We start from the raw sequence: 57283 nt of genomic DNA, 5'->3' as shown, positions 1-57283 counted from the left end.
CAAGTTCGAGGTGATGGACCGGCTCAACGCGCTGAACGTGCCCTGCGGCCCGATCATGTCCACGCGCGAGCTGATCGAGGACGAGACGCTGGCCGAGCTCGGCGCCGTGGTCGAGGTGAAGCACGCCGAACGCGGCAGCTTCAAGACCGTCGGCTGCCCGATCAAGCTGTCCGACTCCCCGGTCCAGGTCGAGACCTCACCCGGTCTCGGCGAGCACAACTCCGTCATCTACGGCGGGCTCGGGATCGACACCGCCGAGCTCGAGGAACTCAAAGCCGCCGGCGTCGTCTGACCTCTTCGCGAATTGGAGCTAATGGCATGACCTATGACAAGGCAGCAGTCCGGACCATCCTCGACCAGGCTCTGGCGGACGGCCGCACCTCGCTGAGCGCGCCCGAGGCCAAGCAGGTCGCGGACGCGTACGGCATCCCGACGCCGGGTGAGGGGCTGGCCACGACTGCCGAGGGAGCGGCCGGCCTGGCGGCCGAGATCGGCTTCCCCGTCGTGCTGAAGATCGTCTCGCCGGACATCCTGCACAAGACCGACGCCGGCGGGGTGGTGGTCGGGGTCGACTCCGAGGACGCCGCGACGGAGGCGTTCCGGAAGATTGTCGACAATGCGAAAGCCTACAAAGCCGACGCGGACATCACCGGGGTCCAGGTGCAGAAGATGCTGGTCACCGGCGGTGACGTGCAGGAGGTCATCGTCGGCGCGGTCACCGACCAGACGTTCGGCAAGGTGGTCGCGTTCGGGCTGGGTGGCGTCCTGGTCGAGGTGCTGAAGGACGTCACCTTCCGGCTGGCCCCGCTGTCCGGCGACGAGGCCCGCTCGATGATCGACGGGATCGGCGCGCACGAGATGCTGGACGGCGTCCGGGGCGCCAAGCCGGTGGACAAGGAGGCCGTCGCCGACCTGGTCAAGCGGCTGTCCGACCTGGTCACCGACTTCCCGCAGTTCGCCGAGGTGGACCTCAACCCGGTGCTCGCCGGGCCGGACGGCGCCACCGCGGTGGACTTCCGGATCATCGTCGACGCCGAGGCCGGCAAGCCGGTCGAGCGGTACAGCCAGGACGAGATCCTGACCGCGATGACCCGGATCATGAAACCGCGCGCGGTCGCGGTGATCGGAGCCTCGAACGAGACCGGCAAGATCGGCAACTCGGTGATGAAGAACCTGGTCAACGGCGGTTACCAGGGCGACATCTACCCGATCAACCCCAAGGGCGGCGAGGTGCTCGGGCTGAAGGCGTTCCCGAGCATCCTGGACGTCCCGGGGGATGTGGACGTCGCGGTGTTCGCCGTACCGGCCAAGTTCGTCGGCGGGGCGCTCGAGCAGTGCGGCGAGAAGGGCGTGGCCGGGGCGATCCTGATCCCGTCCGGGTTCGCCGAGACCGGTGAGCAGGAACTCCAGGACGAGGTGGTGGCGATCGCGCGCAAGCACGGCGTGCGCATCCTCGGGCCGAACATCTACGGCTACTACTACCTGCCGGAGAGCCTGTGCGCGACGTTCTGCACGCCGTACGACGTCAAGGGCAGTGTCGCGCTCTCGTCACAGAGCGGAGGCATCGGGATGGCGATCCTCGGCTTCAGCCGGTCCAGCCGGATGGGCGTCTCCGCGATCGTTGGAGTAGGCAACAAGGCCGACATCGACGAGGATGACCTCCTGACGTTCTTCGAGAACGACGACAACACCAACCTGATCGCCATGCACCTGGAGGACCTGAAGGACGGCCGGGCGTTCGCCGAGACGGCGGCCCGGGTGTCGAAGAAGAAGCCGGTCGTCGTGCTGAAGGCCGGCCGTACCGACATGGGAGCGCGGGCGGCCAGCTCGCACACCGGCGCCCTGGCCGGCAACGACAAGGTGTACGACGACATCCTGCGGCAGAGCGGTGTGGTCCGGGCGCCGGGTCTGAACGAGATGCTCCAGTTCGCCCGCGGCATCCCGCTGCTGCCGACGCCGAAGGGCGAGAACGTCGTCATCATCACCGGCGCGGGCGGCTCCGGCGTCCTGCTGTCGGACGCCTGCGTGGACAACGGCCTGCAGCTGATGTCGATGCCCGCCGACCTGGACGAGGCGTTCAAGAAGTTCATCCCGCCGTTCGGGGCCTCCGGCAACCCGGTGGACATCACCGGCGGTGAGCCGCCGTCGACGTACCGGAACACGATCGCGCTCGGGCTGTCCGACGAGCGGATCCACGCCTTGATCCTGGGCTACTGGCACACCATCGTGACACCGCCGATGGTGTTCGCGAAGCTGGTCGCCGAGGTGGTCGAGGAGTACCGGGCGAAGGGCATCGACAAGCCGGTGGTGGCCTCGCTGTCCGGCGACGTCGAGGTCGAGGAAGCCAGTCAGTACCTGTTCGACCACGGTGTGGTCGCCTACCCGTACACCACCGAGACCCCGGTCCAGGTGCTCGGTGCCAAATACCGCTGGGCCCGCAACGCCGGCCCGCTCGGCTGACTGATTGGAGGAAGGGAGCGCGCGGGGGAGCGTTGATCCGCTAGTTGGCGTCGATCTAAGGAGTCCGCCTTGGACGTCACAAGCAACACCTCAGAAGTACCCGAAGGGCCCGCCGCGGCAGCAGTGACCGAGAAGGTCTGGAAAGCGGGCAGGCTCGAACCGATGCCGATCCGGAAGCTTCCGGACGCACCGCCCTCGCTGCACATCCTGGGACCGACCGTCTTCCTGGTCGCGCTCGGCGTCGGGATGGGCGAGTCCTACATGTGGCCCCGGCTCGTCCTGGTGTTCGGGCCGGACATCCGCTGGCTGTTCATGGTCGGCGTCACCCTGCAGGCGTTCGTGCTGCTGGAGATGGCCCGGTACGCGATGGCCACCGGCGAGAGCATCTTCTTCGGCGCGGCCCGCATCTTCAAACCGATGATGTGGTTCTTCTACGTCGCGGCGATCCTGATCTACATGTGGCCCGGCCACCTGTCGGCCGGCGCCGCCGCGTTCGAGGAGATCAGCGGCATACCCTGGCAGGTGACAGCCTGCGTCGCGCTGATCTTCGTAGGGGTGCTGTTCAGCCTGCTCTCGGTGATCTACAACTTCCTCGAGAAGCTGCTCGGCCTGCTGATCGGCCTGCTGGTGGTCGGCACGTCGGTGATCGCGGCGATCGTGGGCAGTTGGGACGACCTGGCCAACACCGTGTCCGGCATGTTCGCGTTCGGGTACTTCCCGGACAAGGCGCTGACCGACGCGTGGTTCCCGATCGTGGTCGGCTCGATCGCGTTCGCCGGCCCGTCCGGCATGCAGCAGATGTGGTACACCCTGCAGTTGCGCGACAGCGGCGCCGCGATGGGGTCGCACATCCCGAAGATCCGCGGTCTGCGGTCGGCCGGCGAGGCCGAGTCGATGCCGTCGCGGGGCTTCATGTTCGACACCGAGGACCCGGCCGAGATGCAGAAGTGGAAGGGCTGGCGCAAGTGGGTCACCTTCGACGCGCTGCTGCTCTTCTGGGGTATCACCATGCTGGTGACCGTCTCGTTCACCGTGCTGGCCATGTCGGCGGCCCGGACCAACCCGAACGTGGCCGGCCTGATCGAGGGCGGTGACCGGGAGGCGGCGCTGAAGGCCATGTCGGACGCGTTCGCGTCGGCCGGCAGCCCGATCCTCGGCACGCTGTTCTTCGGCTTCATCGCGCTGATCGGGCTGAACGCGACCCTCGGTCTGTTCGACTCGTTCTCCCGCGGCCAGGCGGACATGACGTACTACTTCGTGCCGGGGGCCAAGCGGTTCTCGATGTCGAGGCTGTACGCCGGGTTCCTCTGGGGCGTGATCACCTTCGGCATCCTGATCCTGCTGTTCGGGCCGGCCGACGGTCCGGCGGGCATCCTGGACATCCTCGCGTTCCTGTCCACGTTCGCGATGGGCGCCTACTGCATCGTGTTGCTGCTGGTGAACAACATGCTGCTGCCCAAGCCGATCCGGCCGGGTCCGGTGCGGAACCTGATCATCGGGTTCGGCGCGGTGTTCTACCTCGGCCTGCTGTTCTACTGCCTGATCCGCTTCGGTGTGGCGGTGGGCTGATCATGGCGGACCTGAAGCAGCTCGCGGAGTTCTCGGTCCCGGCCGCCGCGGTCGGCGCCTCGGCCGGAGTCATCGCCGGAGGGTTGGCCGCGTTCGTCGGCCAGCCCTTCGGCTGGGCGGTCGCGACCGGCCTCGGTCTCGGCGTCCCGCTGGTCCTGTTCGGCGCGGGGTACGCCGTACTGGTCGCGCTGGGCAAAGTCCCCGCCGGTGTGTTCGCGCCGGCGGCGGTCTACTGGGTGATCGGTTCCCGCTCGCCCTGCTGGTGCATTCGGTGGTGACCGAGTGGGTGGTGGCCGGCTCGCCGGGCCTGCCGCCCGAGCCGTGGAAGTTCCTCGCCTTCCGTGCCCTGGTGAGCATGGGCTTCGCGATCGGCTTCCTCTGGATGCACGAGCAACTCGGCCGCCATTGGTGGCCGCGCATCCTGGATCGCAACATCTACGCCAGGCGAACCGTGGAGCAGTACGCGCACCTCGCCGCCGCCTTGGAGGCCCGCAAGGCCGCCACCGGCCGCGGCCGCAAGAAGCGTGTCGCCTGATCCCCTGCCGGTCGCCCGCAGCCTTCTGGTTGCGGGCGACCGCTTGTGCTCAGCTTGTGATCGTACGGCGGCGGCGCCGGGGAGTTGCCTCGGTCTCGGGAGCCGCTTCGTCGGAGCCGTTGGCGGCCTGGAGGTCGTGGTAGGCCTTGCGAGTGTGCTCGGTGTGCTCGCGCATGGCCTGCGCGGCCTTGTCCTCGTCACCCTCGCTGATCGCCTTCACCAGCCGGTTGTGCTCCCGCCACGACGCGGCGCCACGCACGGGCGCGACCGGTGTGTAGTACCACCGGACCCGGCGGTCCACCTGGGCCGCGAAGTCCACCAGGAACCTGTTGCCGGACATCTGCGTGATCAGGCTGTGCAGCTCGCCGTTCGTCCGTACGGCGCCGTCGATGTCACCGGACTCGTGGTACGCCGTGCCGACCTTGCAGAGCTCCTTGAGCTTGGCCACGTCGTCCTTCGTGGCGTGCCGGGCCGCGAGCCGCGCGGACTCCGACTCCAGCGCCGCACGGGCCGCCAGCAGTTGGTCGACCTCGTCCTCGGCCGGGACGTGCACCATCGCGCCGAAGCCCGGCCGCAGGTCCACCCAGCCCTCGTTGTTGAGCCGCTGGAGGGCCTCGCGGACCGGCTGCCGGGACACCCCGAGCATGCCGGCCAGCTCGACCTCGACGAGGTGCCGGCCGCGCTCGAGGGTGCCGTCGATGATCATCTCGGTCAGGGCCTCGTAGACGGACTCCCGCAACGGCGTCGGGCGCTTGACGTGCCGGACACCGGGGGAGACGGGATCGCTGGTACCCGTGCTGATGGTCGTCATGAGGTCCTTCCCGGAACAAACGCTGAAGGGATCAGGATGGCACTTGGTAGACAGTCTACCAAGTGCCATCACCGAACATATGCTTTTCGGCCCCGGGATTCCGGGTGCCGGTCAGGCGGCCGACTCGTCCGCCCGGCGGCGGTCGTCGTCGCCGGAGGCGAGCCGGACGTCGTCGCCGGTCAGCCGGGCCAGCTCGGCGTCCAGGTCGACCGGGGTGTTCAGCTCCTGCTGCAGCTCCGGGGCATCCGGGAACTGCGGGCGAGCCGCCAGAGCGCCGAACCTACGCGTGAAGATCATTGTGTACCTTCCTGCTCCTCGTGGGAGCGTGCTTGAATTCTGCCTTCTGTATACATTCAACCAGCCGTACTAGCCGGTTATGCCCATGTCTCACGTGATCCCGGTTACGTACGACGTGATCCCGCTTACACACCCCGCTCAGCGGGGGTTGAGGGCATTTCTACGGTCGCCCGGTCACTGGCCGGCGGTCAAAGACTTGCTTGCTATGTCGAGATAGCCGGAACCCATGAGGTGCACGTCGAGCAGCGCGTCCAGCGCGTTGTGGACGCCGGCCTGTCGCGCGACGTCGAGGAGCGCGCGGGCGAGCACCGGCTCGGGGCTGCGAGCCGCGATCACCAGGCCGACCCGCGGCCCGTGCGCGGGGCCCTTGAGCGGTACGACGCGCATGCCGTCAGGCACCCCGAACATGTGCAGCCACGCGTGCGAGATCACGGTCGACCAGTGGTTGCCGTGCAGATGGCTGTAGAGACCGGAGACCGTGTCGCTCTCGATCGACGGCGCCGCGGTGACGCCGTCGTCGGTGAAGTAGCCGTTCATGATCCGGCGGTTGCGCATGTCGGGGGAGAGTAGGCACAGCGGCAGTTCGGCGACCTGCGCCCACGTGGCCATCGGCAACTCGGCGAGCGCGGTGTGCTGCGGGGTGAGCAGTAAGTAGCGCTCCTCGTAGAGCGGCGTCTTGCGGACGTGGCCGAGCGTGTCGTCGTCGAGGTAGGTCATCGCGACGTCCAGGTCGAACTCGGCGAGCTTCTGAGTGATGTCCCGCGACGACAGCGACTCGATGGTGACCTTCGCGTTCGTGTGCCGTTCGCAGAACGGGGTCGTGAGCAGCGAGACGACAGGCATCGCGGTCGGGATCGCGCCGAGCCGGAGCGTTCCGGTCAGGCCGCCGCGCATCACCGACAGCTCGTGCCGCAGTGCGTCCTGCTCCGCCAGGATCCGCTGCGCCCAGAGCAGCACCCGCTCACCCTCGGGGGTGAGGCCCTCGAATCGGCGGCCGCGGCGGACGATCGGCACGTCGAGCTCCTGCTCGAGCTTGCGGATCGCGGCGGACAGTGACGGCTGGGACACGTAGCAGGCGTCCGCGGCGCGGGCGAAGTGCTTCTCCCGGGCCAGGGCGACGAGGTACTCCAGCTGGCGGAGCAGCATCAGAACCCGGCCTGCCGGTGGACCGCATACCAGTCGTCTGTATACATAATCCAACTGTAGTGACGTGGCTTGGCTCCGGGGAAGGTCCTGCGGGTCGCGGCGGGGTCGTGTGATGTGGATCACATTGGACCTAGTCTCATCGGGACTGGGTCGTTCGACGGATGGGTAGGGAGTCCCGTTTGCTAAGGAGCAGGTGATGGAGAAAGTTGTCTCGAAGGACGGCACCGAGATCGCGTACGACGCTGTCGGCAGCGGTCCGGGCCTGGTGCTGATCACCGGCGCGTTCACCGACCGGTCGTTCTTCGCGTCGTACGCCGAGGCGTTGTCCGGCGCGTTCACGGTGGTGAACTACGACCGGCGCGGCCGCGGTGACTCCGGTGACACGACGCCGTACGCAGTGGAGCGGGAGTGGGAGGACCTGGATGCCGTGCGGACGGCGACCGGGGCGCGGTACGCCTGCGCGTTCTCCTCCGGGGTGATGGTGCTGCTGCAGGCCGGTTTGCCGTTCGAGAAGGTGGCGATCATGGAGCCGCCGTTCCGCGTCGAGGGCGCGCCGCCGGCGCCAGAGCGGTACCTGGAGCGGCTGCAGGAGTACGTCGACGCCGGAAACCCGGGCGGTGCGGCCGAGCTGTTCATGGTGGAGGCGGTTGGTCAGCCGAAAGAGGTCGTGGACCAGATCCGGGAGACGCCGATGTGGGCCGGGCTGGAGGCGATGGCGCACACCCTCGTGTACGACGGCTTGCAGATGCGGGACAGCGCCGTACCCGTGTCGTTGCTGTCGTCCATCTCCATCCCGGTGCTCGGGCTGTACAGCAACGCGAGCCCGGAGTGGATGCAGCGGGCCGCGCAGGAGGCTGTGGCCGCGCTGCCGAACGGTACGGCGGAGGGGCACGACGGGACGTTCCACACGCTCCCGCCGGAGACGCTGGCTGCTGTCCTGACCGGCTACTTCAGCGCTAGCTGACGTCTGCCGGCAAGGAGGCTTTTGAGGCGCGGTGCCAGTGGTCGCTCGACGCAGTAGTGCAGGGCGGCGGCTGCGGCGATCATCAGGATCATCGTGGCGGCGACCAGGAGGACGTGATTCACCTGGTCGCCGAGCCGCTCGAAGATGATGAAGCCGAGGTGCGCGTGGATCAAGTACAGCGGGTAGGTGAGTGCGCCGAGGACCGCGAACCACGGGCGGCCGAGGTGCTGCGTGAGCCGCGTCGCGATCGCGAGCATGACCGCGAAGACGACCACGATGACGGCGACCACGACCGGGCGGTGGATCTCGGTGCCGTAGCGGATGCCGACCCGGTCGGCGAACCCGATGCCATTGAAGATCGCGTTGCCCAGTGCAACGGCGACGATCAGGAGGTACTGCGGCTTGGCGCCGTACCGGTGGATCAGGCAGAGCGCCATACCGGCGATGAAGTAGTGCGAGAACTGGGTGTTCAGGACCAGATCGGTTGCGGAGGGCAACAGGCCGGCCCACAGCGTCCAGTAGACGACGTCGACATCGTCAAACCACGGCGTGATCCCGGCGTGCTACCTGCGGATGAGGTCCGGGTGCTCGGCGACGAGATCGTTGTACGCGGCAATAACCTCCGGTGGGATGTCCACGTGGTCGACGAAGTTCCGGCCGCGGGGGCCGTAGCCGTCGGCGTCGTCGCGCAGCCGCCGGATCTCGCCGAGGACGAGCTCGGTGAATCGGCGCCGGCTCCAGATCTCGGGGAGGTTGGGGCCGGCGCTGACGTGGGCCGTCTCGATCCACGGGATGAGCGGGGCGTGGCTGATCAACGTCGTCCCGGGCAGGTCGCTGAACGATCGCTCGAAGCAGGCGTGCGTCCGGCGTTGCATGGTCGGATCCTGGATCAGCAGGAGCGTCTCCGGACGATCGACGAGCTGGCGGGTCAGACGCGCGTTCTCGCCACAGTTGGTCGACTCGTCCTCGACCGCGATGGCGTCGGACGGCACGCCGTACCTGGTGACAAGCAGGTCCCGGAAGACGTGGGACTCGGGGCGATCGGTGGCGGCGACGTCGAGTCCGCGTCGTCGGACTGCTTCCTCGAGGTAGTGGGTCGAGTGGCCGATGCCGCCGCTGATCAGGAGCTGCGGGGCGAGCTGTCGGTGGTACAGGTCGGCCGCGGTCTCGACCGACTCCAGAACAGCGGAGCCCATCAACACGATCCGATCAGCCGACCCGAGCCGGTCCCGCCGCGCCAGATACCGCGCGATCACCTCTTCAGCCATCACTCACCCTAGTCAGCTTGGCAGGCGCATGGGCATCAGGATGTAGGCGGAGTCGGTGGGCGGGGCGTCGTCGGGGGAGCGGAGGCCGGTGAGGTTGGCGGGCTTGGTGGGCTGGGTGAAGGCGAAGTGCGCGACCGGGGCGCCGATCGAGGCCAGGCCGTCGAGCAGGTAGCCGGCGTTGAAGCCGGTCGACACCGACTCGCCGGTCAGCGCGACCTCGACGGACTCCGACGCCTGGGCCTCGTCCCCGCTGCCGGCGTCCAAGGTCGCCGTGCCGTCCGCGACCGTGAGCCGGACCGGCGTCGTCCGCTCCGCCACCAGCGCGACCCGCTTCGCCGCCTCGACCAGCACCGCGGTCTCTACCCGGACCGTGCTGGTGATCGCGGCCGGCGCCGGGATCAGGCTGCGGACCTTCGGGAACTCGCCGTCGATCAGCCGGCTCGTCGCCCGGCGGCCGGCGCCCTCGAACCCGATCAACCCGTCCCCTGTGCGGGTAGAACCGAGCGCGAGCGTGACGTCGTGACCGGCCATCGCCTTGGACACGTCGGCGAGCAGCTTGGCCGGCACCAGCGCATTGGCCTCGACCCCCGGGTCGACCGGCTCCCACTCGACCGTCCGCACGGCGAGCCGGTACCGGTCGGTGGCCAGGAGCTCGATCCTCGGCCCGCGGATCTCCAGCCGGATCCCGGTGAACACCGGCAACGTGTCGTCCCGCCCGGCCGCGCTCACCACCTGGTGAACGGCGCGCGAGAACGCCTCCCCGCTCACCACCCCGGTCGCCGCAGGCAACTCCGGCAGCGCCGGATACTCACCCAACGGCAAGGTATGCAGCACGAACCGCGAGCTCCCGCTGCTCACCTGCAGCCGAGCGGCGTCGCCGCTCAGCTCCACGGAGTCGCGCGGCATGCTGCGGCAGATGTCGGCCAGCAACCGGCCGGACACCAGATACCGCCCCTCGTCGGCCACCTCGGCCGGCACGGTCACCTGCCCCGAGCTCTCGTAGTCGAACCCGGACAGCGTCAGCTGCCCGTCACCCGCCTCCACCAGCATCCCGGCCAGGATCGGCACACTCGGCCGGCTGGGCAGCCCCTTCGCCACCCAGCCGATCGCCTCGGCCAGCACCTCACGCCCGACCCGAACCTTCATGCCCACTCCTCCCCATCGAGAGCTTCGAGCCAATCACCCGCCACCGACAATTCCGGATCGCAGGTAGGCCAGGACGGCGAGGACCCGGCGATGGCTCAGGGCTGACTCGTGGATGTCGAGTTTCTGGAAGACGGAACGGACGTGGGTTTCCACGGTTCGCTCGGTGATGACGAGACGGGCTGCGATGGCCGCGTTCGAGTGGCCCTCGGCGGCGAGCGCCAGCACCTCGCGCTCGCGGGCCGACAGCTTGCCAAGTCCTCCGTCATCGGACGCCAGCAAGGCTGCGACGACATCTGGGTCCAGAGCGGAGCCGCCGGCGGCCACGCGTTCCAGGGCGTCGAGGAAGTCGGTCACTCGAAGCACGCGGTCCTTCAGCAGATAGCCGAAGGCGCCGGTCGACACCAGATGCACCGAGTGCCTGGTCTCGACGTGCTGCGACAGCAGCAACATGGGCTGGTCGGGTGCAGCCTCCCTGATGAGGTGGGCTGCCCGGGCTCCGTCGTCGGTCATCGTCGGCGGCATGCGCACGTCGATCACGGCGATGTCCGGCCTGAGTACGTCGACCAGCTCGGGCAGACCGTCCGCAGTCGCCGTCGTCTCGACCACCTCATGCCCTGACTCGGTCAGCAGGCGCACGAGGCCTTCGCGAAACAGCACGGAGTCCTCGGCGATCAGGACACGCACGGGAGCACCACCTCGATCGCAGTACCGGACTGTGCTGGGCTGGAGATGGTCAGGCGGCCGCCGACGGAGTCAACTCGGTCCCGCAACGTGACGAGGCCGTTGGACGGCGTACCGCCGACGCCGTCGTCAGTCACGGACACGTGCAACTGATTGTCGGCCTCCCGCACGACGACATCGATCCGCGTGGCTTGCGCGTGCTTGAGCACGTTGGCGACTGCCTCGGCGACGACGAAGTACGCCGTCGTGGCGATCAGCTCGGGCGGCACCACGTCGGGTACGGCGAAGTGGATAGGGATCGGCGAGTCAGGGGCCAGCCGACGCAGTGCAGTGGCCAGACCGTCGTCCAGACTCGCCGGACGGACCCCGTGCGCGAGGCGACGCAGCTCGCGGACGGTCTGCTCGAGCCGCTCGACGGCTACATCCAGCTCACTCAGCACGGGGTGCTCTGGCGGCAGCTGGCGTTGGGCAGCCTGCAGCTGCATTCCGATCGCCAGTAGCTGTTGTTGCGCGCCATCGTGGAGGTCTCGCTCCAACCGGTGCCGCTCAGCCACAGTCGCGGCGACGATCCGATTTCGGCTGTCGTCCACTTCCTGCAGAGCCCGGCGCAGCCCCAGCCGCAGCCGGCTGACCTCGATCGGCAGTCGCGCAGCCGACGCAGCCAGCTGCACACGTCGCAGCTGCCGCGCCGACGCGTCACCGACCAGCACCAGCCCGATGTCCGTGTCCGTCGTCCGCAACGGCACCTGTACGGCGTCTTGCCCAACCTGCACTGGCTCACCGGCCAGATCGACGTACCGTCCGTCCTCGACGCTCGTCAGCAGCAGTGACAGCTGCGGATCACCCACCGCGTCTCTCAGCACCTGCTCGACCGTCTCAGGCTCGGCGGAACCATCCCGGACCTGGTCGACGAACCGCCTGATCCGCTCCAGCAGTACGACGCGGTCCCGGTCGATGACCCGCCCGACAGCCTTGTGGAACCACCGGTGCAGCGGAAGAAGCGCAAGCGCGACCAGGAACACCGATGCAGTCAGTCCTGCCGCCGAGTCCCGTCCGGCCAGGTAGCCGATGCCGATCACCAGACCGGCCGTCATCAGCGCGGCCACCACAGCGGTCACCACCCAGGCCACCGAGTCACTGAGGATGCGGTCGATCTCGAAGAGGTCGTGGCGCAGGATCGCGATGGTCACCGCCGCCGGCACGAGTACGACGATGCCCAGCAGGAACCCGGCGTACGCGCCCTGCCCCACCCAGCCGAACGCGGTCACCACCCAGCTCGCGACCATCAGCACCACAACGGCTCCGGCGGCCAGGATGAGCCAGCGCAACTGTTGCCTCGTCCGCTGATCGCCGTGCCGGTAGCGGACGACCACGCTGGCGATGCACGCCACACTGACTGCCAGAACGATGCCCAGCGCGCCGAGCATCACGGGCATCCACAGTGCCTCGGGTACGGCGACCGGCGAGTGCGCGGGCGGCACGTCGTGGTAGTTCATCGTCACGACGAACGCGGCAGTCATGAGCGCTGCTGCGATGGGCACCAGCCAGAACAGCGCCTTCCAGCGCAGCCCGTCCGGGAACACCAGCAGCAGGATGAGGAAGCCGACGAGCTGCCAGGCCCAGACGCCGGCCCCGATCACCGCGACCACGCCGCCGCTCATGTCCCCCCACGACTCCACAGCCGGTGTGGCGACCAGGAAGGCGGCCAACCAGGCCAGCGCGGGTCCGACTGGGCTGGCCGGCACCCGTACGGCGATCAGCCAGGACAAGCCGAGTGGGACGAGCACCAGGAGGTCGGCGAGGGTGGCAACCTCGTCACGCGCGTCGGACGGACCGAAGGCGGCCACGGCGAGCACAGCCCAGGACGCGACGCAGACCGCCGTCGCCCCCAGCATCAGCCCGCGCCTCATGGCCAGATTGTGCACCGATTCGCCCCTGGGTGGACTCAGTGCCAGCACTGGCCCCAGATCCAGCGATGGCCTCGATGCCACAGACCAGGCCGGCCGAGGACGGTAGTGATCAACTTCTACGGGTCCTGGAGGACACCATGATCGCCATCCTGACCGTCCTGGTCGCACTGCCGCTCGGCCTGCTGGTCCGCAACCGGCTGGCCGCCTACCTGATCTTCGCCATCGCCTTCAGCCACGTGTACACGTTCCAGACCGCGAACCTGGTGATGGAGTGGGTCAACGGCTCCACCGCAGCGTTCCCGGCGACCGAGTCGAACCAGCTCCTCGACGGCACCCTCGGCTACTTCACCTTCACCACGATGATCTACGCCGTCGGCTTCGGACTGGTCACCCTCGGCCACTGGCTCCGCAACCGCCGCCGCACCGCCCCCGAGGTACGGCTGGATCAGCCGGCCTAGTAGCGGAACACCTGCGTCGGCGAGCCGTTGCAGTTGGCGAGCACCACCTGTTCGGCGTTGGTCTTGCCGGGCGCCGAGAAGCAGAGCTTCGGCTTGCTGGTCGACCTGATCCTGCTGTCGGCGCCGATGGTCCACTTCTGGGCCGGGTCGGTGCTGCTGCAGATGTCGGTCCGCACCGGAGCACCCACCTTGAGCGTCCCGCCCGGTACGTCCGCGCACACCCCGAGGGCCCGCAACGTGCCGTCGGCCGGACGCGTCCAGCGCTGGGCCGGCGTGCCGTTGCAGTCCCACAGCTGGATCTTGGTCCCCGGCACGACCGAGCTGTGGTCGATGTCCAGGCACCGGTCGCCCGGTCCGCTGATGGTGAGCCGGATCGGCGCCGGCGCCGGCGGGGCGGTGGCGGTCAGCTGCACGATCCGGGCCACCGACGGCACGCCGTTGCTGTCGACCACGAACAGCATGTAGTACCCGGGCGGGGCGAGGTTGACGTTGGCCGGTGAGCCGACGGTCAGCGCCGTACCCGTGGCACTGAACGAGAGCGGCACGTACCGCTGGCCCTGGTCGTCGCCGTGGGTCGGCGCCCCCAGGCCGACCAGCCCCACCTTGGTGATCGCCGCAGCCTGCGGCGACGTCAGCGAGAAGAAGCTTCCGTACGACGCAGTGGCCGGCGCCGAGGTGATCGCCGGTCGCGCGGCGAGCTGTCCGTCCGGTCCGTACAGGTACGGCGGGGTGAAGTACTCGATGTTCTTCTCCAGATAGCCGACCCGCTGGCACTCACCGCAGATGCCGCCGCCACCGGTCATGACGCGGCCGTCGGGCAGCAGCAGCGCGGTCGAGTGGTACTGCCGGATCCGGTTGGCCGCGCCGAGGGTGCGCCATGCACCCGTCTCGGTGTCGTAGAGCTCGGCGGCGTACACCGGAGCCGCGAGGTTGACGCCGCCGTCGCTCATCACCGCATTCATCCCGCCGGTCGCCAGCGCGTCGCCGTCGGCGAGCACGGTCAGGTTGTGCTGCCGCCGTCCGGTGGCCATCGAGCCGGTCGGCAGCGCCAGCGTCGTACTGTTCGAGTCGACGATCACCGCAGTGCGGGTCGGCACGCTGACCTTGCCTTCCTCGGCGACGACGCCGCCACCGGCCACGAGCGTCTTGCCGACCCGGATGGTGGCGAAGCTGGCGTAGTCGCGGTTGATCAGGTCCCGGACGGAGGTACCGACCTGGGCGCCGGCCGCACTCGTCTGCAGCGTGCGCATGACAGTCCCGGTCCCGACCATGTCGACGTTGCCGTCCGGCCGGACGGTGAGTAGCGGGTACAGCCGACTGGACGGCGTGGTGAAACCGGTGAGCAGCCGGATCCACTGGTTCGTCTGGTGCACCTCGGCGTTCTCCGGACCGCCGCCCTGGATCAGGGCCTCCTGGTTCGGCAGCGCGGTCACCGACGGGTACCAGCGCTCGGCGGCCATGTCCGGGCCGCGGCGCCAGGTCTCGGTCCGCCAGTCGAACAGGTGGGTCTTGCGGATCCCGTTGAGCGACATGTCCCGGTTGCCGCCGGCAACCAGCACGGTGCCGTCGGAGAGCTGGGCGTACCCGGCGCAGAAGATGTTGTAGCCCTGGACGTCGACCCGCTTGCTCGTGTTCGTCACCGGGTCCCAGACCGCGGCCCGGGTGAACGACTGGTCGCTGTACGACTCGGCCGGCCCTTCGCCGACGGAGTCCCACATCAGCACCTTGCCGTTCGGCAGCGTGGCGCTGAACACCGGTACGACGGGAGTGGGGATCACACCGCCCCACGTCCCGGACACGGCCGGGTCCGCGGCCGCGACGATCCGGTCGGCCTCCGCCTGCTCCTTCGGGGAGCGGCGGCCGGGCCGCTGACCGGTCTGCCGCTGGACCTCGTCGGCCCGCGCCTTCGCGGCGCGCTCGATCTCGTTCATCGGAACGCCGACCAGGTCCTCGAGAGCGTGGTCGTGGTCGTGACTGTGGTGGTCGTGCCCCGGTGGTGTGGGCGGCGGGTCCGCGGTGGCGGGCGCGGTGGCGGCGAGGCCGAGCCCCAGCGCGATGGCGGCGGCGATCGCCACCCGGGCATGCGAGACACGAGTGCGCATGACAGGTCCCCCCTGCAGCAGTAGCGATCATCCCGGCGACCGCTGGAGTCAGTGTGTGAGATCCACGACCTCTGGTCAACGGGGGAACGGAGTCGTACCTTCGGAATGTCCGTCTGTGGGGGATGGACAGGGGAGTGCCGCCGAGGTGCCTGCCCGGCGGTGCGCTATTCACAGAGGGGGGCCTGAAATGGGCCGCAACCGTGGGGTGTTCGCAGTCGTCGCCGCAGTGTCAGCGGTAGCCGCCGGAAGTGTTCTCGGCATCGGCTTCGTCTCGCAAGCCGGAGCGACCTCGAGCACGACGAGCTCTACGACCACCACAACCACCGCCACACCGCCGTCGACCACACCGCCGACGACGCCACCGACCACACCGCCGACCACACCGCCACCCGGGGCCGAGTTCTGCACACCGGGGTTCTGGAAGAACAACCCCGGCGCGGTGGCCGAGACGGGCGTCGACATGTCGCAGTCCTACAACGCGCTGTTCGACCCCGACGTCGACGGCACCGCCAAGGGCGGCGTCGCGAACCCGACTCTCCAGCAGGTGCTGGACAACCCGCAGCACTACGGCGGCGAGGCAGCCAACAACGTCGCCGCGCTGCTCAGCGCCGCGCACCCGGATATCAACTTCACCGGTGAGCGCGTCGAGGACAGCTGCCCGCTGGACGCGGACGAGGCCAACGACTGAAGTAGTACGGCCTGGCCGTGTGGTCACGGCCAGGCCGTCGCTGGCCTTAGCGGGATCAGTAGACCGTGACGCCGTAGGTGCTCGCGGCCTCGGGGACCGGTTGGTAGAACGTCGTACCGCCGGACCTGCAGTCGCCGCTGCCGCCGGAGGTGATGCCGAGGGCCTTGGAGCCGTCGTAGAGCGGACCGCCGGAGTCGCCGGGCTCTGCGCAGACGTTGGTCTGGATCATGCCGCTGACCCTTCCGCCACCGGAGTACCGGACGGTGACATTGAGCGCGGTGACTTGACCGCTGTGCGTGCCGGTGGTCGAGCCCTTGCGGGTGACGTTCTCACCGACGAACGCGTTGGCCGCAGTGAAACCACCGGGGTGGCTCAGCGACGTATTGCTGTACTGCACGAGCGCGTAGTCGTTGCCGGGGAAGCTGTAGTCGACGGTCGGGCCGATCAGCGTGGTCTTGGCGGAGTTGGCGTACCAGGTCTTCGCCACCTTGCCGCAGTGTCCGGCGGTGAGGAAGTAGTAGGTGCTGCCCTGCACGACGTTGAAGCCGAGCGAGCAGCGGTACTGGCCGCCGTAGATGGCGTCGCCGGCCGACAGCAGTGGCCGGAACACCCCGTTGGTGCGATTGACCTGGACGCCGTCGTGCTTCAGCGCGGCGACGTCGGCGGACGAGACAGTGGCGTCAGCGGTGACGACAACCTTGCCGGAAGCCGCATCGGTGTACCAGGCGATGCCCTTCACACCGGACTGGTCGACCTTTGCGGTGGCCGCTGCGAGTTTGGCGGCTGGTGACGGCTCGGCGGCTGCGGGCGACACGGCGTACAGGCATGCTGCGACCGCGCTGACTGTGGCTGCCAGCTGGGCGAGCCGGCGGCGTGACGTACGTTCGTTCCTCACGGTGGGTCCTCCTGAGGCGTGCACGGGACCGACTGGGCGGGGTCCCTCGAACGTCGACCGGCAGCAGCACGTAGCCGTGTCGCCACCGGCTGACACTCAGGAGTATTTGCCTCGTTCGCGGAACAGGCAACCGCTGGGCTAGTCGAACGTGATTCGCTCGAGTCTGCTTGCCTGGCGGCGGCTGAGGACCACTGCGGACTCGGCGCCGGGCACTACGTGGCTCGGGTCGGTGACAGCCCGTGCCAACAAGTCCGGCCAGCGACGGAGGTGCGTCTCCATGCTGCTGGAGCGCACGACCCGACCACGAGCCCACTGCCCGGACCGAGCGACGTCCCCGGGTACGTCGAGCAGCACCAGGTGCACCTGGAGTCCGGACCGACGCGCCCGCCAACCGATCAAGCGCCGTACCCACGGGCGAGTGGCGCAGTCGTGCAGGATCATCGGGCCGCTGCGCATCGCACTGATGGCCTTCACGTAGTAGGCGAGGTGCAGCAGCGGCCGCCACCACGCGTACGGAATCGCGCCGAGCGTTGGCATCCAGCGATCGCGCAGTCGCTCGGAGTCGAACACTCGCACTCCCTGGTGGTCACCACCCACCGGGTACAGCCGGCGCAGCAGCGTCGACTTCCCTGCTCCCGGGATCCCGGCCAGCACCACCACCGAGCCCGCCGGGTACCGCAACTCGTCCTTGTCCTGCGCCAGGAGGGTCCCCGGCGCCTCGGCGATCCCCAAACCTGCCACAGCACTCAATCCTCTCGTCCGTAGTGGAGTCCAACACCCACTTAGACGAGAGAGCTTCCCCACCGGCCCATAGAGCACGCTAAGAACTCACTGGGAAAACCCTGAGAGCAGGGCTGCAACCAACGTATGCTCGATCGGTGACCCCCCGCCGGTCAGGCGCCGGATTGATCGGACGGCTCGAGGAGTGCCGGGCGCTCGACGACCTCTTGGAGGACGCCAGGGCGGGGCAGAGCGCTGCTCTGGTTCTGCGCGGCGAGGCCGGCATCGGCAAGACCGAGCTGCTGAAGTACCTTCTCGACAGCTCAGCCGGACACCGAGTTCTGCGGGCAGCCGGCGTGCAGTCCGAGATGGAGCTCTCGTACGCCGGCGTGCACCAGCTCTGCGCCCCGTTGCTCACCGGTCTGGACCAGCTTCCCGGACCTCAACGCGATGCGCTCGCCACTGCGTTCGGTCTGCGGGCCGGGAACGCACCCGACCGGTTTCTCGTCGGCCTCGCCGTACTGAGCCTCCTTGCTGATGCCGCCGGCAACCAACCACTGGTCTGCCTCGTCGACGACGCCCAGTGGCTCGATGAGGCCTCGGCGTTGACCTTGGGATTCGTCGCGCGGCGACTGCTCGCGGAATCGGTGCTGCTGGTCTTCGCCGTCCGCGAACCCACACCCGTGAAGATGCTGCCCGGGCTCCCGGAGTTGGCCGTGAAGGGCCTGTCGGACCGTGACTCCAGAACACTCCTCGGCTCCGTCGTCACCGGTCCGCTCGACCAGCGGGTGCGCGACCGCATCATCGCCGAGTCGCGTGGCAATCCACTGGCCTTGCTCGAGCTCCCGCACGGTTGGACCGCCGCGGAGCCGGTTGGGCATCCGGAGGCCCGGCCGGTGTCGAGCCAGATCGAGAAGGAGTTCCTCCGCCGGGTCGGGTCGCTCCCGATCGATACCCGGCGCTTGATGTTCACCGCTGCCGCCGAGCCGGTCGGTGACGTGCGGTTGCTGCGGCTGGCGGCCGAGCGGTTGGGCATCGACGTGGAGACTGCCGCGGCCGGCGCCTCCGAGCTGATGACCCTCGACTCGCACGTGCGGTTCCGGCATCCGCTGGTGCGCTCGGCGGTCTACCGGGCGACGCCCCTCGAGGATCGGCAGACGGCCAATCGGGCGCTGGCCGAATCGATCGACGGCGACGTCGAGCCCGATCGCCGGGCCTGGCATCGGGCGCAGGGCGCGCCGGGCCCTGATGAGGACGTGGCCGCGGAGCTCGAGCGTTCGGCGGTGCGGGCCCAGGCCCGTGGCGGCCTGGCAGCGGTGGCCGCGTTCCTCGAGCGCGCGTCCGACCTGACCCAAGATCCCGGTCGCCGATCGCATCGCGCACTGGCCGCGGCAGGGGCGAAGTTCCAGGCCGGGGCCTTCGAGGCGGCGGCCGCTCTCCTCGCGACGGCAACCGCCGGACGGCCCGACGAGCTCACCCGCGCGCGAATCGACGTACTGCATGCCGGGCTCGCCTTCGCACAGGGCCGCGGCACCGAGGCACCTCCACTGCTGCTCACCGCGGCTCGCCGGCTTGAGCCCCTCGACGTCGCCCTCGCGCGGGAGACCTACCTGGAAGCGGTCTCGGCAGCGATCTTCGCCGGCCATCTCGCGCACAGCCCGGGTTGGCGTGAGGTTGGTGAAGCGGCCCGCGAGGCCCCGCCAGCGGAGCTGTCGCGCGCAACGGACCAGCTGCTGGATGCGCTCGCCGTGCGTCTCACGGACGGCTTCGCAGCCTCGGCTCCGATGGTCGAGCGAGTCCTGACGGCGTTCTGTGACGACGACGTACCCGTCCAGGAGTCGATGCGGTGGCTGCTGCTCGCCGGAGTCATCGCGGCCGACCTGTGGGATCTCGAGCGCTGGGACCTGGTCACGTCCCGGCACGTGATGCTGATCCGCGACGCCGGCGCGCTCAGCGAGCTCCCGCTCGCACTCGACTCGTCCGCCGTCGTACATGTCTTCGCCGGCGACCTGGCGGCGGCGTCGTCGATGGTCGAAGAGGTGAGAACGGTCAGTACGGCGATCGGCAGCAACCAGCCGCCGTTCGGTGCTCTCGCACTGGCCGCCGTGCGTGGCCACGAGCAGGAGGCACGGACGCTGATCGAGGGCACGATCAGCGGCGCCACCCAGCACGGCCAGGGGCTCGGGGTCACCGTCGCACACTTCCACCACGCGGTGCTCTGCAACGGCCTCGCGCAGTACAAGCAGGCAATGGCCGCGGCCCAAGCATCGGCGGCACACCAGGAGCAGTTCGGTGCGCCGCAGTGGGCCCTGGCCGAACTGATCGAAGCGGCGACCCGGAGTGGTGCCTCAAAGGCGGCGTACGACGCGTTCGAGCAACTCACGGAAACCACGCAGTCCAGCGGTACGGACTGGGCGCTCGGTGTCGAGGCCCGCTCACGCGCACTCCTGTCCGAGGGCGCCACAGCGGACACGCTCTACCGCGAGGCCATCGAGCGGCTCTCCCGCACACGGGTCCGCGTCAACCTGGCGCGCGCGCATCTCTTGTACGGCGAGTGGTTGCGCCGGGAGGGCCGCCGCGTCGACGCTCGTACGCAGCTGGGCATCGCCCACGACATGCTGAGCCGCATCGGCGCCGACGCCTTCGCCGAACGAGCGCGCCGCGCGCTGCAGGCCGCCGGAGCGAAGGTGCGCAAGCGTGCGGTGGAGACATCCACCGCGCTCACTGCCCAGGAGGCGCAGATCGCCCGCCTCGCCGGCGACGGGCTCACCAACGCCGACATCGGCGCCAGATTGTTCCTCAGCCCGCACACCGTCGAGTGGCACCTGCGCAAGGTGTACTCCAAGCTCGGCATCGCATCCCGGAGGGAAATCCCTACGTTCACCGGGGCATCGGGAAGCTGACAACGTCGTCACCCTTCTCGGTCGCCGTACCCCGACCTACCGTGAGCCCGTCACACTCACTCTCCAGGGAGGGATCCGCTCGTGAGAGACGTCCGGAGAAGTATGTTCGCGGCGACAGGGGCCATCGCCCTGGTCGCCGCCACGCTCGCCGTACCGGTGACCGCCGGCGCCGGGGCTACGGGAGCGACAGGGGGAGACACCGAGTACCTGGTCCTGCTCGAAGAGGGCGCGGACCGCAACCAGGCCATCGCGGCGGTCAAGGCCGCCGGCGGTGAGGTGGTCAAGGAGAACGCCCACCTGGGCACGCTGACCGTGCGGGCGGCGGCGTCGGGATTCGTCGCCGGCGTGTCCGCGTCGAGCGCGGTCGAGGGCGCGGCCCGCAGCCGGCCGATCGGCACGGTGCCGCAGCAGAAGAAGCGGAGCACCGTCGAGCGAGAGAACAGCCTGAGCGGCAAGACCGCGGCGAAGAGCAAGAAGAAGACCGTCGGGATGGACCCGCTCGACCCGCAGCTGTGGGGTCTGCGGATGGTTCGCTCCGACCTGGCGCGGATGGTCCAGCCGGGCAAGAAGTCGGTCAAGGTCGGCGTGCTCGACTCCGGGATCGATGCCCGCAACCCGGACATCGCGCCGAACTTCGACTGGAAGCTGTCCCGCAACTTCGCGCCGGACATCCCGGAGATCGACGGCGAGTGCGAGTTCCGCGGCTGTGTCGACCCGGTCGGCTGGGACGACAGCGGTCACGGCACCCACGTGGCCGGCACCATCGGCGCCGCGGCCAACGGCTTCGGCGTCTCCGGCGTCGCGCCGAACGTGACGCTGGTCGAGATCCGTGGCGGCCAGGACAGCGGCTTCCTGTTCCTCGGCCCGGTCACCGACGCGCTGACGTACGCCGGCGACGTCGGGCTCGACGTGGTCAACATGTCCTTCTACGTCGACCCGTGGCTGTACAACTGCATCGCCAACCCGGCCGACAGCCCGGAGGCGCAGGCCGAGCAGCGCACCATCATCCGGGCGATGAACCGGGCGCTGAACTACGCGCACAAGCGTGGTGTCACGCTCGTCGGCTCGCTCGGCAACAACCACGAGGACCTCGGCAAGCCGCGGACCGACATCTCCAGCCCCGACTTCCCGCCGGGCACGGCGTACCCGCGGCCGATCGACAACGCGACCTGTGTCGACCTGCCGGTCGAGGGCCCGCACGTGATCGGTGTGTCGGCACTCGGTCCGTCGACCAAGAAGGCCGACTACTCCAACTACGGTCTCGAGCAGATCGAGGTCTCCGCGCCGGGTGGCTGGTTCCGTGACTACTTCGGGACGCCGCAGTTCCGGACCAACGAGAACCTGATCCTCTCGACGTACCCGGTCAACTCGCTGCAGGCCGACGGGCTGGTCGACGCGGCCGGCAACATCACGCCGGACGGCGTGGCGCTCGGCGCGCAGAAGCAGTGCCCGGCCGGCGTCACCGACTACACCAAGTGCGGGTACTACTTCGTGCTCCAGGGCACGTCGATGGCGTCGCCGCACGCCAGCGGCGTGGCTGCGCTGATCGTCAGCGAGTACGGCAAGAAGAGCCGTGGTGAGTACGGGATGAACCCGGACAAGGTCGGCAAGATCCTGATGGACACGGCCCAGGAGCGGGCTTGCCCGACCCCGCCGCTGCAGACCTACACCAACGAGGGGCGGCCGGAGGAGTTCAACGCGCTCTGTGAGGGCACGCGGGACTTCAACGGCTTCTACGGCCACGGCATCGTCGATGCCTACGCCGCGGTGACCCGCCACTGACAGCTGTCGACCAAGGTGCTGCCCCCTCGAGACTTCGGGGGGCAGTACTGCGTTCGGGCACGGGTCAGGCGCGCCAGCGGTCGGTCAGCTCGGCACCGCTAGGCGGCGGTCCCGGGAGCTCCGGCTCGCCGCCCGGTCGTTCCCCCGGCCGGCGCATCGCCTCCAGCATCAGGGTGAGGTACCGGTGCCGGAGCTGGTTCGTGCGTGCCTCGTCGCCGAGCTTGATCGACGTGATCTGCTCCAGGATCACCGCGAGGTCCTCGACCACGATCCCCGGCCGCAGGTGCTCCTTCGTCCGCTCGTAGATGGCCTGGTTCAGCTCACCCGCGCGGGCGGCGTCCTGCCAGAGGTCGGGCGTCGGGGTGAACGTCCCCGCCAGCCGCTGGGTCAGTGAGTTCGTGTCGGCGTCGACCAGCGCGTGCAGGAACGCTCCGAACGCAACCCATGGCTCACGGTCGTCGGCCAGAGCCTTCTCCGACTCCGCGATGTACCGGGCCAGCCCGTCGCTGCAGAGCTTGCGGAGCAGCTCCTCCTTGCTCGCGTACCGCCGGTAGAGGGCGCTGATCCCGACCCCGGCGCGCTCGGCCACCGCGGCGATCGGGGCGCCGGGATCGGCGATGAACACCGCCCGGGCCGCGGCCAGGATCACTTCGTCGTTGCGGGCCGCCTGCGCCTGCCGGCCACTGAGCGCTTTCGTCGTCATTTCTCCAGCATAGCACTTGAACGGAATGCTCCGTTCCGCTAGAGTTGGAACAGAACATTTCGTTCCGTTTGGGTCTGGAGCCGATGATGACCGCAGTCGCAGAACTTCCCGCAAGCGCAGTAGTCGCCGCGCAGCCCCTCCGCAGGCGCTGGCTCGCCTTCTCCGCGGTCATCACCGCGTCGGTGATGGACCTGCTCGACTCGACCGTGATGAACGTCGCCGCCCCGGCCATCCGCGCCGACCTCGGCGGCTCCTTCGCGAGCCTGCAGTGGATGGCGGCCGGCTACACGATGGCGCTGGCCGTCCTGCTGCTGGTCGGCGGGCGCCTCGGTGACCTGGTCGGGCGGAAGCGGGCGCTGCTGATCGGCGTCGCCGGGTTCACCGTGACGTCGTTCCTCTGCGGCCTCGCGGTGTCGTCGGAGATGCTGATCGCCGCGCGCGTCGCGCAGGGCGCCTTCGCCGCGATCATGCTGCCGCAGGGCTTCGGACTGGCCCGGGACCTGTTCGAGCCGGGCGAGCGGGCCAAGGCGTTCGGGTTCTTCGGTCCGGTGATGGGGCTGTCCGCGGTGATCGGCCCGATCGTCGGCGGCACGCTGCTCGACGCGGACCTGCTGGGCACCGGCTGGCGGGCGATCTTCCTGGTGAACATTCCGGTCGGCATCTTCACCTTCGCCGTCGCGGCGAAGTACCTGCCGAACACCCAGCCCACCGCCGGCCGGGTCTCGCTGGACATCCCCGGGCTGCTGATCGCCGGCGCCGGTCTGGTCGCCCTGGTCTACCCGCTGGTGCAGGGGCACGAGATCGGCTGGCCGCTGTGGTCGAAGGCGCTGCTGGTCGCCTCGGTGCCGATCCTGGCCGGCTTCGGTGTCTACCAGTCCCGCCGGCAGCGCAGCGGAGCGACCCCGCTGATCGAGCCGGGGCTGCTGCGGAGCCGCTCGTACCTGTCCGGCGTGCTGTTCGCGGTGGTCTTCTTCGGCGCGCTGGCCGGAACCTTCGTGCTGGGCATGTTCCTGCAGGTCGGCCTGGGCTACACCCCGATCCACGCGAGCCTGGCGATGGCGCCCTGGGCCTTCGGAGCGCTGATCGGCTCGGCGGTCTCCGGGATCACGATGCAGAAGTACGGCCGCAGGCTGCTCCACGTCGGCCTCGCGCTGATGGCGGTCGGCCTGGTCGGCCTGTACGTCGTACTGTCGCTGGCCGGGCTGAACGTCGGGCACTGGGATCTCGTCGTACCCAACCTGATCGGCGGAGCCGGGATGGGCATGGTCTTCGTCCCGCTGTTCGACATCATCCTGAGCGGGGTCCGGGACCAGGAGGTCGGCTCGGCCACCGGCATGCTGGGCTCGCTGGAGCAGGTCGGGATCGCGCTCGGCATCGCGGTGATCGGAACCATCTTCATGGGCAAGGTCGCGCACGCCACGCCCGCAACCCGGACGCTGGCCGCCCTCGACGGCACCCAGACCGCGCTCCTGGCAACCGTTGGCGGCATCCTGCTCGCCTTCGTGATCGGTTTCCTGCTCCCCAAGACCGCCCGCCCTGGCACCGAGCACTGACTTCACCCACCCTCGCCCCGGCGCCGCTCCGTCCCACGGAGCGGCGCCGCTGGCGTATGGTCGAGTCAGGGGGCGAGATGACGACTTTCACAGTTGCAGCTGTGCAGGCGGCCTACGTGCTGATGGATCGCGAGGCGACGCTTGCCAAGGTGGAGAAGTTGCTGGCGGACCCCGCCGTACAGGCGGCCGACCTGGTGGTGTTTCCCGAGGCGTTCGTGCCTGGCACTCCGATCTGGATCGACGGGCCGCCGATCTGGGACGGTGACGAGCAGTGGTTCGCGATGCTGGCCGACCAGGCGGTGGTAGTTCCGAGCGAGACCACCGACCGGCTCGGGGCCGCGGCTCGGCAGGCCGGCGTCTACCTGGTGATGGGGGTCGACGAACGCGAGGCCACGGGAAGCACGATCTACAACACGTTGCTGTACTTCGATGCCGACGGCAACTTGCTTGGCAAGCACCGCAAGCTGATGCCGACCGGCTCGGAGCGGACCGTGTGGGGGATGGGCGACGGCTCGATGCTCGAGACATACCCGACTCCCTTCGGACGCGTCGGCGGGCTGATCTGCTGGGAGAACTACATGCCGCTGGCCCGGTTCTACCTCTACTCGCAGGGTGTCGACGTGTGGGTGGCGCCGACGCTGGCCAGAGGTGACGGCTGGGTCGCGACGATGCGGCACATCGCCCGGGAAGGCCGCTGCTACGTCATCGGCGCGAACCCGTGCCTGCACGTCGACCAGATCCCGACGGACTTCCCCGACCGGGACCGGGTGTGGCGGACCGAGCCGGACGACCCGGACTGGGTCGAGCCCGGCAACACGGTGATCGTGGGTCCCAACGGAGAGATCCTCGCCGGACCGGCCCGGCACGAGGAGACCATCCTGGTGGCCGAGCTGGACCTCGGGAAGGTCCGTTCCGCACGCCGGATGTTCGACCCGGTCGGCCACTACCACCGCCCCGATGTCTTCCGGCTGGCCGTCGACACCGCCCCGCGGCCCGTGGTCACCACGCTCCGCAACGGTTTCCCGGACGAGTAACCGCCATGCGCACGCTACGGCCACACGGCGATCCGGGCGGATGATGGCGCATGGCCGGCTTGATGGTCGGACGCGGGGGCGAGGCTGCGGTACTGCGAGGAATGATCGCGCAACTGCCGAAGCGCTCGGCAGTCGTGGTGGTTCGGGGTGAGGCGGGCATCGGCAAGACAGTGCTCGTCCGGTCGGTTCTCGACGAGCAGTCCGGCAACGGCGTACGGATCCTGCGCGGCGCCTGTGCGCCGATGTCCGGCGCGACTGCCTACAGCGGCCTCGGCGCAACGGTGACGGCTGCGCTGAGTCAATCTGTGGAGGCCGGCCAGTTCCCTTCGGCTGCGGCGGCTCGAGCGTGGTCGATGCAGACCCTCACCGACGTGCTCGAGAGCGACGCGGAGCAGGGCACGGTCCTCATGGTCGAGGACGTTCACTGGGCGGACTGGTCCACGCTGGACTTCCTTGCCCATTCGACACGCAACCTGCCCGAGAGACGGCTGCTGGTCCTGCTCACCTGGCGGGACGAGACTGCCGAACCCGACCGCCTGACCTGGCTCGGTGAACTGCTTCGAACCCCGGCAGTCATCGATCTGCCGCTCCGTCGACTGACCGAGCAGGAGACCTCGCAGCAGCTACTCGATCTCCAACCGGACTGTACGACGGAGACGGTCGCTGCCGTGTACGCGCGCAGCGCAGGCAACCCGTACCTGAACGTCGAACTGGTCCGCGGTGACCTGACCGTGCCGGCTTCGTTGCGCCAACTCCTGCTGGCGCGTCTGCAGGCACTCTCGGCGGCCGCCCGCGCAGTCGTCGCGGCGACCGGCACGTTGGCTCGCGCTCTCGATGACGATGACCTGCTGGCGGCGGCCAGCGGTGCGGGCGACGCCGTACGAGAGGCCTGTGACTCTGGTCTGGTGATCCGGGACCCTGCGGCCGGATGCTTCGCGCGACATCCGGTGGTCGCCGAGGTCGCCTATGAACAGTTGCTGTCTCCGGAACGCCGCGACCTGCATGCGCGCCTCGCTCAGCATTTGGCGGGTCGCGTTCGTCCCTCGGCGACCGCGTCGGAGCTCGCCGAGGTCGCTGAGCAGTACCACCGCGCGAGCGACAGGGATGCGACGTTCACGTGGGCTCTCACGGCGGCTCGGGTCGCCGAGACGGCGTACGCGTATTCGGAGGCTGGCCATTGGTACGCCGTCGCGTCGTCTCTGTGGCAGCCATCGGACCTGGCCGATGAGCGCGTACCGGAGCGCCTCGTACTCGCCGAGCGGGCGGCCTCGCTGCTAAGCGATGGCGGTCACCACGCCGAGGCTCTCGCCTTGCTCGAGGGGGCCGTGGCCGGCGGCGACGGTGAGGTGGGAACGCTCGAGGCCCTGCTAATGCGGGGCAAGCTGCGCGCCCATCATGCCGACGACCTCGCCGGAGCGATCGCGGACCTCGAGCGAGCACGGCGTCTGGTGCCGACCGGTGACGATCGAACTCTCGGCCGGGTGTGCATCGCACACGCGACGATCCTTGGCCCCTATGCCCGCTCGGCCGAGCTGGCGCGGGCCGCTCAGATGGCGCTGGAGCACGCGACACGGGCAGACGACATCCGCACGGTTGGACAGGCTAGAGCGTGGCTGGGAGGAGTCGCCGCAAACGAGCGCAGGATCGAAGACGCACTCGACGACGCGCGGGCCGCGCTGACGATCGCTCGCGACCTCGCCGAGCCGGAGGACATAGCCTGGGCGGGAGTGACGCTGACCTATGCGTACGGCATGCGCGGCGACACCGACAACGTCGTGGCCGTCGCGAACACAATCCAGTCCGAGCTCCGGCACCTGATGACCAACGAGCACTGGCTCGAAGGCATCATCGAGTCCAACGCCGTCTTCAACCTCTACGCGGCCGGCCGATGGGACGAGGCACTGAACCGCGACGACCGAGGCCGCCCCCCGTCCGGGCCGGCGTACAAGGACGCCCAACTCGCGCTCATCCACATGGCCCGCGGGAACCTACAGACCGCTGCCGAACTGCAGCGAGGACAGGAACTGCTCGCCGCGGACGACCAGCCCCAGGACAAGGGCGACTACGCAGAGATCGAGGGCCAGCTCCGCCTACTCCAGCATCGCCCACGCGAGGCCCTGGACCTTGCACTGGAGGCCGCCGAACTCCTCCACGACACCGAAGAGGAACCGATGTCCGGCGGGCTGTTGCGCATCGGTCTCGAAGCAGCGGTCGCGGCGCAGTCGCCCGACGGCTTCGATCGACTCGTGATGCTGCTTCGGCGTGGCATAAGTGGTGTCGAAGGCCCAGCGCTGGCTGCGATTGTCGACGGTGAACGATCCCGGATCCGCGGCACGCCAGACCCGGCCCCGTGGCGCATCGTCGTACAGGAATGGGCTGCACTCGGCCGGCCGTACTGGGAGGCGCAAGCCCGACTGCGGGTGGCCGAGGCACTGCTGGCTCAGCGCGGGCAACCTGGCGCCCGAGCCGAGGCGACCAACGAGCTCGAGACCGCGCGACACATCGCCGAGCGGCTCGGCGCGGCGCCCCTGCTCGGCCAGATTCAGGAGCTGGCGAAGCTCGCCCGGATCCAGCTCGACGACTCCGTGACCGAGCACCATGGGCAAGGCGCGGTCACCACCGACTCACACCCACCGCTGACCGAGCGCGAGCTCCAGGTCCTTGCCCTGGTCGCAGCCGGCCGGACGAACCGCGAGATCGGCGAGGCGCTCTACATGAGCCCCAAGACCGCCAGCGTGCACGTCACGCACATCCTCGAAAAACTCGGCGTACGAACCCGAATCCAAGCCGCCACCAAAGCAACCCAACTCGGCCTCACCGGCAACCCCCCACCCACCTGACACTGACGCGACCGCGTCCACGCCGAGCCGCGGCAGCGCGGCGGCCGGCGAGGACAAAGGCACCCGCCGGTCGTGCGCTGCCGATGTGTTGGTTACCGACGGCGGTCGACGCGCCGCGCCGTACGACGGGCAGTCCGTCGCGCCACCCTGCGAGAGCCGAACATGGTCACCTCCAGCGTCGTGTTCCGGCCCACGGCGTCACTTCGCCGCGGCAGCCGTCTCCATCTCGTGCAGTTCCTTGGCTTCGGCGGCCTCGAGGAGTCCGATGCCGACCAGGTCGAGCGGGCTGATGAACTCGTCGGCCAGCCGGAAGCCACCGGCCCGGACGACCGCGTCGCGCAGCGGGACTGCCCAGTGGTGCTCGAGCAGAAGGAGCGCGGCGGCCGAGTCGTTCGGGATCTCCTCGAGAACGTCCCAGGCATCTTCCTCGTCGAAGACGTCGAATCCGTCGGCGGCGGCCTCGGCACCTGCCTCCGCGCCCTTTTCCAGGCCCTCCTCGCCCTCGATGCCCAGGCCGATCAGGGCGCCGATCTTCGTGCCCAGCTCGACGGCTTCGTCCAGCGTGAGGTTGCTGAGATGAGCGACCTCGATCTTGCCGTCGGCGTCCTTGTGGACGGCGAGTGCATCGATCACCCGGATGGCGTCCGCCTCGCGCAGCCGCTCGAGCTCCTCGATGATCTCACCGTGAAAGTTCGGGTGATTGAACCCGAGCACCACCAACTGCACCGGTCCGATGGCCATGCCGTTTTCCCCTTCCGTGCCGGGTGACGCGACGGCACTCCCCCCGCCGCGCAACCATCCTCATCACCACCCGGACGCAGGAACATCATCCGCGGCGGGTGATCCGCCGACCGGCCCCGCCCAGGCCGCAGGTTCGGGTCCGGATGCCGAACCTGCCGGTCCGTTCCGAAGAGTCGCCAGGGTAGACGACCTTGAGCTTGGCTCTTGTCGACTCGAGGAACTCTGTTACTCACCAATTCCTTCACAAGGTGTCCCAAAGTGCCCGATGGACCTGACGCGCAGAGCCTGCTGTATACGGCTCCAGGTGCGGGAAGTACGACGGGGTGAACGTCCCGGAGCACAGACGGGATGAACGGAGCGGAGGCTGAAAATCGTAGTGCCGAAGGGCCCCGGTTGCGTCGATAGGCGACGCGATGGACACGCCCGGAATCACGGGCCCCTCCGGCCTGCTGAGTGTCGGGGTCTGGTCCACAATGAACGAACGCGTCTTCGAGGGGGGAAGCGATGAGTGTCCGGAGTTTGACCCAAGCTGAGGCTGAGGGCCGCTCGAGCCTGCTGACGGTCGAGCGGTATGACGTTGCCGTCGACCTGACAGACCTGCCGACCGGCTCGCGGGTCCGGTGTGAGTCGAGGATCACCTTCGACTGTAGCCGCCCCGGAGCCGAGACCTTCGTCGACTGTGTGGCAGAGGTTGACAGCGCCGTGCTCAACGGGGTCGCGCTGCCGGCGGCCGCCGAAGGCCGGATCGCACTGGCCGGTCTCGGCGAGCGCAACGTCCTCACTGTGGTCACTGTCCCGGACTGCTCGACCGATGAGCAGGGTGTTCACAAGGCTGTCGATCCCGCCGATGGCGAGGTGTATGCGTACACGGACTTCAGTCCCGACCACGCCCGGTATGCATGGGCGTGTTTCGATCAGCCCGACCTGAAGGCGCCGTACGCATTCACGGTGACGGCTCCGCCCGGTTGGCTGGTGCTGTCCAACAGCGGCGGTCCGCGGATCGAAGATCTCGGCTCCGCGCGGCGCTGGACCTTCCCGCCGACGCCACCGCTGGCGACGTACAACACTGCGATCAACGCCGGACCGTACTACGAACTGCGCCGGAGCGGCGCGGGTCACGATCTCGGCCTCTTCGCTCGCCAGTCACTGGCTCCGATCCTTGACCGGGACGCCGACGAGCTCTTCACCCTGACCACCCAAGGGCTCGAGTTCTTCGCCGACAAGTTCGGCATGCCGTTTCCCCAGCACAAGTACGACCAGGTTTTCACGCCCGAGTTCCCTGGCGCGATGGAGCACTTCGGCTGCGTCACCTGGATGGACTGGTTCCTGCGCCGGACCACCCCGACGCGTGCGGAGTGGGACATCTTCTCGCGGTACCTGTTGCATGAACTCGCGCACATGTGGTTCGGCAACATCGTCACCATGCGCTGGTGGGACGATCTGTGGCTCAACGAGGCGTTCGCGGAGTTCGCGAGCAACTGGGCCGCGGTGTCCGCGACGTCCTACACCGACGCCTGGGTGGCGCATGCGGCCGACGACAAGCTCAGGGCCTATTTCGTCGATCAGGGACCGACCACGCACCCGATCCGCCAGCTTGTCCGGGACGTCTCCGAGGCCGAGGCGACTTTCGACGCCATCACCTACCCCAAGGGTGCGTCGGTGCTGCAACAGCTGATGACGTATGTCGGTGAGGCAGAGTTCTCCGCGGGGCTGACCAGCTACTTCGCCAAGCATGCCTGGGGCAACACCACGCTGCAGGACCTGATCGATGCGGTCGCCGAGTCGAGCGGACGTGACCTGGACCAGTGGCGTGCGGGGTGGCTGGAAACCGCAGGTACCGATCGGCTGACCCTGGATCGCGACGGGGATGGTTTCGTCCTGGTCGCGAAGGGCCCCGGTGGGCAGCCGCGGCCGCAGGTGCTTGCCGTCGGCGCCTACCGGGGACAAGGCGACCGCCTCGAGCGGGCGGCACTCGTCGAGGTAGCGGTCGCGGGCGAACGGACCCGGATCGACCTGCCGGCCGACGCGGACCTCTACCTGGTCAACGACGAAGACCTGACCTTCGCCTCGACAAGACCCGATGCCGCGACCAGAAACGCGTTCTTCGGCAACGCCGCCCGCCTGCCCACACCCATCTCGCGGAGTGTCGCGATCACCACGGCCTGGGACATGCTGATCAACGGCGAAGCGTCGGCCGCCCAGGCCGTGCAGTGCCTGACCGGAGTGCTAGCGGTCGAGACGTCCGCGTCGGTGATCGAGCCGTATCTCGACCTAGCTGTCGAGGCCGCGGAGCTGTGGAGCCCGGAGTCGGAGCAGGATGTGCTGATGCGGGCAGTAGCGGCGGCGTGCCGCAGCCTCTCCGGCGTCGGCGCCTACCGCAAAGCGGCACTGCGTGGCTTCGCCCGGACCGCAGCCGACCTGGAGCAGGTTGGGTGGCTCCAGGGCGAGGCAGGTGAGGACGTCGATCTCCAGTGGCGAGCGCTGGTCCGCAAGGCTCAACTCGGCGGCCCGACCGCTACTGAGGCACAGGCCCTGCTCGACCGGGACCCGGATCCCGAGGCCTGGGTCAGCAGGCTTCAGGTCCGTGCGGCGACCCCGGACCCGGCTGAGAAGAAGGCGGTGTGGCAGACGCTGGTGACGGAGCGCGCGGTGCCGCTGGCCTCGGTCTACTCGGTTGCGGCGCCGTTCTGGACCGTCGGCCAGGACGACCTGCTGAGGCCCTATGCGGAGGCATATCTCGAGCTCGTGCCGACCATCCACCGTGGTGGAGCCTTGCCGGCCAAGACCTTCACCAGACACCTCTTCCCGCAGTTCGGTATCGACCTGACTTTCGTCGGACGGGCGGAGGCCCTTGCGGCAAAAGCTGTCCCGGTCGTCCGCGCGAGCCTGCTGGAGCGTGCTGATCGGGTGAGCCGCATGCTGCGCTCTCGCGGCTGAGGTCCTTCCGCCGACCCGATCAACCACGCAGATCTCCGCGGCAATCTCGGCTCGTCATGACACCGGCAGCTTGAGAGGCAAGGCCTACTGGCGGTCCTTCGGCATCGGAAATGTCTGGGCCGTGGGCGGCGCAGGAGTGGGGCCCGGCATCGGCAAGAGCGTTGAGCATCAATGTCGTGTTGGATGCAACCGTTTCGCATTGCGACGTCGCCGTGGAACCATGCGTGCCATGCGCACCTACCTCCTGACCTCTGGGCCGTGGGCGGTCGGTTTGTTCAGCGGGCTGATCTTCGGCCTCGTTTTCGCCGCAGTGACTCGATTCACCGCTCCGCCGCCGGTCTCCTGGCAGGTAGCTGCGATCGCGGGCGTGGTTGCGGGGGTGTTGGTTGGCGGCACGCTGGCATACGCCAGCGTGAGACGGCAACGAGATTTGCGCGCCGCAGCTGGCGACCTATCACCGGAACAGCAGTTGGACGCGTACCGAGCCGCGTTCAGCGGTGAGATCCCGGTGGATCCTCAGATTCGCGGAGCTTCCGCGCGCATCGCTCGAGGCAGGATCGCGGAAATGAGCCAGTTCCGCTTCCTTAACGTGATCGTGGCAGCCTTACTTACGCTCGGCGCTGTCGTGAACCTCACCGCCGGTGAGTACATACTCGCTGCCTTGCTCTTGGCAGCGGCGCTGGCGGACGGCGGTCAGCTGTACCAGCTCAAGCGGGTGCGCCGACAGCTCCAACGATTGTCCGCTGGGAGCCCCGCCGATCAGAGCGGCTGAGCACCGCACCCGTCCCTGTTGTTACAGCCGTCATCACCGGAGAACTGGAATCGCGCAGGCTTCGATAACGCCCACCCCCGGCATTACGGCCGGATCTGCAGCGAAAACGCCCGAGTTCCGGAATTCCAGGTGAGAGGACGGTGCGAGCGGTCGGTTTTCAGTTGTCCTTGTCGGGCTGTTGGTCTGGCCGGTCGGTGCGCGCCTGCAGTTGCGCCGCGAGGCGGCGACGCCACTCGTACAACTGGGCGAGCGCCTGCTGCCGGACGGCCTCGCCGGCGGCGGCGCCCGCTCGGCGGAGGGTCGGACCGTGCTCAAGCCAATAGCTGCGCAACGCGCGCTCGAGCTCGGCCGCGTCGGCGCCGCCGCGTCCTGCTCGACGCAGCGCGTGCCGGACGGCGCTGAGGTCGGCCTCCGCGGCGCCGTATCGTCCGAGGTCGCTGTCCTCGGACTCGTGGTTGTGGGATGTCACGTCGGCTGGATTCGTGGGGCGGCTCCGCCGCGGCCGGCGCCGAGGCCCTGGAGGAGGCGGATGAGGGCGTCGAGGAGGTTCTGCAGCAGATTCCCCAGAACTCCGCCGAGATCCACACCGTCGAGCAGCCCGGCGATCGCGCACAGCAGGTTGCCGAGCAGGTTGCCGGGGCCGGGGATGGCGGTGATGTCGAGGACCACTTGGTTCACTTGCACCCGTAGACCGAGGAGGTTGAGGTCCAGGGGGCCGAGCTCGAGGTGCAGGATGGGACAGACTTCCGGCTGAGGCGGCTCCGTCATGGCCGGCCTCCGAACTCACGTCAGACACCCGACCTGATCGCAAGCCGCAGGCCCGACCTGAGCCCACTCACCGAGTCTCGATCCGCCTCTCTCCGACACACCCACACCAACGCGCGTCGCCTTCGATGTGATCGCCAACGCCCCAAAACAAGGCAATCCGGCCCGCCAATGCCACCGTTGCCAACCGCTCGCCACGCCGGCACCATCGAGTCGGCCAAGATCGCTCTTCAGGCGGACCTGGCGGACCCGAACGGTCTCATCGGCAAGGGGATCACGGACCACCCCATCTGGTTCACCCACTTTTCGCTACCCCCGGGATCGCCATATGCCTCGAACCAGGCCTCGGTCAAAGTTTGGTCCAGACATCGCTACACCAGCGTGAACAGCCACCCGTACAACCACCTGGCGAGGCACCCCGAGGCGAAGAGAGACGCGACGCTTGGCGAGATCGTCTTCTTGTTCAACGCGTCCTTAGTGCCAGGGAACGAGCTTCGGCTGGGCGGGGCTGCGCACGGACCTGTCCTCGTCAACGTACAGCCATACGATGTCGCTGAACCCGTGTTGAGCGAAGTCCGCGACATCACCCGAACCGTACTAGCAGGGCTTGGCGCCGAGCCTCTCGCGGGACATAACTCGAGCTCAAGTTCGCGCCCCTGGGCTCGGTTTCTCATGAAGTCGGAATCCTGCGCATGGCCGGGGACGGCGGAGGCGTCGTCGACGAGAACCTGAGATTCCTTGAGTGTGACAACATCCATGCATGCGACAACTCCGTCTTTCCGACCTCGCCAGCGGCGAATCCCAGCCTCACCCTGGCTGGTCTGAGTCTGAGATTGGCCTGCCATCTCGCCGGCCGATGACCCGGAGGCCCATCGCACGCTGAACTACTGGCTGCAGGAGCTGATCGACCGATGGTTGCGCCACAGAACTCGAATGTCGTGGGAGCAGGGAGCGCGCTGGTGTGCGGCCTCAACTCGCCGTTCCCGGTGGGCTCTGCGGCTCGTTCGTTCAGCTCCGGGCGGAGGTGTTGCGGCCGGTCACGGTGGATGCGACGACGACCAGAACGGCCGCGATCGCGATAGCCACGATCCAGCGCACCCAGTCGATGCCTGCGCTTCCGTCACCGCCGAAGGCGGTGTAGACGAACCATCCGAGGATTACGCCGCCGATTCCGCACAGTACGGTGAGCCAGATCGGGATGTTGTCCTTGTTGCCGGGCGCGACGAACTTCCCGAGCAGGCCGATGATGATGCCCGCGACGATGACTCCGATGATCTCCATGTGTCCATTCCTCGTGTAGCTCGTGAGCCGCTGGGCGATGCGCCCGCAGCGATGATCCAGTGCCCAGGCGCAAACCCGTTGCCCCCGGGCTGTCGGATCCGGAGCGGGCGTTCGTAGGAGCGCTAGAGCGGCTGGCCAAAGTGACCGCCGATCAACGCCACACGGACACGCTCTCGGCCGCCGGGCACACCGTCGTCAGCACGCGAACGCGGGCATCGAGGGGCCTCCTGGGCCGCCACGGCTGTGTTGGCGTCGTGACCGCTCGAATTGCGGCAGTGTTGGGTGGGGCCGGCTGGGAACCGGGGGCGGGAAAGAGTTCGACGCCGTCGGATCGGAGTAGCCCGTGATGTTCTGCCCCGTCTGCTCGCCTGGTGCGGGCGCAGCGGTCGGGGGCTGACGATGGCCCCCGAGTACCCCCTGTTGGCTGGGCGTTACCGTTTGCTTGATCGGCTCGGGCGCGGCGGCATGGGGATCGTCTGGCGGGCGCGGGATGAGCTCCTGGGCCGGCCGGTTGCGGTGAAGGAAGTCGTTGTTCCGCCGGAGCTGCCCGAAGAAGAGCGGGAGGTGCTTCGTCGGCGGACGTTCCGCGAGGCCCAGTCGGCGGCCCGGTTGACCCATCCGAACGTCGTCACGATGTACGACGTGGTCGAGGAGGACGGTCGGCCATGGCTCGTGATGGAGCTGGTGCCGTCACGCACGCTCCGGCAAGTGATTCACGAGCGCGGGCGGTTGCCGTGGCGGGAGGTCGCCGGCATCGGCCTCGAGGTGCTGGCCGCTCTGCAGGCGGCGCGCTCGGCCGGCGTACTGCACCGAGACGTGAAGCCGAGCAATGTGCTGCTTGCCGACGACGGGCGGGTGGTGCTCACCGATTTCGGCATTGCCAGCCTCGAAGGCGACGCATCGCTGACTCGGTCCGGCGCGCTGGTCGGTTCGCCCGCTTTCATCGCTCCTGAACGGGTCCAAGCGCGCGGCGCCGTACCGGAGTCGGATCTGTGGTCGTTGGGTGCCACTCTGTACACCGCCGTGGAAGGACGGTCACCGTTCGACCGGGGCTCTGCCTTGCCGACGCTGGCCGCGGCCGTCACCGAGCCGCCCGACCCAGCTCACCACGCGGGACCCCTGTGGCCGGTCATCGAAGGCCTGTTGAGCAAGGATCCGGCCGCGCGGATGACGGCCGCCGAGGCGACCCGTCTGCTGCGCCTGGCTGTGTGGACGACGGACGTCGCGACATCCGCAGCCGATCGATCAGATGCACCAACTCCCGAGGGCCCGCCGTCGGTTGCTCAGCGGCCGTGGGAAGACTCCGATCGGGACAGCGGTCAGCGGACCCGCCTGCTGCCCATCGCGTCGTTCGCGCCGGGGGCCGATCCGCCGGCGCAGTCGGTTCGTGTCCCACTCGCCGCAGGCGACGATTCCAGTACGGGGGAGAACGACGGCCACCGGTCTCCTCCCGGGGCGGCGACTGTCGCAGGACCGCCGAATCGGATTGTCCGAATGGTCCTCCCTGCTGCTGTGGCGTGCCTCTTGGTGCTAACGGCTGTGGCGGGCTGGGCGATGATGAGGCAGGCCGGTGACCCTTCGGGGGGCCAGCCGGCGCCGGCGGCGCGGCCGACTCAGGCCAGCCAGGCGTCGCGCAGTACGTCGACCGCCCAACGCCCACCGAGCGCCTCACCGACCGCGAAGGGCACCCGAACCGCGGCACCGACAAGTGCCACACGGGCGCCGACGGCAACTCGTTCGCCATCCGTCACTCGGTCGCCTTCGACAGAGCCGTCCACCCCGGTCGCGGCCGTGCCTGCCGGGTTCGAACGTCACCGCGACCCGACCGGATTCTCCGTCGTGGTACCGGAAGGGTGGAGGTCCGAACGAGACAGCGGCCAGGTGTACTTCCGCGAACCTTCCGGATCGGGCCTGCTGATTATCGACCAGACCGATCGACCGAAGGCCGATCCCGTTGCCGACTGGCGCCAGCAGGAGGAGGCTCGCCGCAGCGGCTATACCGATTACCACCGAATTCGGATCGAAGCAGTCGACTACTTCGACAAGGCGGCGGACTGGGAATTCACCTACGCCGCACGGTCTGGGCGTCAGCACGTCCTGATTCGTGGTGTGGTCACCAGCGCGCAGCAGGCGTACGGAATCTACTGGTCCACACCCGACGACCAGTGGGAGGACAACCTGCCGGACCTGCGAACCATCTTCGAGACCTTCCAACCCGCCTCGTAAAGGGTCCGCCCTCGACCACGGCGGGCACCCAACCGATGCCAGCAGTCCGTGGCTCCAATCTGCGCGAGTACTTCTGGCTGCTCGTTACGACGTCGAGGAGTTGGAGGCGGCGGTTCTCTGGATGCTGGCCAAGGACCCAGCGCGCCGGCCGACCGCGATCCAGGTTGCCGCCGGGGTATCGCCGCCGGACGTGGACGCCCAGACCCCCAGCGTTCTACGTGTACGGCAGACTGCGCCGCGGGCTGTGCTGGCCGGGGCTGCCGCGATAGTGATTGCGGCGGTGGCGAGTGTCGGGGTTCTGCTGGGCACGAAGGGTCTCCAGGGTTCGGTGACGAACGACCTGGTTCCGGACAACGGCGCCGCGACCACGCCGGCGGTCAGTACGCCGGCTACCTCACGGCCCACGACTCCGGCGACCACCAGGCCCACGCCCGCGGAAGAGAAGACTCGATCGACCGACTCCGGACCGGAGAAACCCAAGGCCGAGAAGCGGGACGACAAGGCCGACGACCGGGAGAAGGACGACGAGTCCGGCGAGAAGAAGGACAAGTCCGGTGAGAAGGGGGACGAGTCCGGTTTGGACAAGTCCGACGGTCGAAGGACTGAAGGACAGGGCTTGTCCGACCCAGGCTCCGCGGGCGGACGCTATGCCGACGATCGGAGGGGCGTCCCCGGGCGTGCGAGACGTTCACGCCCGGGGACGATCAACTCCTGGTCGGTCAGTCAGGGGCGACGGAGGTCGTCGGGCGGCGGGGCGGGGTGTTCGGCGGGTTGCCGAAGCTGCTGGCGACGCCGGTCGGTGAGGTTCTCGTCGGCTCGCTGGGCTGCGGTTCCCACGGGCTGCGTTGGGCGTCCTCGCGCCCCCGCTGGTACGCCTCGTCGCGGGAGCGTGCGCTGGGGAAGTCATCCTCGGCCCGGTTCAGCCAGCGTTCCCAGCGGCTCTGCATCGGGCGGACCATGCCGCCACCCATACCCACTACGATCACGCCGGCGACGGTGGCGAGGACTGCGACGAGCACTGGCGTGGTCACTGCGGTCGCAACGCCGATCTGGTTGAGCGCCGCGATCACGCCGAGCGCGATCACGAAGATCTGGATCGCTTTCGCGACCAGTTGCCCGTAGCTGAGGGCGCTCAGCGCGCTGCCGACGAGGTCACGCAGTACGTTGGCGATGGCCGCGGCCACGACCACGATGACGATCGCGACGACCGCGCGGGGCAACCAGCCGACGATCGCGGCGAGCAGGTCGCTGACCGGGTTGGGCCCGAAGACCCCGAACGCGAACTGCAGTGCGATCAGCAGGACGGCGTAGTAGACCAGGGCGGCGATCAGACCGCTCGCGTCGTACTTGGACTGCTCGAGTGCCCGCCCGACACCACCGCGCTCGACCGCGCGATCGAACCCGACCCGACCGAGTACGACGTCCACGATCTTGCGCAACGCCTTGGCGATCAGCCATCCGATCAGCAGGATCACCAAGAACAGCGCGAACTTGGGCAAGAACGTGATGATCGCGCCGACCGCGTCGTTCCATGACTGGGTCAGATCCATGGGCGCTGCTTCCCTTCGATCAGCCCGGCCGATCTCCCCAGCCGATCTCGGGCAGCCTCATCCGTCCGGTCCCCAGGTACCCCAAAGCTCCGGGGAAAACGCCCGAGTTGCGGAATTCCAGGCGAGAGGACGGTGCGAGCGGTTGGTTTTCAGCTGTCCTTGTCGGGCTGTAGGTCTGGTTGGTCGGCGTGAGCCTGCAGTTGCTCCGCGAGGCGGCGACGCCACTCGTACAACTGGGCGAGCGCCTGCTGCCGGACGGCCTCGCCGACGGCGGCGCCCGCCCGGCGGAGGGTCGGACCGTGCTCAAGCCAATAGCCGCGCAACGCGCGCTCGAGCTCGACCGCGTCGGCCTCGCCGCGTCCTGCTCGACGCAGCGTGTGCCGGACGGCGCTGAGGTCGGCCTCCGCGGCGCCGTATCGTCCGAGGTCGCTGTCCTCGGACTCGTGGTTGTGGGATGTCACGTCGGCTGGATTCGTGGGGCGGCTCCGCCGCGGCCGGCGCCGAGACCCTGGAGGAGACGGATGAGGGCGTCGAGGAGGTTCTGCAGCAGGTTCCCCAGAACTCCGCCGAGATCCACACCGTCGAGCAGGCCGGCGATCGCGCACAGCAGGTTGCCGAGCAGATTGCCGGGGCCGGGGATGGCGGTGATGTCGAGGACCACTTGGTTCAGTTGCACCCGTAGACCGAGGAGGTTGAGGTCCAGGGGGCCGAGTTCGAGGTGCAGGATGGGACAGACTGCTGGTTGAGGCGGCTCGGTCATGGCCGGCCTCCGATCTCAGGATTGTGGGAGGCACCCGCCTGGCCCGTGTGCCGCGGGCCCGAGGTGAGCCCACTCACCGAGTCTCGATCCGCCCCTCTGACACACGCAAACCAATGCGCGTCGCCTTCGATGTGATCGACGAACGCCCCAAAAAGCAGGGCATCCGGCCCGCCAACGCCGCCGTTGCCCAACCACCCGCCGTACCGGATCGACGACGTCCGGGCCCATCGTCACGGGGGTGCCTCTGAGGCAGTGTCGTTCCTCCTCGTATGAGAAGGTCGGCGGTTCGATTCCGACAGGCGGCTCAGCCCAAAACTCCAGGTCATCCCTGAAGGAGCGGGGGCGGTAACGAGGTAACCGGCATGTTTCGTTGGGCTCGCGATTCCTCGGGACGCTCTCCGCCGAGCCGGGCGGCGGCTGCCCGCCGTTTCTGATTTCAAATCACCGCCTTGCTTCCCGGGGTCCGGGCGGCGACGGGCGCTTCCCCTTGTCGGGGCGTTGCGAACGGACGAAACTCAGGACTGCGACCACCCGGCCGGTGCTCGGGGCAGCTGGGCGCGCCGCGCAGAAGCGATCCATCTACCCGAGGAGCGTCATGCGCAGGATCAAGGTCGCCGCGACGGTCGCCGCGGCATTCGCAGCACTACTTCTGCCGACGCTGGCCCACGCCGCGCCGATCACCCCCGGCGGGTCGACGGAAGTCACCGTGGGCAGCAACGACCAGCTGTTCTCGCAGAACAAGCAGAACGAGCCGGGTCTGGCCGTGAACCCGGTCAACCCCGCGATCCTCGCGGCGGGGGCGAACGACAACATCGACATGGAGGCGTGTAACGCCGGCGATGACCGCACCTGCCCGTTCACCCCGGGCGTGGGCTTGTCCGGCATCCAGTTCTCGACCGACTCCGGCCGCACCTGGACGCAACCGACGTACACCGGCTTCTCGGCGCGCGTCGCCCCGTCCTGCCTCGGTGCACCCGACGTCGCGCCCGGCCAACCTCCGGCCGGCGACACCGGCTGTGTGCCCGATCCGAACGGCCCGATCGGCACCCTGCCCAACTACGACGTCAACGGCATGGTCTCCAACGGCGACCCGGAACTGGTCTTCGGTCCCGTGCCCGACGCCTCAGGAAACTTCTCCTGGGACAACGGGCAGCGGCTGTACTACGCGAACATCGCCACCAACTTCCCGGGCAACCCCGGCTTCCCCGGTGATGCGGCCATCGCGGTGTCCCGCACCGATGACGTGGCGGGCGCCATCGCCGGTGACAACGACGCCTGGATGGACCCGGTGGTCGTGACGAGGCAGAACCAGGCATTGTTCAGCGACAAGGAACAGGTCTGGGCCGACAATGCCGAGAGTAGCCCCCACTTCGGCAACGCCTACGTCTGCAACGTCGGGTTCCGAGGGGCCGCCGGAGCCGAACCCGTGCTGTTCGCTCGTTCCACCGACGGCGGCGACACATGGACGACCCGCCAACTGTCGGCTGCGACGAACAACAACCAAACCGGCGGACGGCAGGGCTGTGCCATCCGAACCGACAGCGAAGGTGTGGTCTACGTCGTATGGGTCGGCACTGACATCCGAACGCGCGAGGGCGTCTTCTTCCAGGCCCGGTCGTTTAACGGTGGCCAGAACTTCGAGCGACCCAGGGCCGTCGTCTCAGGGCTTGGCGGAATCGGGCAGTTCGACCCCGCCCAGGGCCGGTTCACCATCGACGGCATCGCGGGCGCCCGGACCAACACGTTCCCGTCGTTCGACATCGCCAATGGTGCGCCGAGCGGTGCGGACGCCACCGACCAGATCCTGCTCACCTGGTCGGACGACAGCCAGGGAACCAACCTCGAGAAGGCGTTCCTGGTGAGCTCGACCAACGGGGGCGGCACCTACTCGGCCAGGGTGGTAGTCAGCGAGGGCAGCGACCGAGCCAACTTCCCGGCGGTGGCAATCTCGCCCGACGGCACCGACGCATGGCTGGTCTACAACGCCTGGCTCGACCCGTGGCGCAACGACACGACCTCCCCACGCCGCGTGCTGGGCGTGGTCCGGCACGCCGACATCACCGGCACGGCCCACACGGTCGGCGCGTTCACAACGCTGTTGCGTGGCGCGATCGGCGACGGGCGCGCGTCCAGCGCCAATAGCCTGACCTCGGAGTTCCTCGGCGACTACAACTACGCCGTCGCCACGCGGGACTACGGCTCCGGCGTGTGGAACGACATGCGCAACGGAGCTGTCTGCCCCGCCATCAACACCTACCGTCAGGCGTTCGTCGAGGACGTCCTGGCCGGCACCACCGAACCGATTGTGGGAGACCAGAAGGAGGATCAAGACGCGGCAGCCGAACTGCCGGCCACGCACTCCACGGAGTTGCGCCCAGGACCCAACAACGACTGCCCGGCGACCTTCGGCAACTCCGACCACTTCGGCGGAACCTTCAGCGACGACTCCTGAGCCCTTCCGAGCCGTAGCCACCACAACCGACGGCCGCCCACATGGGCGGCCGTCACGGAGTGCGGTCCGCGGTGAGGTCACTTCGGTTCGTCAGGTCTCTGACCTGCGGGTTCTTGTTGCGCGCCCGGCAGGATTCGAACCTGCGACCAACGGATTAGAAGTCCGACGCTCTATCCAGCTGAGCTACGGGCGCGTGGCAGGGAAGAGTCTCTCAGATCCGGGGTGGATCGTGCGCGTGGGTTACCGGTGGGCGGGTCGAACCACAGGCTTGTCGTTCCATCCAGGTAACGCTGCGTGGGTGGTCCTGCCGTGCGGTGGGGTCCCCAACTAGGCTGCGGGCATGAGTTACCCCTCACCAGGCCCAGCCGGCGCGCCGCCACCCGCGGCGGGGTCGGCGTACTCGCCCGGCGGACCGTACCCGCAGCCGAACGTGCTCGGCAGCCACCCCGTCCCGGGGCAGCGGCGGAACCAGGGCATCCTGATCGGCATCGTGGTCGCGGTCGTCTTCGCGATCGCGGGCCTGGTGATCTTCGGCATCGTGGCCAAGTCGACCGGCGCGGGCGGCTTCACCTGGGGGCTGGTGTTCGCGTTCGTCCCCGTCATCCCGGTGATCGCGCTGTACCTCTGGCTGGACCGTTACGAACCGGAGCCGACCAAGTACGTTCTGTTCGCACTCTGCTGGGGTGCCTTCATCGCCACCCTGGTCGCAATCTTCATCAACACCGAGGTCTCGCACTGGATGGAGGAGACCGGCAGCGGCGGCAACCGCTCGGCCGTCTTCGTCGCGCCACCGGTCGAGGAGTTCGCCAAGGGGTCGGTCATCCTGCTGCTGGCGCTGGTACGGCGCAAGGAGTTCGACGGCATCATCGACGGCCTGGTCTACGCCGGCATGGTCGGCGTCGGGTTCGCCTTCACCGAGAACATCCTCTACTACGGCCGCATCTTCAGTCAGCTCTCCGAGGAGGGCGGCAGCGACGCGGGCCTGCGCGGGGTGTTCGTGCTGTTCTTCTTCCGCGGGTTCCTCTCGCCGTTCGCGCATCCACTCTTCACCTCGTTCACCGCGATCGGCATCGGCATCGCCGTACGCCATCGCAGTACCTGGGTCCGGTTCCTGGCGCCGCTCGTCGGCTACCTGGCCGCCGTACTGGCGCACGCGTTGTGGAACGCCTTCGCGAGTTGGGCGCAGGGCGCCGGCTTCTTCATGGCCTACCTGTTCCTGATGGTCCCGATCTTCATCGGCATGGTCGTCTTCGCCCTGGTGATGCGGTCCCGGGAGGGGAAGATGATCGCCTCCCGGCTCTACGACTACGTCCGGTTCGGCTGGCTGGTCGCCCAGGACGTGCCGCTGATCGCGACGCTGCGCGGGCGCAAGGCGCTGCGGCAGAACGCGAAGCGGTACGGCGCCGAGGCCGAAGCCGCCGCGAAGGCGTTCCAGCGCAACGCCACCGACCTGGCGTACCTGCGGGACAAGATCGTCCGCCAGGTGATCGGCCCGGACGCGCTGGACACCGAGAAACGGCTGCTGAACGAGCTCCGGGCCCGGCGTCCGAGCGTGCCGTTCCCGCCGATGCCGGCCTTCGCCCAGGCCACCCCGCAGTTCCAGGGCCCGGTACCGGGCGGTCCGCCGGGTCCGCCGTACCCGGGACCGGGGGCGCCGGGAGGTCCGCCACCGGGTGGTTACCCGCCTGCTCAGGCGGGGTATCCCTCGGGTCAAGCCGGTTACCCAGCGGGCCAGCCCGGTTACCCACCGGGACCCCCTGGTCAGCAAGGACCGCCGGGAGGATACGGTCCGTATCCACCATCGCAGTGACTGCCACCCGTCCACGCCGCCACACGGGATGACGATGACTTTGCTTCTGCGCTGTCCGACCGGGCACTCTGTGCTCGTGGGCGGACGCCGTGGCTGACATCAGGTCAGCAGCTGGTGAGGGTTCGGAGCCGCGGGTTCCGGACCGGGATCAGCCTGCCCAGGAGCTGGCGAACCTGATCGCCCAATCAGATGCCAAAGGCAAAGGCTTCTGGCGCCGCCGCCGCCGCAAATCCACCACCACGGAACCCGCCGCCCCCGCCGAGGCCCCTGGTACGGCGAAGCCGACCACCGAGCACCCTGACGCGCCGAACGACGCCGCCGCGCCGTCTGCAGCAGCGGAGCCGACCGCCGACGCGGACAATCCGGAGGCCGCGGCTCCCGAACTGTCTGCAGCAGCCGCGGAGGCCGCCGAGGGCAACGGGTCGACTGCCGGGACAGACGCACGCGCGGACGAGCAGGCCCCTGCCAAGGAAGCAACCAGCGAGGCCCGCGCCAACGAGCCCGCGTCCGCCGCCGAGCCCGCGTCCGCCGCTGAGCCCCGGGGCGCTGACAGCCAGGCGGCTGACGGCCAGGCCGCTCAGGACGGCCTCGCGCAGACTTCTCCGGAGCCGGCGCAGACCGAACCGGGGCAACCTGCACCCAGGCAGGCTGAGTCTGCACAAGCTGCTGCAGCTGCGGGAGCTGGGTCTCTACAAGCTGCACGTGCGGGGGCTGCGCCGCAGGCCGAGCGTCCGACTGTGGGCGTCGTCTACGAGCCTGACGAGTCTCCGGACGGATTCCCCCTCGAGTACGCCAACATCATCGTCGGCCTCCCCAAGAAGTCCACGGACGCCGAGCAGCCCGCTGAAGCGGAAGCCAAGCCCAAGTCGGCAAAGTCCAAGAAGTCAGGCAAGTCCGGCGCCAAGCAAGCCGCAACCCCAGCTGAGCCCACCCCCGACGCCTCCGACCAGACCGCCGACGCCGCGCCGTCCGAAGCCCCCGACGGCCAGCACGCACCCGACCAGTCCGCGGCTTCAGAGCGGATGGAGGATTCAGCCGAGCCCCAGGATGCCGAGCAGGCCGACGCGTCCGAGCAGCCCGACGCTTCCGAGCAGACGGAGGCTTCCGAACAGTCGGCGGCCTCGGCCGAGCAGCAGGCGTCTGAGCAGCCCGAGGCTTCCGAGCAGGTGGAGGCTGCCGAGCAGGCGGAGGACTCGGTCGAGTCGCAGGACTCCGAGGGCCCCTGCGCCTCGGATGAGCAGGCTGAGGGGGCAGCGGTTCTGGCTGAGGGGGCCGAGTCGCTCCAGGCGGAGTCTGAGCACGCAGACGGCGTTGCCGATGAGCCGACTGCCGAGCAGGCTGAGGGCGCTGGGCCGACCGAGGGTGCTGAGGCGGCTGAGGCCGCTGGGCCGACTGAGGGTGCTGAGTTGGCTGAGGGTGCTGAGGTTCCCGAGGGCGCTGCTGGGGGCTCCGGCGAGGCAGACGAGCAGTCCGATGCGGCGGAGCAGTCGGAGACAGCTGAGCAGTCGGAGGTCTCCGAGGAGTCCGGCGAGTCCGGCGAAGGATCGACCGCCAGCGCCGGTGAGGAGCCGCAGACATCCGAGCAGGCCGAGGCGTCACACGGCGAGGCGTCAGGCGAGGAGTCGGCCGCTGGCGAGTCCTCCGAGCAGTCTGAGGGGTCGGAGGGCGCGGGTGGGGCTGCCAGGGATGCCGAGGCGGCGTCTGGACAGGCCGGCGAGGCTGACGTGGCCGCGGCCGGGGTGCAGGGGGCGGCTGAGAGCGACGACGCTTCGGGCGTGCAGCCGCAGGCGTCTGGTGAGGCTGGAGCAGACGAGCAGTCGGTGGTCGCTGAGGCTCACGAAGGTGGGTCGGCTGACGAGGTGACGACCGAGGAATCCGGCGAGTCTTCCGCGAATGGGGCGTCTGGCGGGGATGAGCAGTCCGGGGATGGCGCGGCGCAGAAGGCTGGCGAGGAGGCTGCAGCTGCGGACGCAGGCGAGCAGTCGGTTGGTGAGGGTTCCGGGGATGCCTCCGGAGAACCTGCAGGCGAGGCCTCCCGGGAGTCGGCTGGCGAGGCCTCCCGGGAGTCGGCTGGCGCGGGCTCCGGGGAGTCGGCTGGCGAGGGTTCCGGGGAAGGGGCCGCGGGTGGGGAGGTTGAGGAGCCTGCGGAGGAGCTGACTGCGGAGCAGTTGGCTGAGCGGGTGGCTGCTGAGCAGGCGGCTATGGCTTTGATTACTGCGTTGATGCGGCTGCGGGGGGCTTTGGGGAGCAGTCAACTGCCTTTGGATGTGGTGGGGGCTGATGAGGCTCGCCAGCAGCAGAAGGCGATGTTGGATCAGCTGGATGACTACATCTTGCCGCGGTTGGTGCAGCTCGAGGCTCCGGTGCTTGCGGTGGTTGGTGGGTCTACTGGTGCGGGGAAGTCGACGCTGGTCAACACGATCATCGGGAAGGTGGTCAGCGAGCCGGGGGTGCTGCGGCCGACTACTCGGTCGCCTGTTCTGATTCATCACCCGGCTGACGCGGACTGGTTCGTTGGGGACCGGGTGTTGCCGGGGATGGCGCGGTCCAGCGGGGACAAGCCGGGTGGGATGGAGGATCCGGGGCAGCTGCGGTTGGTTGCCGCTGACACCGTTCCGCGGGGGCTCGCGATCCTGGATGCGCCGGACATCGACTCCGTTGTCGAGGCGAACCGGGACCTGGCGACCCAGCTGCTCGCGGCGGCCGACCTCTGGTTGTTCGTCACCACGGCGGCGCGGTACGCGGACGTCGTGCCGTGGGAGTTCCTGCAGAGTGCGTCGGACCGCAGTACGGCGGTCGCGGTCGTGCTGGACCGGGCGCCGGAAGACACCATCGACGACATCACCGGGCACCTCGCCCAGATGCTGCTCGAGCGCGGGCTCGGCGACTCGCCGCTGTTCTCGATCAAGGAAACGGTTGTCGACGGCAACGGCATGCTGCCGGCGGCCGAGACGGTTGCCTCGATCAAGGACTGGCTGATCGACCTGGCCGCCGACCAGGAGGCGCGGTCGGCTGTCGTCCGCCGTACCCTGCACGGCGCCGTCACCGCGATGGTGAAGAAGACGCCGCCGTTCGCGGCCGCGGTCCGGGCGCAGGCGGAGACAGCGATCGAGCTGCGGTCCACGGCGGAAACGGCGTACGACCGGGCGGTCAAGGACATCGCGAAGGCGACGCAGGACGGCACGCTGCTGCGCGGCGAGGTGCTGGCCCGTTGGCAGGAGTTCGTCGGGACTGGCGAGCTGCTGAAGGGCCTGCAGACCAACGTCGGTCGGATGCGCGACAAGATGAAGAACGCGGTCGTCGGCAAGCCGCCACCGACCCGCGACCTGAACGATGCGGTCGAGTCCGGCCTGGAGTCGTTGCTGCGCGAGCACGCCGAGGCAGCCGCCGAGCGGGCCGAGGAGTCGTGGCAGTCCACCGCGCCGGGCCGTCAGTTGCTGGCAGCCGGAGACCGCGACCTCGGCCGGATGTCAAAGGACTTCCCGGGAGCGGCTGGTCGCGCGGTCCGTGAGTGGCAGGGCTTCGTGCTTGATCTGGTCCGCAAGGAGGGCGCTGACAAGCGCTCGACCGCCCGCATCCTCGCGTACGGCGTGAACGGCCTCGGCCTCTCGCTGATGATCGTGATCTTCGCCAGTACGGCGGGCATCACTGGAGCCGAGGTGGGTGTCGGCGCCGGAACCGCCGTGGTCGGGCAGAAGTTGCTGGAGGCCGTTTTCGGCGATCAGGCCGTTCGGACCCTGGTCGCTAAGGCACGGGAGGATCTTGACGGTAGGGTTCATGCCTTGATGGATGCCGAATTCGCCCGCTATCTGGCTGTCCTCGACCAGCATCCGGTCGATCCCGAAGCAGCCAGGCAACTGACGGAGGCCGCGCGCGCGGTGGAGGACTGCACGTGACGGGAATTGTGGATACGGTCAAGGGCCTGGTGAGGGGCTCTACCGATGTCCTGACGAAGATCGAGGCACTGGAGCAGGCCGCGGAGGCCGGCCAGGGCCGGCTGGACCCGGTGGTGCTCACCGAGGCCACGCAGATCGTGGACCGGGCCGGGCAGCGGCTGCGGATGTCCGGCGAGCTGACCGTGGTCGCGCTGGCCGGTGCGACCGGCTCCGGCAAGTCGTCGCTGTTCAACGCGATGACCGGACTCGACCTGGCCGCGATCGGCACCCGCCGGCCGACCAGCTCGATGCCGCTCGCCTGTGTCTGGGGTGAGGAGCCGGCCGGCGAGATCCTGAACTGGCTGGGGATCCCGCGCCGCCATCAGGTGCAGCATCGCAGCTCCCTGGAGGACGCGAGGTCGGAAGACCTGGACGGTCTGGTCCTGCTGGACATCCCCGACCACGACTCGACCGAGGTCGAGCACCGCCTGATCGTCGACCGGCTCGTGGAGCTGGTCGACATGCTCGTGTGGGTGGTGGATCCGCAGAAGTACGCCGATGCCGCGCTGCACAACCGGTACATCAAGCCGTTCGCATCGCACTCCGGGGTGATGGCGTTCGCGCTGAACCACATCGACAAGCTCACCCCGGACCAGCGCAAGAGCTGCCTGAACGACCTGGATCGCCTGCTCAAGTCGGACGGACTCAAGTCGCCGAACGTCGTTGCGACGTCCGCGGTGAACGGTGACGGTCTGGAAGAGCTGCGCACGCTGCTGGTCAAGCGGGTCAACAACAAGCGGTCCGCACGTGAGCGGCTCGCCGCAGACGTCGACCGTGTCGCGGACCGGATGGCGAGCCAGTGCGGCAACGCGAAGACTCCGGAGATCGCCAAGGCCGACATCACCGAGCTCGTCGACGCGCTGTCCGACGCGAGCGGCGTGCCGGTGGTCGTCGACGCCGTACGGCGTTCCTACCTGCAGCGGGCTCGTGGCGCGACGGGATGGCCGGTCACCAAGTGGCTTGGGCGATTCCGGCCGGATCCGTTGCGGAGGCTGCACCTGGATCAGGTGCCGAGGCAACAAGGCAAGGCGCTGCGCAGGTCCGCCTCCCACGAGGTGGCGATCGCGCGCTCCTCGTTGCCTGCGGCAACACCCGTGCAGCGCGCGCGGATGGACACCGCGGTCCGCACGATCACCAACAAGGCGGCCGAAGGACTGTCCCGTCCGTGGGCCGACTCCGTCCGCACGGCGGTCCGTCGCCGCGAGGAGTCGCTCGGCGACGAGCTCGACCAGGCGGTCGCTCGCACCGACCTCGGGACGAGCAACAACCCCGGTTGGTGGAGTGCGGTGCGGTTCATCCAGTGGCTGCTGTTCCTGGTGGCGCTCGGTGGTGGGCTGTGGCTCGCCGCGCTGGCCGTGTTCGGCTTCCTGCAGTTGGAAGACCCGCCGCTGCCGAAGTGGAACGGCATCCCGTACGCCACGATCATGCTGATCGGCGGCGCGGTCCTGGGTGTCGCTGTCTCGTTCGCGTGCCGCCTCTTCGCCACCAGCGGAGCCGCCCGTCGGGGCCGCCTGGTCGCCAAGGCGCTCCGGACCGAGCTCGAGAAGGTTGCCGACAGCCACATCGTGGCGCCGGCCCGGGCCGAGCTCGACGCCTACACGACCTGCCGCGACAACCTGGCGACCGCCCGCCGCTAGTCCTTCACAGCTGTCCCACGGGGTAGTCACCGTGGGACGGCTGGGGCCGCCCGCGGTCGGGCGGCGGCCGACAGCCTCTCGGGTGCGTGCCGTCAGACCTCGGCGCCGGGGGAGTACTGCGCCATGGAGAGTTTGGCGGCTTCTGCCAGGTCCTCTTCCTTGGTCGTGCCGGAGGCGCGGACGGAGTCGATCCAGGCGCGGACGCAGTGCTCGTTGTACTTGATGACCTCGGGGGAGTTGGCCATCTCCATCGGGTCGGTGTCCTCGGGAAGCTCGCCGTTGACGTAGAGGGCGAGGCCGAGGACGGCGCCGTCCCAGCCGGGGCCGACCCAGAGCGCGCCGGAACCGCCGGGGGCCGGGGGCTCGCTCATCGAGTGCTCGAGCTCGAGCTCGGTCGAGGCGCCGGAACCTGGTGCCAAGCGCAGCTCGAGCAGGCTGGTCGGCCCGCCGAACGTGACCTTGAACCGCTTCGGCGGCTCGCACTCCAGGATCTCGCCGCCGGCGTTCCCCTCCAGCTGGAAGGAGCCGCCGACCTTGAGGTCGCCGGTGACCGGCAGGAACCAGCGCCGCATCCGCTCCGGATCCGTCAGCGCGTCCCAGAGCTCGTCGGGGTCGGCTTGGTACGACCGGCGCATCACCACCGTGACCGTCTCCCCGGTCCGGCTGACTTCGCGCTGAACCGCGTTGATGTGCTCGAGGATGTCGATCACGGTCTTGTCCCTCTCGTCTCAGGCTGCTGTGCAGCCCAGACTGCCGCTCATCACTTATATAAGTCAAGGCTGAGATAGTCATGCGGCCTCGGACTCCCTGGTGGTCGGGGTGAGGGGCAGCGGGGTGACGGAGTACTCCTCGGCCGGGTACGGCGAGGCGGAGGCGTCGGCGGCGCCCGACGAGGCGCTCCCGTAGTCTCCGGACGAGGCTGGGGAGCCGGAGGCGGATGTGTCCGACGAGTTGGTTGCGCCGGCGCTACGGGGTGGGGTCTTGGTGAAGGATGTCGTGCCGCGGTTGAGGTCGTGGCCGAGGGAGAAGGCTTCGAGGATGACGCGGCTGCGGGTTTCGCCGGTGTCGTCGGTCCACTCGTGTGTTCGTAGCCGGCCGGTGACCAGGACCGGTTGGCCGACATGCACCGATTCGAAGGCGTTCTGGGCGAGGATGCGCCAGCACTCGACGGTGTACCACGTCGTCGGTTTGGCGACGTAGATCCCGAGGTTGCGGTCGAACGTCCGGGGTGTCGAACCGAGCCGGAACGTCGCCCGGGCGGTCTGCCCGCCGAGCTCCTTGAAATCCAGGTCGCTGCCGACCCAGCCCTGCACCGTCACATAGGTCTCGCCGAGGCTCATGATGGCCACCTTCCGATCGGTCGCGGATGCGATGTCACCGGAGAAGATGCAGGGGCCGCGGCGGGTTCCGCCGTACCGATCGCCGATCTGTGGACAACCGAGGGCTGGTTGGGAACACCCTGGCCCGAGCACATAGGCTCTGGGGTATGGCGGAATTCATCTACACGCTTCGCAACGTCCGGAAGGCGCACGGCGACAAGGTCGTTCTCGACAACGTCACGCTGAACTTCCTCACCGGCGCGAAGATCGGCGTGGTCGGGCCGAACGGCACCGGTAAGTCCTCGCTGTTCAAGATCATGGCGGGGCTCGACCAGCCCTCCAACGGTGAGGCGCGGCTGGCCGACGACGCGACGGTCGGGATCCTGCTGCAGGAACCGCCGCTGACCGAGGGCAAGACGGTCCTCGAGAACGTCGAGGAAGGCGTCGGCGACACCAAGCAGAAGCTGGACCGCTTCAACGAGATCTCCGCCGAGCTGGCCGACCCGGACGCGGACTACGACTCGCTGCTCGCCGAGATGGGCGACCTGCAGACCGAGCTAGACCACCGCAACGCGTGGGACATCGACGCCCAGTTGGAGCAGGCGATGGACGCGCTGCGCTGCCCGCCGGCCGATGTGCTCGTGGACAACCTGTCCGGTGGTGAGCGCCGCCGGGTCGCGCTGTGCAAGCTGCTGCTGCAGCAGCCCGACCTGCTGCTGCTCGACGAGCCCACCAACCACCTGGACGCCGAGTCCGTGCTGTGGCTGGAGCAGCACCTGCAGAAGTACCCGGGCGCCGTCATGGCGATCACCCACGACCGGTACTTCCTGGACAACGTGGCCGAGTGGATCCTGGAGCTCGACCGGGGCCGGACCTACGGCTACGAGGGCAACTACTCGAAGTACCTGGAGACCAAGAAGCAGCGGCTCGTGGTCGAGGGGCAGAAGGACGCCAAGCGGCAGAAGATCCTGGAGCGCGAGCTCGAGTGGGTCCGGTCGAACGCGAAGGCCCGGCAGACCAAGAGCAAGTCCCGGCTGGCTCGGTACGAGGAGCTCGCGGCCGAGGCCGAGCGGGCCAAGAAGCTGGACATCGACGAGATCAACATTCCCGCCGGTCCGCGCCTGGGCAGCACCGTGCTCGAGGTGAGCAAGCTGGAGAAGGGCTTCGGCGACCGCAAGCTGATCGACGGCCTGTCGTTCTCGCTGCCACGCGCGGGCATCGTCGGCATCGTCGGTCCGAACGGTGTCGGCAAGTCGACGCTGTTCCGGATGATCGTCGGCCAGGAGCAGCCGGACGCCGGCTCGCTGAAGCTGGGTGAGACGGTCAAGATCTCGTACGTCGACCAGTCGCGCGGCGGCCTGGACCCGAAGAAGACGGTCTGGCAGCAGGTGTCCGACGAGCTCGACTTCATCAAGGTCGCGAACTTCGAGATGCCGAGCCGGGCGTACGTCGCCTCGTTCGGCTTCAAGGGCCCGGACCAGCAGAAGCCGACCGGGGTGCTGTCCGGCGGTGAGCGGAACCGGCTGAACCTCGCGCTGACGCTGAAGATGGGCGGCAACCTGCTGCTCCTCGACGAGCCGACCAACGACCTGGACGTGGAGACGCTCCAGTCGCTGGAGGACGCGCTGCTGGAATTCCCGGGCTGTGCGGTGGTCGTGTCCCACGACCGGTGGTTCCTGGACCGGGTGGCGACCCACATCCTCGCCTGGGAGGGCACCGAGCAGGACCCGGCGCAGTGGTTCTGGTTCGAGGGGAACTTCGCGTCGTACGAGGCGAACAAGGTCGAGCGGCTGGGGCCGGAGGCGGCACGGCCGCACCGCGTCACCTACCGGAAGCTGACTCGGGACTAGTCGAAACAAGACACCCTCAGCGCCCACCTCGCCACGTGCGAGGTGGGCGCTGCTGTTTCCAGTGACCTGATAGTTAGCCCTTGCGCTAAGTGTCAGAGCGAGCTAATACTTAGCCTTGTGGCTCAGTATTCGGTTGAGGTTGACGGAGTGTTCGTGGCGTTGGCTGATTCGACTCGACGGGGCGTCGTCCGGCGGTTGGGGCGGGGGCCGGCCAGTGTGGGCGAGTTGGCGAGTGAGTTCCCGATGACGCTGCCGTCGTTCATGAAGCATGTGCGGACGCTGGAGAGCAACGGGCTGATTCGGACGGTCAAGGTCGGGCGCGTGCGCACCTGTGTGCTGAACCGGGAGCGGCTCGCGCTGGTCGACGACTGGCTGGCTGAGCAGCGGCAGATCTGGGAGGACCGGACCGATCGGCTGGAGCGGTTCGTCACTGATTCGATGGAGGAGCAGGCATGAATCCGGAGCTCGACCTGACCCTGGAGCGCGTCATCCGCGCGCCTCGCGCCGTGGTCTGGAAGGCGTGGACGGATCCGGACCGGTTCGCGCAGTGGTGGGTGCCGGCGCCTGCCGTCTGCCGGGTGGAGCGGCTGGATGTCCGTCCCGGCGGCGCCATGGTGACGCGGCTGAGTGACGACGGCGAGCGGTTCGGCCCGCATCTCGACGCGACGTTCCTCGTCGTCGACGACCTGGAGCGGCTGGTCTTCACGAACGCGATCGACAGCAGTTGGCGCCCGGCGAAGCCCGAGCCGATCGCGATGACGGCCGAGATCAACCTGGCCGACCATCCGGACGGCACCGACTACCGCGTCGTCGTACGGCATGCCGACCCCGCGTCCCGCGCCCTGCACGAGCAGCTCGGCTTCGCGGACGGCTGGGGCACGGTCACCAAGCAGCTCGCCGAGCTTGCGGAGAGGACTGAACGATGAAGCTCCTGCTCACCGAGTTCGTCTCCCTCGACGGCGTCAGCCAGGGCCCCGGCTCGCCGACCGAGGACACCAGCGGCGGCTTCACCAAGGGCGGCTGGCTCGTGCCGTACATCGACGAACAGTTCGTACGGCGGACCTCCGGCTGGCTCGACCTGGCCGACGGCATCCTGCTCGGACGGCGCACCTACGAAGCGTTCGCGCGGGACTGGCCGGAGATCACCGACCCCGACGACCCGTACACCGCCCGGATGAACTCCCTGCCGAAGTACGTCGCCACCAACACGCTCACCGAGGGCAGTTGGAACCCGACGACCGTGCTCCGCGGCGACGCCGTCCAAACCGTCGGAGAGCTCAAGTCCCAGCCAGGACGTGAGCTCCAGATCCACGGCAGCGCCCGCCTCGGCAACGCCCTCCTGACCGCCGGCCTGGTCGACACCCTCAGGCTCGTCGTCGCCCCGACCGTGGTCGGATCAGGCCGACGACTGCTCGAGCACCCGAGTGAAGCCCTCGGCCTCCGGCTGGTCGAGCAGGAGGTGACGCCGAACGGCCTCGTCGTCCTCGAGTACGAGACCGTCGGCGCCGCACGGGTCGCCGAGTACGAAGGCGTCACGGCCTTCGTGTAGCCAGGTGGTCAGCCAGGACCTCGGACACCACCCGAGGGCTCTCCGGCGAGTCGTACGTGATGAGCGCCTTCCAGAGCGCCCAGGCGCGGGCACGTGCCCACGTGCCCGCGTCCTGCCGTACGGCGTCCCGGAAGACCTCCCGGGATGCGCCGGAGAAGAACGTGTAGGCGATCACCAGGTCGCACGCCGGATCGCCGACGCCTGAGGTCCCGAAATCGATCACCGCGGACAAGCGGCCGTCCTGCACCAGCAGGTTGCCGCTCGCGATGTCGCCGTGGAACCACACCGGCGGCCGGACCCACGCCGTACCCAATGCCGTCTCCCAGACCTCCTGGGCGAGGTCGGTGTCGATCTGACCCTTAAGTACAGCGAGGGCTTCCATCGTCTCGTCGTGGTAATAATCCGGCGGCGCACCCCTGTAGAAGCTGTGCGCCCCTGCCGCAGGTCCACCGGTCGCGTCGCAACCCTGCAGCGCGAGGATGAACTCGGCGATCGAGCGAGCGAAGTCGGACAAGTCCGTGACGGTGTCGTACGACGAGGTCCGGCCGTCGATCCAGCGGCGGATCGCCCAGTGGTGCGGGTACCCGTGCCCCGGCTCGCCCTTGGCGACCGCCTCCGGGATCGGCACCGGCAACGACGGCGCCAGGATCGGCAGCCACTCGTGCTCCTTATGTACGGCGGCGGCGTACGCCTCATGCGTTGGCAGCCGGGCCGTGAGGTCGGAGCCGAGCCGGTACGTCCGGTTGTCCCAGCCGTCGATCTTGACCGGAGTCACCGGCAGGTCGGCCCAGTGCGGGAACTGGTCGGCGAGCAGGCGTCGTACCAGGGCGGCGTCGATGCCGGCCCGGCCGTCTTGGTGAAAGTCCGTCACGTCACGAGAGTCTTCCCGGCCAGGCGCGACGGGCTCAAAGCATTTAGCTCTCCGCTACACCGTCCGCGCCGATGGAGTCCGCGAGAAAGGCGGAGATCACTTTCAGCTCGGCCTCGCTGCGGGTCGCGAGCACGGACTGAATGTGCTGGCCCTGCTCGGTGTACAGCGGGACCAGCTTCGCCTGGATCGCTTCCACCGACGGCGTGACCACGACCTTGCGGCGATCGCCCGGATCCGGCCGGCGGGTGACGAAACCGTGCGACTCCAGCCGGTCGATGACGCCGGTGACCGTGCCGGAGGTGAGGCCGGTGTGCTCGGCGAGTTGTCGCGGCGTCAACGGACCGTAGGTCTGCAGCAGGGTCATGAACTGCGAGTCGCTGGCACCCAGGCCGACCTTCGCGGAGACCGCGTGGTTGAACAGCACGACGTCCGCGATGAACCGGACCAGCCGCTGCTGGATCTCGGCGGCGAGCTCTTCTCGGGAACTGGTCATGGTTCGCCTCAGCATAGGGCTTGAATTTCTCTCGGATCTCCAAGATACTCGAATTACCGAGATACTTGAAGAACCGAGATAAGAGGGTCAGAGATGAAGGTACTGGTGATCGGAGGCGGGACCGGCGGGCTGGCGCTGGCGCACGGGTTGAAGCGCGCCGGGATCGAGGTGACGGTGTTCGAGCGCGACGCGTTGCGGACCGACGGCCTGCACGGCTACCGGGTCGGCATCGACCCGGACGGCAGCCGGGCCCTGCATGCGCTGCTGCCGAGCGAGCTCTACGACACGTTCGTGGCGACCAGGGCCCGCGACCCGAAGTACTTCAACATGCTCACCGAGGACCTCAAGGAGGTCCTGTCGTTCGACCTGCTGCCGGTAACCGACCCTGTGGCGAGTGAGAAGTCGATCAGCCGGATGACGCTCCGGCAGATCCTGCTGACCGGGCTGGAGGATGTGGTCGAGTTCGGCAAGGAGTTCACCCACTTCGAGCAGGGCGCCGACCGCGTCACCGCGTACTTCGCCGACGGTACGCACGCCACCGGTGATCTCCTGGTGGCCGCCGACGGCGCTCATTCCCGGGTACGGCGCCAGTACCTCCCGCAGGCGAAGACCGAGGAGACCGGGATCGTCGCGATCGCCGGCAAGCTCCCGATCACCGACGAGAGCGCGGGCCTGGTGCCGCCGAAGGTGTTCGAGGGGATCACGATGGTGAACGCCCCGCGTGGCCTGGCGTGCATCCTGCACGTGATGGAGTTCCAGTGGGACCGCGACGGGAACGTGAAGCACGGGATCGGCGGCAACACCGAGGAACTGATCCGGCGCTGGCCCGGCCTCCAGTTCGACAACACCCGTGACTACATCAACTGGGGTCTGTCGGCGACCGCGGACAAGCTGCCGGCCGACATCATGGACCTGCGTGGGGACGAGCTGATCGAGGTCGCCAAGCGGCTGACCGGTAACTGGCACCCGGATCTGCAGAAGCTGATCGGGCTGACCGATCCCGGCACGTGCTTCCCGGTCAACATCTGGACCTCGGTGCCGCTTGAGCCCTGGCAGACGACCAATGTGACGCTGCTCGGTGACGCGATCCACACGATGACGCCAGGTCGTGGCGTGGGTGCAAACACCGCGCTACGGGACGCGGTCAACCTTTGCCGGCAGCTGATCGCCGTACGGGATGGTCATCAGCAGCTGATCGCGGCGGTGCGTGACTACGAAGCGAAGATGATCGACTACGGGTTCGACGCGGTGATCAAGTCGCGGGCGCAGATGACGGCGGACGATCCGGTGCACAAGCCGGTCGTCGGGCGGCTGGCCCTGGCAGGCATGCGTACGGCGATGCGCGCGGTCAACCACCTGCCACCGGTCAAGCGGCGCATGCGTGACTCCATGCTCGCCTACCGCGGTGCGGACCGGGACGAGCTGACGCTGGACATCACGCCCGCCCGGATCACAAGTTAGCGCTGGCCGATGTGCTCCGAGACCGAGTCGAACACCCGGCCGATGGCGGCGAAGTCCTCGGAGGAGGCAAGGTCGACGAGGTTGTCGCGGACGCCCTCGACATGAGTCGGCGCGGCCTGCTCGAGCAGGTCCAGGCCTGCGTCGGTCAGCTCGGCCCAGACGCCCCGCTTGTCACTGGTGCACGATGTGCGACGGACCAGTTCGGCGGCCTCGAGGCGGCCCACGGTGTGGGTCAGCCGGGAGCGGCTCTGGTGCAGCCGGTCGGCCAGATCGGCCATCCGGAGCCGGCGGTCGGGCGCTTCGGACAGCCGGACCAGGATCTCGTAGTCGTTGATACCGATACCGAACTGCCGCAGGTCGTCGTCCAGCTTGGCCATCAGGCGCGCGGTGCCCAGCAGGTACGCGCGCC

At 68.7% G+C, this 57283-nt stretch carries 50 protein-coding genes and 1 tRNA gene (2 of these 51 cut by a window edge); 26 read left to right on the top strand and 25 right to left on the bottom strand.

The genetic code is table 11. The annotated features are described in order from the left end of the window. From frc to ACIBGM_RS05625, 5 genes are all read left to right on the top strand, one after another. On the top strand, nt 1-292 hold the end of the coding sequence (gene frc, locus ACIBGM_RS05645; RefSeq protein ID WP_360526484.1) for a formyl-CoA transferase. Its footprint begins 935 nt before the window's first position; only the last 292 of its 1227 coding nucleotides appear in the window; its start codon lies off the left edge, out of view; its stop codon occupies nt 290-292. Between the two features lie 26 nt (nt 293-318). Then, entirely contained in the window at nt 319-2460 is a 2142-nt protein-coding gene (locus tag ACIBGM_RS05640) for an acetate--CoA ligase family protein (protein ID WP_396384598.1), read from the top strand. Between the two features lie 69 nt (nt 2461-2529). Beyond that, entirely contained in the window at nt 2530-4029 is a 1500-nt protein-coding gene (locus tag ACIBGM_RS05635; RefSeq protein WP_396384597.1) for an Nramp family divalent metal transporter, read from the top strand. A 2-nt stretch (nt 4030-4031) separates the two neighbouring features. Next, nucleotides 4032-4307, top strand: coding sequence for a hypothetical protein (locus ACIBGM_RS05630; RefSeq protein WP_396384596.1), 276 nt, complete (start codon nt 4032-4034; stop codon nt 4305-4307). Next, complete coding sequence (locus ACIBGM_RS05625; protein ID WP_396384595.1) at nt 4301-4564, top strand: hypothetical protein; 264 nt, start codon at nt 4301-4303, stop codon at nt 4562-4564. Before ACIBGM_RS05630 ends, ACIBGM_RS05625 begins: the two co-directional genes overlap by 7 nt. A 49-nt stretch (nt 4565-4613) precedes the next feature. On the opposite strand, the gene ACIBGM_RS05620 is transcribed toward ACIBGM_RS05625, so the two are convergent. From ACIBGM_RS05620 to ACIBGM_RS05610, 3 genes are all read right to left on the bottom strand, one after another. Continuing rightward, entirely contained in the window at nt 4614-5375 is a 762-nt protein-coding gene (locus ACIBGM_RS05620) for a GntR family transcriptional regulator (protein WP_360526472.1), read from the bottom strand. A gap of 111 nt (nt 5376-5486) precedes the next feature. After that, a complete protein-coding gene (locus ACIBGM_RS05615) occupies nt 5487-5672 on the bottom strand; it encodes a hypothetical protein (protein ID WP_360526469.1) in 186 nt (61 codons plus the stop codon). A gap of 174 nt (nt 5673-5846) precedes the next feature. Then, nucleotides 5847-6818 carry a LysR substrate-binding domain-containing protein gene (locus ACIBGM_RS05610; protein ID WP_396384594.1) on the bottom strand — a complete coding sequence of 324 codons (972 nt, stop codon included), beginning with the start codon at nt 6816-6818 and terminating at the stop codon, nt 5847-5849. 196 nt (nt 6819-7014) lie between these two features. Here ACIBGM_RS05610 and ACIBGM_RS05605 point away from each other — a divergent pair, with 196 nt between their 5' ends. After that, complete coding sequence (locus tag ACIBGM_RS05605) at nt 7015-7782, top strand: alpha/beta fold hydrolase (RefSeq protein ID WP_396384593.1); 768 nt, start codon at nt 7015-7017, stop codon at nt 7780-7782. Here the strand turns inward: ACIBGM_RS05605 and ACIBGM_RS05600 are convergent. The 5 genes from ACIBGM_RS05600 to ACIBGM_RS05580 all read right to left on the bottom strand — a co-directional run bounded on the left by ACIBGM_RS05600 (nt 7764) and on the right by ACIBGM_RS05580 (nt 12787). Beyond that, nucleotides 7764-8279, bottom strand: coding sequence for a hypothetical protein (locus tag ACIBGM_RS05600; RefSeq protein WP_396384592.1), 516 nt, complete (start codon nt 8277-8279; stop codon nt 7764-7766). The genes ACIBGM_RS05605 and ACIBGM_RS05600 overlap by 19 nt on opposite strands. A gap of 66 nt (nt 8280-8345) precedes the next feature. Next, entirely contained in the window at nt 8346-9050 is a 705-nt protein-coding gene (locus ACIBGM_RS05595) for a YdcF family protein (RefSeq protein WP_396384591.1), read from the bottom strand. A 12-nt stretch (nt 9051-9062) separates the two neighbouring features. Continuing rightward, entirely contained in the window at nt 9063-10196 is a 1134-nt protein-coding gene (gene dnaN, locus ACIBGM_RS05590; protein ID WP_396384590.1) for a DNA polymerase III subunit beta, read from the bottom strand. 33 nt (nt 10197-10229) lie between these two features. After that, nucleotides 10230-10880: a response regulator transcription factor gene (locus ACIBGM_RS05585; protein WP_360526451.1), complete on the bottom strand. Its 651-nt coding sequence runs from the start codon at nt 10878-10880 to the stop codon at nt 10230-10232. After that, nucleotides 10868-12787: a histidine kinase gene (locus tag ACIBGM_RS05580; RefSeq protein WP_396384589.1), complete on the bottom strand. Its 1920-nt coding sequence runs from the start codon at nt 12785-12787 to the stop codon at nt 10868-10870. Before ACIBGM_RS05580 ends, ACIBGM_RS05585 begins: the two co-directional genes overlap by 13 nt. A 137-nt stretch (nt 12788-12924) precedes the next feature. On the opposite strand from ACIBGM_RS05580, the gene ACIBGM_RS05575 reads away from it, so the two are divergent. Then, a complete protein-coding gene (locus ACIBGM_RS05575) occupies nt 12925-13245 on the top strand; it encodes a hypothetical protein (protein WP_360526445.1) in 321 nt (106 codons plus the stop codon). On the opposite strand, the gene ACIBGM_RS05570 is transcribed toward ACIBGM_RS05575, so the two are convergent. Continuing rightward, entirely contained in the window at nt 13242-15347 is a 2106-nt protein-coding gene (locus ACIBGM_RS05570; protein WP_396384588.1) for a galactose oxidase-like domain-containing protein, read from the bottom strand. The two genes, ACIBGM_RS05575 and ACIBGM_RS05570, sit on opposite strands and share 4 nt — an antisense overlap. 187 nt (nt 15348-15534) lie before the next feature. Between ACIBGM_RS05570 and ACIBGM_RS05565 the strand changes: the two genes are divergently transcribed. Then, on the top strand, nt 15535-16035 hold the full coding sequence (locus ACIBGM_RS05565) for a hypothetical protein (RefSeq protein ID WP_396384587.1): 501 nt from the start codon (nt 15535-15537) through the stop codon (nt 16033-16035). A 55-nt stretch (nt 16036-16090) separates the two neighbouring features. Here ACIBGM_RS05565 and ACIBGM_RS05560 read toward each other — a convergent pair whose 3' ends face one another. Together ACIBGM_RS05560 and ACIBGM_RS05555 are read right to left on the bottom strand one after the other, a co-directional pair. Further along, on the bottom strand, nt 16091-16930 hold the full coding sequence (locus ACIBGM_RS05560; protein ID WP_396384586.1) for a S1 family peptidase: 840 nt from the start codon (nt 16928-16930) through the stop codon (nt 16091-16093). A 138-nt stretch (nt 16931-17068) separates the two neighbouring features. Further along, complete coding sequence (locus ACIBGM_RS05555) at nt 17069-17671, bottom strand: AAA family ATPase (protein WP_396384585.1); 603 nt, start codon at nt 17669-17671, stop codon at nt 17069-17071. Between the two features lie 137 nt (nt 17672-17808). On the opposite strand from ACIBGM_RS05555, the gene ACIBGM_RS05550 reads away from it, so the two are divergent. After that, the gene (locus ACIBGM_RS05550; protein WP_396384584.1) at nt 17809-20553 is read left to right on the top strand and encodes an ATP-binding protein; all 2745 of its coding nucleotides are present in this window, start codon (nt 17809-17811) and stop codon (nt 20551-20553) included. Between the two features lie 81 nt (nt 20554-20634). Next, nucleotides 20635-22335 carry a S8 family serine peptidase gene (locus tag ACIBGM_RS05545; RefSeq protein ID WP_396384583.1) on the top strand — a complete coding sequence of 567 codons (1701 nt, stop codon included), beginning with the start codon at nt 20635-20637 and terminating at the stop codon, nt 22333-22335. Between the two features lie 64 nt (nt 22336-22399). Here the strand turns inward: ACIBGM_RS05545 and ACIBGM_RS05540 are convergent, their stop codons facing one another. Beyond that, on the bottom strand, nt 22400-23038 hold the full coding sequence (locus ACIBGM_RS05540) for a helix-turn-helix domain-containing protein (protein WP_360526427.1): 639 nt from the start codon (nt 23036-23038) through the stop codon (nt 22400-22402). An 86-nt stretch (nt 23039-23124) separates the two neighbouring features. On the opposite strand from ACIBGM_RS05540, the gene ACIBGM_RS05535 reads away from it, so the two are divergent. The 3 genes from ACIBGM_RS05535 to ACIBGM_RS05525 all read left to right on the top strand — a co-directional run bounded on the left by ACIBGM_RS05535 (nt 23125) and on the right by ACIBGM_RS05525 (nt 28465). Beyond that, on the top strand, nt 23125-24591 hold the full coding sequence (locus ACIBGM_RS05535; RefSeq protein WP_396384582.1) for an MFS transporter: 1467 nt from the start codon (nt 23125-23127) through the stop codon (nt 24589-24591). A 77-nt stretch (nt 24592-24668) separates the two neighbouring features. Next, nucleotides 24669-25625, top strand: coding sequence for a carbon-nitrogen hydrolase family protein (locus ACIBGM_RS05530; protein WP_396384581.1), 957 nt, complete (start codon nt 24669-24671; stop codon nt 25623-25625). A gap of 50 nt (nt 25626-25675) precedes the next feature. Next, nucleotides 25676-28465, top strand: coding sequence for a LuxR C-terminal-related transcriptional regulator (locus tag ACIBGM_RS05525; RefSeq protein WP_396384580.1), 2790 nt, complete (start codon nt 25676-25678; stop codon nt 28463-28465). 198 nt (nt 28466-28663) lie between these two features. On the opposite strand, the gene ACIBGM_RS05520 is transcribed toward ACIBGM_RS05525, so the two are convergent. Further along, nucleotides 28664-29206 carry a hypothetical protein gene (locus tag ACIBGM_RS05520; RefSeq protein ID WP_396384579.1) on the bottom strand — a complete coding sequence of 181 codons (543 nt, stop codon included), beginning with the start codon at nt 29204-29206 and terminating at the stop codon, nt 28664-28666. Nucleotides 29207-29710: 504 nt separating this feature from the next. Here ACIBGM_RS05520 and pepN point away from each other — a divergent pair. Together pepN and ACIBGM_RS05510 are read left to right on the top strand one after the other, a co-directional pair. After that, the gene (gene pepN, locus ACIBGM_RS05515) at nt 29711-32143 is read left to right on the top strand and encodes an aminopeptidase N (protein ID WP_396384578.1); all 2433 of its coding nucleotides are present in this window, start codon (nt 29711-29713) and stop codon (nt 32141-32143) included. A 229-nt stretch (nt 32144-32372) separates the two neighbouring features. Beyond that, nucleotides 32373-32915, top strand: a complete 543-nt coding sequence (locus ACIBGM_RS05510; protein WP_396384577.1) for a hypothetical protein — start codon at nt 32373-32375, stop codon at nt 32913-32915. 157 nt (nt 32916-33072) lie between these two features. Here the strand turns inward: ACIBGM_RS05510 and ACIBGM_RS05505 are convergent, their stop codons facing one another. Continuing rightward, complete coding sequence (locus ACIBGM_RS05505; RefSeq protein WP_396384576.1) at nt 33073-33384, bottom strand: hypothetical protein; 312 nt, start codon at nt 33382-33384, stop codon at nt 33073-33075. Further along, nucleotides 33381-33683, bottom strand: a complete 303-nt coding sequence (locus tag ACIBGM_RS05500; RefSeq protein ID WP_396384575.1) for a hypothetical protein — start codon at nt 33681-33683, stop codon at nt 33381-33383. Before ACIBGM_RS05500 ends, ACIBGM_RS05505 begins: the two co-directional genes overlap by 4 nt. Before the next feature lie 653 nt (nt 33684-34336). On the opposite strand from ACIBGM_RS05500, the gene ACIBGM_RS05495 reads away from it, so the two are divergent. After that, nucleotides 34337-34540, top strand: coding sequence for a GMC oxidoreductase (locus tag ACIBGM_RS05495; RefSeq protein WP_396384909.1), 204 nt, complete (start codon nt 34337-34339; stop codon nt 34538-34540). A 148-nt stretch (nt 34541-34688) separates the two neighbouring features. Here ACIBGM_RS05495 and ACIBGM_RS05490 read toward each other — a convergent pair whose 3' ends face one another. Further along, nucleotides 34689-34961 carry a GlsB/YeaQ/YmgE family stress response membrane protein gene (locus ACIBGM_RS05490; protein WP_360519837.1) on the bottom strand — a complete coding sequence of 91 codons (273 nt, stop codon included), beginning with the start codon at nt 34959-34961 and terminating at the stop codon, nt 34689-34691. 399 nt (nt 34962-35360) lie between these two features. Here ACIBGM_RS05490 and ACIBGM_RS05485 point away from each other — a divergent pair, with 399 nt between their 5' ends. After that, complete coding sequence (locus ACIBGM_RS05485) at nt 35361-37187, top strand: protein kinase (protein WP_396384574.1); 1827 nt, start codon at nt 35361-35363, stop codon at nt 37185-37187. Between the two features lie 719 nt (nt 37188-37906). On the opposite strand, the gene ACIBGM_RS05480 is transcribed toward ACIBGM_RS05485, so the two are convergent. The 3 genes from ACIBGM_RS05480 to ACIBGM_RS05470 all read right to left on the bottom strand — a co-directional run bounded on the left by ACIBGM_RS05480 (nt 37907) and on the right by ACIBGM_RS05470 (nt 39497). Continuing rightward, a complete protein-coding gene (locus ACIBGM_RS05480; RefSeq protein WP_396384573.1) occupies nt 37907-38737 on the bottom strand; it encodes a hypothetical protein in 831 nt (276 codons plus the stop codon). Nucleotides 38738-38886: 149 nt separating this feature from the next. Then, entirely contained in the window at nt 38887-39198 is a 312-nt protein-coding gene (locus ACIBGM_RS05475; protein WP_396384572.1) for a hypothetical protein, read from the bottom strand. After that, nucleotides 39195-39497 (bottom strand): hypothetical protein, encoded by a 303-nt coding sequence (locus ACIBGM_RS05470; protein ID WP_360519829.1) that lies wholly within the window; start codon nt 39495-39497, stop codon nt 39195-39197. Before ACIBGM_RS05470 ends, ACIBGM_RS05475 begins: the two co-directional genes overlap by 4 nt. A 370-nt stretch (nt 39498-39867) precedes the next feature. Between ACIBGM_RS05470 and ACIBGM_RS05465 the strand changes: the two genes are divergently transcribed. Beyond that, nucleotides 39868-41949, top strand: a complete 2082-nt coding sequence (locus ACIBGM_RS05465) for a hypothetical protein (RefSeq protein WP_396384571.1) — start codon at nt 39868-39870, stop codon at nt 41947-41949. A gap of 119 nt (nt 41950-42068) precedes the next feature. On the opposite strand, the gene ACIBGM_RS05460 is transcribed toward ACIBGM_RS05465, so the two are convergent. Then, nucleotides 42069-42142: transfer RNA gene (locus ACIBGM_RS05460), tRNA-Arg, on the bottom strand. A gap of 147 nt (nt 42143-42289) precedes the next feature. On the opposite strand from ACIBGM_RS05460, the gene ACIBGM_RS05455 reads away from it, so the two are divergent. The 3 genes from ACIBGM_RS05455 to ACIBGM_RS05445 all read left to right on the top strand — a co-directional run bounded on the left by ACIBGM_RS05455 (nt 42290) and on the right by ACIBGM_RS05445 (nt 49331). Further along, nucleotides 42290-43759 (top strand): PrsW family intramembrane metalloprotease, encoded by a 1470-nt coding sequence (locus ACIBGM_RS05455; protein WP_360519825.1) that lies wholly within the window; start codon nt 42290-42292, stop codon nt 43757-43759. Between the two features lie 89 nt (nt 43760-43848). After that, on the top strand, nt 43849-47655 hold the full coding sequence (locus ACIBGM_RS05450; protein WP_396384570.1) for an AAA family ATPase: 3807 nt from the start codon (nt 43849-43851) through the stop codon (nt 47653-47655). Nucleotides 47656-47684: 29 nt separating this feature from the next. After that, complete coding sequence (locus tag ACIBGM_RS05445; RefSeq protein ID WP_360519821.1) at nt 47685-49331, top strand: ABC transporter; 1647 nt, start codon at nt 47685-47687, stop codon at nt 49329-49331. Between the two features lie 92 nt (nt 49332-49423). Here the strand turns inward: ACIBGM_RS05445 and ACIBGM_RS05440 are convergent, their stop codons facing one another. Both ACIBGM_RS05440 and ACIBGM_RS05435 read right to left on the bottom strand, forming a co-directional pair. Further along, complete coding sequence (locus ACIBGM_RS05440) at nt 49424-50041, bottom strand: SRPBCC family protein (RefSeq protein WP_360519819.1); 618 nt, start codon at nt 50039-50041, stop codon at nt 49424-49426. Between the two features lie 78 nt (nt 50042-50119). Beyond that, nucleotides 50120-50671, bottom strand: coding sequence for a single-stranded DNA-binding protein (locus tag ACIBGM_RS05435; RefSeq protein ID WP_396384569.1), 552 nt, complete (start codon nt 50669-50671; stop codon nt 50120-50122). 146 nt (nt 50672-50817) lie between these two features. Between ACIBGM_RS05435 and ettA the strand changes: the two genes are divergently transcribed. From ettA to ACIBGM_RS05415, 4 genes are all read left to right on the top strand, one after another. After that, the gene (gene ettA, locus ACIBGM_RS05430) at nt 50818-52500 is read left to right on the top strand and encodes an energy-dependent translational throttle protein EttA (RefSeq protein WP_360519816.1); all 1683 of its coding nucleotides are present in this window, start codon (nt 50818-50820) and stop codon (nt 52498-52500) included. Nucleotides 52501-52653: 153 nt separating this feature from the next. After that, nucleotides 52654-52956, top strand: a complete 303-nt coding sequence (locus tag ACIBGM_RS05425) for a helix-turn-helix domain-containing protein (RefSeq protein WP_360519814.1) — start codon at nt 52654-52656, stop codon at nt 52954-52956. Next, complete coding sequence (locus ACIBGM_RS05420; RefSeq protein WP_360519812.1) at nt 52953-53426, top strand: SRPBCC domain-containing protein; 474 nt, start codon at nt 52953-52955, stop codon at nt 53424-53426. The genes ACIBGM_RS05425 and ACIBGM_RS05420 overlap by 4 nt, the downstream gene beginning before the upstream one ends. Then, the gene (locus ACIBGM_RS05415) at nt 53423-54049 is read left to right on the top strand and encodes a dihydrofolate reductase family protein (protein ID WP_396384568.1); all 627 of its coding nucleotides are present in this window, start codon (nt 53423-53425) and stop codon (nt 54047-54049) included. Before ACIBGM_RS05420 ends, ACIBGM_RS05415 begins: the two co-directional genes overlap by 4 nt. Here ACIBGM_RS05415 and ACIBGM_RS05410 read toward each other — a convergent pair. Further along, nucleotides 54033-54920 carry an aminoglycoside phosphotransferase family protein gene (locus tag ACIBGM_RS05410; protein ID WP_396384567.1) on the bottom strand — a complete coding sequence of 296 codons (888 nt, stop codon included), beginning with the start codon at nt 54918-54920 and terminating at the stop codon, nt 54033-54035. The genes ACIBGM_RS05415 and ACIBGM_RS05410 overlap by 17 nt on opposite strands. 43 nt (nt 54921-54963) lie before the next feature. Beyond that, nucleotides 54964-55413 (bottom strand): MarR family winged helix-turn-helix transcriptional regulator, encoded by a 450-nt coding sequence (locus ACIBGM_RS05405; RefSeq protein ID WP_396384566.1) that lies wholly within the window; start codon nt 55411-55413, stop codon nt 54964-54966. Between the two features lie 93 nt (nt 55414-55506). Between ACIBGM_RS05405 and ACIBGM_RS05400 the strand changes: the two genes are divergently transcribed. Beyond that, nucleotides 55507-56874, top strand: coding sequence for an FAD-dependent oxidoreductase (locus tag ACIBGM_RS05400; RefSeq protein ID WP_396384565.1), 1368 nt, complete (start codon nt 55507-55509; stop codon nt 56872-56874). Here the strand turns inward: ACIBGM_RS05400 and ACIBGM_RS05395 are convergent. Beyond that, nucleotides 56871-57283 carry the 3' portion of a MarR family transcriptional regulator gene (locus ACIBGM_RS05395; protein ID WP_360519863.1) on the bottom strand. 46 nt of this gene lie beyond the right edge of the window, so only the last 413 of its 459 coding nucleotides appear in the window; its start codon lies beyond the right edge, outside the window; it ends in the stop codon at nt 56871-56873. The two genes, ACIBGM_RS05400 and ACIBGM_RS05395, sit on opposite strands and share 4 nt — an antisense overlap.

This window comes from Kribbella sp. NPDC050470, assembly GCF_044458365.1.
Lineage (GTDB): Bacteria > Actinomycetota > Actinomycetes > Propionibacteriales > Kribbellaceae > Kribbella.
The sequence above is the reverse complement of the archived record's forward strand: the minus strand, read 5'-3'. Positions and strand labels throughout refer to the sequence as shown.

Coding starts and splice junctions, on each gene's coding strand:
- ACIBGM_RS05640 (WP_396384598.1), top strand. CDS start 319: ATGACCTATGACAAGGCAGCAGTCCGGACCATCCTCGACCAGGCTCTG.
- ACIBGM_RS05630 (WP_396384596.1), top strand. CDS start 4,032: ATGGCGGACCTGAAGCAGCTCGCGGAGTTCTCGGTCCCGGCCGCCGCG.
- ACIBGM_RS05620 (WP_360526472.1), bottom strand. CDS start 5,375: ATGACGACCATCAGCACGGGTACCAGCGATCCCGTCTCCCCCGGTGTC.
- ACIBGM_RS05615 (WP_360526469.1), bottom strand. CDS start 5,672: ATGATCTTCACGCGTAGGTTCGGCGCTCTGGCGGCTCGCCCGCAGTTC.
- ACIBGM_RS05610 (WP_396384594.1), bottom strand. CDS start 6,818: ATGCTGCTCCGCCAGCTGGAGTACCTCGTCGCCCTGGCCCGGGAGAAG.
- ACIBGM_RS05605 (WP_396384593.1), top strand. CDS start 7,015: ATGGAGAAAGTTGTCTCGAAGGACGGCACCGAGATCGCGTACGACGCT.
- ACIBGM_RS05595 (WP_396384591.1), bottom strand. CDS start 9,050: ATGGCTGAAGAGGTGATCGCGCGGTATCTGGCGCGGCGGGACCGGCTC.
- dnaN (WP_396384590.1), bottom strand. CDS start 10,196: ATGAAGGTTCGGGTCGGGCGTGAGGTGCTGGCCGAGGCGATCGGCTGG.
- ACIBGM_RS05580 (WP_396384589.1), bottom strand. CDS start 12,787: ATGAGGCGCGGGCTGATGCTGGGGGCGACGGCGGTCTGCGTCGCGTCC.
- ACIBGM_RS05575 (WP_360526445.1), top strand. CDS start 12,925: ATGATCGCCATCCTGACCGTCCTGGTCGCACTGCCGCTCGGCCTGCTG.
- ACIBGM_RS05570 (WP_396384588.1), bottom strand. CDS start 15,347: ATGCGCACTCGTGTCTCGCATGCCCGGGTGGCGATCGCCGCCGCCATC.
- ACIBGM_RS05565 (WP_396384587.1), top strand. CDS start 15,535: ATGGGCCGCAACCGTGGGGTGTTCGCAGTCGTCGCCGCAGTGTCAGCG.
- ACIBGM_RS05540 (WP_360526427.1), bottom strand. CDS start 23,038: ATGACGACGAAAGCGCTCAGTGGCCGGCAGGCGCAGGCGGCCCGCAAC.
- ACIBGM_RS05535 (WP_396384582.1), top strand. CDS start 23,125: ATGACCGCAGTCGCAGAACTTCCCGCAAGCGCAGTAGTCGCCGCGCAG.
- ACIBGM_RS05530 (WP_396384581.1), top strand. CDS start 24,669: ATGACGACTTTCACAGTTGCAGCTGTGCAGGCGGCCTACGTGCTGATG.
- ACIBGM_RS05525 (WP_396384580.1), top strand. CDS start 25,676: ATGGCCGGCTTGATGGTCGGACGCGGGGGCGAGGCTGCGGTACTGCGA.
- ACIBGM_RS05520 (WP_396384579.1), bottom strand. CDS start 29,206: ATGGCCATCGGACCGGTGCAGTTGGTGGTGCTCGGGTTCAATCACCCG.
- pepN (WP_396384578.1), top strand. CDS start 29,711: ATGAGTGTCCGGAGTTTGACCCAAGCTGAGGCTGAGGGCCGCTCGAGC.
- ACIBGM_RS05510 (WP_396384577.1), top strand. CDS start 32,373: ATGCGCACCTACCTCCTGACCTCTGGGCCGTGGGCGGTCGGTTTGTTC.
- ACIBGM_RS05500 (WP_396384575.1), bottom strand. CDS start 33,683: ATGACGGAGCCGCCTCAGCCGGAAGTCTGTCCCATCCTGCACCTCGAG.
- ACIBGM_RS05490 (WP_360519837.1), bottom strand. CDS start 34,961: ATGGAGATCATCGGAGTCATCGTCGCGGGCATCATCATCGGCCTGCTC.
- ACIBGM_RS05485 (WP_396384574.1), top strand. CDS start 35,361: ATGGCCCCCGAGTACCCCCTGTTGGCTGGGCGTTACCGTTTGCTTGAT.
- ACIBGM_RS05480 (WP_396384573.1), bottom strand. CDS start 38,737: ATGGATCTGACCCAGTCATGGAACGACGCGGTCGGCGCGATCATCACG.
- ACIBGM_RS05470 (WP_360519829.1), bottom strand. CDS start 39,497: ATGACCGAGCCGCCTCAACCAGCAGTCTGTCCCATCCTGCACCTCGAA.
- ACIBGM_RS05455 (WP_360519825.1), top strand. CDS start 42,290: ATGAGTTACCCCTCACCAGGCCCAGCCGGCGCGCCGCCACCCGCGGCG.
- ACIBGM_RS05435 (WP_396384569.1), bottom strand. CDS start 50,671: ATGAGCCTCGGCGAGACCTATGTGACGGTGCAGGGCTGGGTCGGCAGC.
- ettA (WP_360519816.1), top strand. CDS start 50,818: ATGGCGGAATTCATCTACACGCTTCGCAACGTCCGGAAGGCGCACGGC.
- ACIBGM_RS05420 (WP_360519812.1), top strand. CDS start 52,953: ATGAATCCGGAGCTCGACCTGACCCTGGAGCGCGTCATCCGCGCGCCT.
- ACIBGM_RS05415 (WP_396384568.1), top strand. CDS start 53,423: ATGAAGCTCCTGCTCACCGAGTTCGTCTCCCTCGACGGCGTCAGCCAG.
- ACIBGM_RS05405 (WP_396384566.1), bottom strand. CDS start 55,413: ATGACCAGTTCCCGAGAAGAGCTCGCCGCCGAGATCCAGCAGCGGCTG.
- ACIBGM_RS05400 (WP_396384565.1), top strand. CDS start 55,507: ATGAAGGTACTGGTGATCGGAGGCGGGACCGGCGGGCTGGCGCTGGCG.